This is a genomic window from Aquisalinus flavus, from assembly GCF_014640095.1.
In the GTDB taxonomy this organism is placed as follows: domain Bacteria; phylum Pseudomonadota; class Alphaproteobacteria; order Caulobacterales; family Parvularculaceae; genus Aquisalinus; species Aquisalinus flavus.
In genome coordinates this window covers 1,684,589-1,742,259 of the sequence record NZ_BMGH01000001.1, presented here as the reverse complement: position 1 = coordinate 1,742,259, position 57,671 = coordinate 1,684,589, and the positions used below count along the sequence as shown (strand labels likewise).

Sequence of the window (57,671 nt, the reverse complement as noted above, 5' to 3'; positions counted from 1 at the left end):
TGTGACGCGCAGATACTCGCCGACTGCCATGAACATATAAAGCTGGGCATCGCTCTCCTTGTATATGCTTGGCGGCATGTAGCCAAAGCCACTCGTGCCGCGCTTGATTTCACCCTGGCGGGTCGTCTGTTTCAAAACATGGCGCAGACAGGATTTGGCGAGAGGCGGATTGCTGTAGCAAAGCGGCAAGAGCGCCTGGAGATTGTCGCGGTTCGAGATATTCTCGCCATCTTCATAGGTGTAGATCGTCCCTTGCGGGACAAAGGTTTCATCGAAATAGGCGCTGTAAGTTGCCATCGCCTCGAGCGCATGGGCATGCCAGGGCATTTCAGTTCGAAAGACCGGGTTCTGCTCTTGCGTCATGTCGGGCAATTGCGTCGCCCAAAGGCCGCTATAGAGACCGTCGTCGATCCGGTCGCGGTCGCCGCTGGACAGCATGTCAGTGGCGAGCGCTGCAGCCTGATCCATATCGCCATAGGTAAGCCCGATAACGATATCGAAGCTGACGGTCCCGCCCGCGGGCACGTCACCGCGTATCCGTGCGAGCAGCCGCTCGTCATCAGATCCGCTGATATCAAGCGACAGCGCGGTGTCTGAACTATGCGCGTGAAGGAAGACGTTGACCGGTTGCAGGTCATGGAGATTGGGCGCGTCCACTGCGTCCTCGACGGTGAAAGCGACCGGGATATGGCGGGTCTGCGACAGGGCGATACGCCGCGTGGCATCGTTGGTTACCGACGACGCATAGCGCGCAACCCGCGCATCCGGCTCGATGCGTTGAAGATTGCACGGCACGTAGCGCATCCCGAAACCCTCTTCATGGCTGAACGCCACCGACCGGGACCCCGAATTGTTCAATGTTACGGTGATGACGAGCGATGGATTGCCGTCGCGAAGGGAAAGCGATGGCCGCGCGGACACCACGCGCCGGGCATGCAGTTCCGGCGACAGGGCATAGCCCCAATGCGCGAAGCCAGGGCCGAAGCGACGTGTCGTCCGTGCCGGATCGATCGCGAGCGACTGCATCCCGACAAGGTCGTAAGCTTGCGCTGCCGATTCGCTATCGCTGACGGTCAAACGGGCATGATTGTCGCCATACAGCATGCGATCCCCGGCTGCGTTCACACGCGCCCAGACGCGCTCGCCGGTGAGCAATTGCAGAATGCCACTGACATGCGCAAAGGCGGTGAGGCGATAATTGCCCAGGATGAAGGCCGGATCGGGCGGCTGTTGGGCGTCGCGACCGGTCTTGTCGAACGCCAGCGCAGGCAGCGATCCTTCGTAACGATAGGCAGGAAGCCCGGCGCGCGTCTGCTCCCAGCGACCGATCCGCGTGGAGCGGCCGTCGATACTGGTGCCGGTGGCGCTGGCTGACATCACCGGCGCCAGCCACGGCAATGCTATTGCGGCAGTACCGGCGCGCAGCACAGCGCGCCTCGTGTGGTGAGGCATCGTCATCTCCCTAACTGCTTCTTGCTGTTCAGGCCGGCAGGTTTTCACGGAGGATCATGAATGGCGGCAGCGGGCGTGGCAAGGGCAGCGGCCGAGAAGTGCTCACCCCACGGGGATGACATCGACGGCCTGCCTGCTGGCCTGGTCGCCGGCGGTTTTCAGCATGCCGAGGATCGGGGTGACATCGCCATAGTCGCGGCCATAGCCGATGGTGATGTGGTCGCTCGAGGCGGGGATGCCGTTGGTCGGATCGAATTCCTGCCAGCCGCTTTCGCGCCCGCACCAGACCCGGACCCAGGCATGCATGGCGTCGGCGCCTTCGAGCCGGTCTTCGCCCTCCGGCGGCTCGGTCCTGAGGCAGCCGGAGACATAGCCGGCAGGCACGCCGAGACCGCGCAGGGCGGCGATCATGACATGGCTGAAATCCTGGCAGACGCCGCTCTTGCCGGCGAAGGCTTCCGCGGCAGTGGTGGTGACCGTGGTCGCCGTGCCGTCATAGTGGAACTCGTCCCTGATGCGGCGGCAGAGCCGGTCAGCGAGGGCGAGCACGGACGCGCCGCCCTCGGCGCACTCGCGGGCGTAAGCGGTCATTTCCTCCGTCTGCGGCGTATAGCTGCCCTGATGCAGGAAGTGATGCGGGCTGTGCGGGGTGAGGGAGTGGCTGGCGGCGACATCGGCGGCGAGACCGGCAAGATCGGCCGAGACGTCGAGGGAAGGTTCAGGCCGGGTGACCTCGACGCGTGCCGCCATCGTCACGTTGAGCCGGTCATGCGGGTCGCGGTTGGCGAAAGCGGTGACGGCATTGCCGAAGAAGTCGGTGAAGGCCGATTGCTCGGCAGGCCAGGGGTCGAGGTCGATGGAAAGGGAGAAAACCCTCTGTATACCATCAATCGAGCGCGGTGCGACCCGCAACTGGTGGCGGCTGCCGGCGACAAGGCCCTGATAGCGATAGGAGAGTTTCAGCCTGATATCGTACAGCATCGCGGGCTCCCTCAATAATAGGCCACTAATAATAGGTTTGGGCGAGGCTGTCATAGAGTGCCTCCAGCCCGTCCTGCAGGGTGGCGAGAAATGCGCCCGTCACATCGCCCGGCTCAAGGATCTGCAGGTCCGTGTGCAGCTTCAACACATGGCGCTGCAGGCGTTGGTGCCGGTCGGTATTGGCGGGGACGGGCAGGGCGGCGATCTCTGTGCGCAGCGTGTCGAGCTGAAACATGACCGAGCGCGGATTGTTCGGGTCGAGCGCGAGCAGGTCGATCAGGGTCAGGCGGTTTAGTTGCGATTCATATTGCCGCCGGTGGGTCATGGTGGAATCGGCGATCTCGAGCAACATGTCCCACGCGCCGACGGGCATGTCTTCCTGCGTGAACAGGGCGAGGGTCCGGGTCATGTGGATCGCCCGTTCCAGCCGCCTGCCGATCTCGAGGAAACGCCAGCCGGTGAAGCGGTACATGTTCTCATGGACGAGGCCGGAGAAGCCGGCGAGCTTGCGCAACACAACGGTCATCGCGCGGGTCGCGTCATCGCCCGCTTCCACCGTGGCCGAGAGCTGGTGGATCGTCTTGGACAGGTCGCGCAGCGCGAGCCAGCCATCGGGCGAGAAGCGCGAGCGGACATTGCCGGCGGTGATCACGGCGCGGTCGATATAGTCGGCGAGGCGGCCGGGAACCGGGTCGGCGATGTCGACCTCGAGGGCGGCGAGGTGGTCGCGCACCAGCGCAAGCAGCGGCGCGTCCGGGTCCTCGCGCTCGGCGAGGCGTACATGCCAGGCGCGAAGGGTGCGGGTCGTGCCTTCAAGACGTTCCGTGTACCGCCCGAGCCAGGTGAGGTTCTCAGCGGCCTGGCTGGGCAGGGTGCCGGGCAGGCGGCGCACGAACGCCGCCTCGCCGGTCTCCAGCAGCGTTTCCTGTTCGACCGGGCTATCGCTGACGATCCAGACATCGGCCGCGCGGCCGCCGCGCTGCATCGCGATGGCGCTGGCATCGAGCGTCTGGCCGATGCGGGCAAAGCCGCCATGCATCACGGCCCAGCCATCGGGCGTGCGCGCGAGAAAGACGCGCAGGGTGACAGGGCGCGGCTCCAGCCTGCCATTGGTGAAGACCGGCGCGGTCGACAGGCGCACCGATTCCTGGCCAACAAAGCCGGGGCCGTCGCTTTTGAGCTTGTGGTGCCATGCGGCCTTGTCTGGAGCGGCAAGGCGGCCACCGAGCACGGTGTTGTCGGGATCCTCGAACGGCATGCGGGCCGAGAGGGCCGGGCCGATCATCATCTTGTCGAAATGCGCCAGCACATGGTCGCGCTCGGCGTCCTGTCCGCACCACCATGTCGCGATGGACGGCAGCTTCAGCGGCTGGCCGGAGAGGGCGCGGGCGATGCGCGGCAGGAAGGCAAGGAGCGCGCGCATCTCCAGGACGCCGGAGCCGAGCGCATTGACGACGTGAACCGAGCGGTTGCGCACCGCCTCGACAAGGCCGGGCGTGCCAATCTGGGAGTCCTGATCCAGTTCGAGCGGGTCGGCGAAACCGGCATCGAGCCGCCGCCACAGGACGTTGACCGGCTGCAGCCCGGAGACGGTGCGCACCTTGACCTGTCCGTCGGTGACGATCAGGTCCTCGCCCTCGAGCAGCGAAATGCCGAGATAGCGGGCGATATAGGCCTGCTCGTAATAGGTCTCGTTGAACGGGCCGGGGGTGAGGATCGCGGTCAGGTCCTGGCTGCCGGCAAGCCTGGTCAGCGCATCGCGGAAGCGGCGGTGAAAGCCCGCGAGGCGATGAACATGAAGGCGGTTATAGATGTCGGAAAAGGCCTTGGTCGTCGCCACGCGGTTTTCCAGCGCGAAACCGATGCCGGAAGGCGCCTGGGTGCGGTCGGACAGCACCCACCAGCGCCCGTCGGGGCCGCGGCCGAGTTCAAACGCGCAGAAATGCAGGAAGTTGCCGCCGAGCGGGATGTGCCCGGCGACGGGACGCAGATATTCAGGGTTCGCTGCGATCAGTTCCGGTGGCAGCAGGCGCTGTTCGACCAGCCGGTTGGGGCCATAGATATCGGCGACAATCTGTTCCAGCAGATCGGCGCGCTGGCACAGGCCATCGGCGATGATGCGCCATTCGGTTTCGCCGATCAGCAGCGGCAGGTGGGCGAGTGGCCAGTCGCGCTCGCGGCTGCCGGCCTGGTCATAGAAGCGGTAATAGACGCCGGCATCGTTGAGATACTGGTCGGCGCGGCGCGCGCGGGCGGCGATCTCGTCCGGGCCGAGCCGGCCGATCTCCTTCATGAAGTGCTGCCAGACCGGCCTGAGCGCGCCGGTCCCGTCGACCATCTCGTCGGCGGCACCGTCAAGCGGCCTGTAGCCCTTCAACAGGGGGATATCGTCGTCATTCACCGTCGGCATCGCGCCAATCTGTCAGGTTTTACCATGACGGGCATAGACCGATTACAGGTCAGACGCCAGCGGGGCGGCGCAGGTCGAGCGTATAGGGGAAGTCCGGCGCCGGTGTTTCCTGTTGCAGCGAATAGCCCGATGGCTGGTGGCCATGGGCCTCGAACCGCGACAGGCGGCGGGCTTCGGCCTCGTTGGTATTGACCGGGAAAGTGTCGTAACTGCGCCCGCCCGGATGGGCGACATGATAGACGCAGCCACCGATGGCGCGGCCGGACCAGCTGTCATAGACATCAAAGACCAGCGGCGCATTGACCGACACCATGGGATGGAGGCCGGAGCGCGGCTGCCATGCCTTGAAGCGCACGCCGCCGACCGAAACGTCGCCGGTCCCGGTCCGCTTCATCGGCACCGGGCGGCCATTGCAGGCGATGACATGGCGGTCGGGGTTCAGCCCTTCCGCCTTGACCTGGAGGCGCTCGACGGAGGAATCGACGAAGCGGACGGTGCCGCCGATTGCGCCTTCCTCGCCCATCACATGCCATGGCTCCAGTGCCTGGCGCAGTTCCAGCTTGACGCCGCCATAGCTGGTCTCGCCGCAGAACGGGAAGCGGAATTCCAGCTGTGCCTCGAACCATTCCGGTTTCAGATCGAAGCCGTGCTCGCGCAGATCGTCCAGCACTTCCATGAAATCGGCCCAGACATAGTGCGGAAGCATGTATTTGTCGTGCAGCTGCGTGCCCCAGCGGGTGAACTTGCCGGTGACCGGTTCGTCCCACATGCGCGCGATCAGGGCACGGATCAACAGCTGCTGGGCGAGCGACATGCGCGGGTCCGGCGGCATCTCGAAGCCGCGGAACTCGACGAGGCCGAGACGGCCCGTTGGCGAGTCCGGGTTGAACAGCTTGTCGATGCAGATTTCCGAGCGGTGGGTGTTGCCGGTGACATCGACGAGCAGGTTGCGGAACAGCCGGTCGACGAGCCAGGGCAGGGGCGCTTCGCCTTCGCCGGGTTTCGGGACTTGTGCGAGCGCGATTTCCAACTCGTACAGGCTGTCATGGCGGGCTTCGTCGATGCGCGGCGCCTGGCTGGTCGGGCCGATGAACATGCCCGAGAACATGTAGGACAGGGACGGGTGGCGCTGCCAGTAGAGAACGAGGCTCTTGAGCAGGTCGGGGCGGCGCAGGAACGGGGAATCGTTCAGCGTTGCGCCGCCGACGACGACATGATTGCCGCCGCCGGTGCCGGTGTGGCGCCCGTCGATCATGAACTTGTCAGCGCCCAGACGGGTCTGGCGGGCCTCGGCATAGACCGTGTCGGTCGTCTCGACGCATTCCTGCCAGCTGGCGGCGGGGTGGATATTGACCTCGATCACGCCGGGATCGGGGGCAACGCGGATCACATTCAGGCGCGGGTCGTGGGGCGGCGGATAGCCCTCGATCTGGACCGGAAGCCCGGTCCTGATCGCGGCCGTCTCGACGGCATCGAGCAGGTCGAGATAATCCTCCAGCTTTTCGACCGGCGGCAGGAAGGCGCAAAGGCGGCCCTCGCGCAGCTCGATCGACAGGGCGGTACGCACGCGGCCCTCGATCTCGCTGACCTGTTGTGCCACCTGCCGCGTCGGTTCGGCGCGCTGGAACGAGGCTACAGCCTGTTCGCGGGCCTCGGGGCTAATCGTGCCGGGTTCGGGCTTGCCGTCAGCTCTCTTGGAATCGGGCTTTGGCAGCGGCTTGCGCTCGACCGAGGGGTCTTCCTCGACGACGTAAGGATATTCGGCCTCGGGGATGTAAGGCAGCGTGCCGAGCGGCAGCCGGTAGCCAGCAGCGGAATCGCCCGGCACGAGATAGATCCGTCCACGGCGCGTCTGCCAGACTTCCGACAGCCATTTGACGCCATGGGCGCGGGTGTTCCAGCGCTGCACCGGCAGGACGTAGCCGACAGGCTCGGTCAGGCCGCGCTCGAAGACCCTGGCCATGCGCGAGCGCTCTTCCGGGTCGGCGAGCCTGGAATTGGACGGGTCGACATTGTCCGGCAGCTTCGCCTCGCGAAGCAGCCATTCGGCCGGGTCTTCATAGGCTGGCTTGACATAGTCGCGGTCGAGATCGAGCGCGTCTGCGACGGCGGAAAGGAGGGCGCCGGCGTCCTGTTGCGTATGCGCCCTGCCGCCTTTCTTTTCTTCTTTCTTTTCTTCGGCGATCAGGTCGGTGTTCTGCCACAGCGGCTCGCCGTCATGGCGCCAGTAGAGCGAGAAGGTCCAGCGCGGCAGGGTCTCGCCCGGATACCACTTGCCCTGGCCGTAATGGATGAAGCCATTGGGCGCGAAGCGGTCGCGCAGACGGCGGATCAGTTCGTCCGCCTTCTGCCTTTTGGTCGGTCCGACGGCGGCGGTGTTCCATTCCTCGCTCTCGAAATCGTCGATGGAGACGAAGGTCGGCTCGCCGCCCATGGTCAGGCGCACATCCTGTTCCTTGAGGATTGCATCGACCTTCCGGCCGAGGGCGTCGAGGTCGTCCCAGCTCTCATCGGAAAACGGCTTGGTGATGCGCGGATGTTCGGCGACGCGGGTCACTTTCATGTCGTATCTGAATTCGACTTCGGCCTTGGTGCCGATCGTGCCGGAAATCGGCGCGGCATTGCGATAATGCGGCGTCGCGGCGAGGGGGATGTGGCTTTCGCCGGTGAGCAGCCCCGATGTCGGGTCAAGGCCGACCCAGCCGGCGCCCGGCAGATAGACTTCGGCCCAAGCGTGCAAATCGGTGAAATCGACTTCCGTGCCGGACGGGCCGTCGAGGGCTTTCAGGTCCGGTTTCAACTGGATCAGATAGCCGGAGACGAAGCGGGCGGCCAGGCCGAGATGGCGCAGGGCCTGGACCAGTAGCCAGCTGGAATCGCGGCACGAGCCCTTGGCGAGTTTCAGCGTCTCTTCCGGCGTCTGCACGCCCGGCTCCATGCGGATGACATAGCCGATCTCGCGCTGGATGCGGGCGTTCAGCTCGACGATGAAATCGATGGTGCGGAGCGGCGTGCGGTCGACGCCGGCAAGGAAAGCCTGAAGCTCCGGGCCGGCGGGCTCTGGCGTGGTATAGATCGACAGGTCGTCGCGGATCGCCTCGTCATACTCGAACGGCCATTCTTCGCCGCTTGCTTCGACGAAAAAATCGAACGGATTATAGACGCTCATGTCGGCAATGAGGTCGACCTCGATCTTCAGCTCGCGAACCGGGTCAGGGAAGACGAAGCGGGACTGGAAATTGCCATAGGCATCCTGCTGGGTGTTCACGAAATGGTTGGAGGGCGAGACCTTCAGCGAATGGCTGAGCACTTTCGTGCGCGAATGGGCAGCCGGGCGGAGGCGGATAATCTGCGGGCCGAGGCTGACCGGCCGGTCGTAGATGTAATGCGTCAGGTGATAGATCGCTGCCTGAATAGCCATGTCGTAATACGCCCCCAATACTGCTGCGCCAGCTTGTTATGGCGCCAGAATAATTGTTTCATAGAAGTCAGGACCTTACCATTCAATTATTGCGCCGCAAAATTTCGCTGATTTGCGATATAGCGAGGCCGGAAAGAACGAAACCCGCCCCGGCAGTCACAACCGAAGGCGGGTTCCAGGAACCGTGTCAGGAGAGGTTACTGACAGCGGTCATAGCGTCGCCGGCGTCAGGCTACCTTGCGTTCGTGTTCGCCTTCGCGGATTTCCTCGACGATCTTGTCGATGAAGGCCGGGATGTCGTCGGGGTTGCGCGACGTGATGATCCCGTTTGAGACAACAACCTTTTCGTCCTTCCAGTTCGCCCCGGCATTGATAATGTCGGTCTTGATCGTGTGATAGGAGGTCATGTCCCGGCCGCGGGCAACGCCAGCTTCGACGAGGAGCCATGGCGCGTGGCAGATCGCGGCAACGATCTTGTCGGCGGCGACAAAATCATAGATTTTCGCGATTGCCGTCTTGTTGGCACGAAGATTATCCGGGTTCATGACCCCGCCGGGCAGGACAAGGGCGTCGAACTGGTCGGCATTGACCGTTTCCAACGTCATGTCGACCTTGATGGACTTGCCCCAGTCGGTCTTGTCCCAGCCCTTGATCGAGCCTTCTTTCGGCGCGGCGATGATTACCTCGGCACCATATTCTTTCAGCTTTTCATAGGGTTCGAACAATTCAGACTGCTCGAAGCCGTCGGTCGCAATGATCAGGATCTTGGCATTCTCGATCTGTGTCATGATGAAACTCCTTTGATGCGTTATATCACTCCCGCCTACACGCGGCGCCGCGAGGCAGTTGCATTACAAAGACGAGATTGCCCTCTCTCTTTCGTGACTGCGATGGACCCTGTCGCGCCATCGCGTGACGGGGCATAGTGTCGGCAACCAGGGAGCAATGAATGATTATCGTTACAGGCACGGTCACTGTCGCCAGCGCAGACGCGCTGACAGCGCTTGAAGGCGCCATGAAAAAGCAGATCGCGGCAAGCCGCAGCGAAAAGGGCTGCATCGAATATATCTACGGCATCGATGTCGTGGAGCCGCACAAGTTCCGTGTGCTGGAATATTGGGAAAGCTGGGAGGCGCTCGAGGCGCATGGAAACGCGCCCCACCTGGAAGCGTGGCACGCAGCCCTGGATGCGGCAGGCGTGACCGGGCGCGAGCTGATCGCGACAGAGCCGGCCAAACTGAAGAACCTGTAGGAGGAGACGGCATGATCGATCTTTATACAGCACCGACCCCGAATGGCTGGAAGGCCTCCGTGACGCTGGAGGAGCTCGGCCTGCCCTATGAGGTGCACGCCATCGACCTGATGGCGAATGTTCAGAAACAAGACTGGTTCCTCAAGCTCAACCCCAATGGCCGGATCCCGGTGATCGTCGACCGGGAGAATGACGACTTCACCGTGTTCGAGTCCGGTGCGATCATGGTTTACCTGGCCGAAAGGGCGGGCCGTCTTCTGCCAACGGACGAAAAGGGCCGCAGCCGCGTGATGCAGTGGCTGATGTTCCAGATGGGCGGTATCGGTCCGATGATGGGTCAGGCCAACGTCTTCTATCGCTACTTCCCGGAAAAGATCCAGCCGGCCATCGACCGCTATCAGGGCGAGGTCGGGCGGCTGTTCGGCGTGCTCGACGGGCATCTTGCCGACAAGGAGTATCTCGCCGGGGATTACTCCATCGCCGATATCGCCAATTGGTGCTGGGTGCGGACCTGGAAATGGTCCGGCGTCGACATTGCTCCTTATGAGCATCTGCAGCGCTGGGTGCAGACGATCCGTGACCGCCCGGCAGCACAACAAGGCATCACAGTGCCTTACGATATCAAGCTCCTGAAGTCCGGCGATGACAGCGAGGAGGCCCGCAAGTTCGCGGAGGACGCCCGCAAAATGGTGGAAATGGGGAAACCGAAGGAGTAAGCTTCTGATTCCATGGTGAAATTCAGCGGAGGGGGAGGCGTGATATGATGATTTCAGGACTTGCTGGTGCAGGCCGCACGGTGCCGGCCCATGACCCTGATCACCATGGCATGGCTGCGGCGTGAACCATGGTACGCAGTGAGAGTGGCAAAAACCTGACCCACGACCTGGCCGAAAAGATTGGCAGGATGATCGTGAGCGGCGATGTCGCGGCCGGACAGAACCTGCCGATCGAAGCCGATCTGTGCGCCAAGTTCGAATCGAGCCGCACGGTGACGCGCGAGGCGGTGAAAATGCTGACCGCCAAGGGCCTTGTCGGCCAGCGGCCCAAGCGCGGCACTTATGTCGAACCGGAATCGAACTGGAACTTTCTCGACCCGGACGTGCTGCAATGGATCCTGCAGCGCCAGTTCTCGCCTGTCCTGTTGAAGGAATTCCTGATCGTGCGCCGGGCGATCGAGCCGGCGGCGGCGGCCGAGGTGATCAAGCACGGCTCCAGCTGGGAAATCGACGCCATCGGCGCGGCCCTCGACCGCTTCCGCAAGGCGCCGCCCGGCGAAGAATCGCTGGAGGCCGATATCGCCTTTCATATCACCATCCTCGAAGCGAGCGGGAACCGTTTCCTGCGCCAGTTCGCGCCGATGGTCGAAACGGCCTTGCGCTTTTCCATCCGCATGACCAATGAGGAAAAGGGCGTCTCCGTCGCTGATATTGAAGCCCATGCCGACATCTATGAAGCGATCCGGCAGCGCAAGGAAAAACTCGCCATGCGTCTGTTTACGGAGCTGCTGAACGAAGCGATCGCGTTGACGGAGTCGGCGGAGAAACGGGCCAGAATGCAAGCGGCTGATGCGTGATCACGGAGCCTGAGGCCATTCGGCCCTGCTTACTTGGGCGGGCTGCTTGACCCCGCTATATTCATCGCCATGGCCAGCCCCAAATCCAGACCGGTAACCAAAGCCAGAAAACAGGCACGCAAGGCGGATAAAGCGCCTGGGGTCCTGCCCGTGACCTTCTCGGACTGGTTTGCCGGGCGTGGCTGGCATCTGCGCGACCATCAGGCAGAGGTGATCGAGAAGGCGCAGGCGGGCAAATCTGTCCTGCTGATCGCGCCGACCGGGGGCGGCAAGACGCTCGCCGGTTTCCTGCCCTCGCTGATCGACCTGGCCGAGGCCCCGTCGGACACGCCGCGCCTGCACACGATCTATATCTCCCCGCTGAAGGCGCTGGCCGTCGATGTCGCGCGCAATGTCGAGCTGCCGGCAGCGGAGATGAAGCTGCCGATCCGCATCGAGACGCGAACCGGCGATACGCCGCAGAACCGCCGCCAGCGCCAGCGCGACAACCCGCCGGATATCCTGCTGACGACGCCGGAGCAACTGGCGCTGTTGCTGTCGCATCCCGCTGCGGCGGAATTCTTCCGTGGGCTGAAACATGTCATCCTCGACGAGCTGCATGCGCTGGTCGCATCCAAGCGCGGCGATCTCCTGTCGCTCGGGCTTGCCCGGTTGTGGCAGCTGGCCCCGGGCATGCGCACGACCGGGCTGTCGGCGACAGTGCCGGACGCCGAACCGCTGCAGCGTTTCCTCGTGCCGCAATTACCCGACGAGGACGGCGTGCTGCCGCTGGCCGAGCTGGTGCTGGGACAGGGCGGGGCGCGGCCCGATATCGAGGTCCTGTCCTCGGGCGAGCGCATCCCGTGGTCGGGCCACTCCGCCCGGCACGCCTATGCGGAAATCTACGAGCGGATCAAAAAGGCGAAGACGGCGCTGATCTTCACCAATACGCGCAGCCAGGCGGAGATCATCTTCTCCATGCTGTGGTCGATGAATGACGACACTCTGCCGATCGCGCTGCATCATGGCTCGCTCGACGTGACCCAGCGGCGCAGGGTCGAGGCGGCGATGTCGGCTGGTACGCTGCGGGCGGTGGTCTGCACCTCGACCCTCGATCTCGGCATCGACTGGGGCGAGGTCGACCTCGTCGTGCAGATCGGCGCGCCCAAGGGATCCTCGCGCATGATCCAGCGCATCGGCCGCGCCAATCACCGGCTCGACGAGCCGTCCAAGGCGCTGCTGGTGCCGGCGAACCGGTTCGAGGTGCTGGAATGCACTGCCGCGCAGGGCGCAATCATCGAGAATATTCTCGATGGCGAGCCGCCGCGCAATGGCGGGCTCGATGTGCTGGCGCAGCATGTTTGGGGCGTCGCCTGCGCTGCGCCGTTCCATCCGGACGATCTGTACCGGGAGGTTTCGTCGGCCATGCCCTATGGCTATCTCACGCGCGAGCAGTTCGACCGTGTCGTCGAATTCGTTGCCACCGGCGGCTATGCGTTGAAGGCCTATGAGCGGTTCCGGCGGATCGTGCCAGATGCGAAGAATGAACGCAAGGGCATGCTGAAGATCCGCAATCCGGCGGCGGCGCAGCAATACAGGCTCAATGTCGGCACCATCGTGGAAGCGCCGGCGGTGACCCTGCGGCTGGGCCGGCCGCGGCGCGGGCCGGATGGCAAGGCGCGCGGCAGTGTGCGCGGCGGGCGCAAGCTCGGCACCGTCGAGGAATGGTTCATCGAGCAGCTGGTGCCCGGCGATACGTTTCTGTTCGGCGGCGAGGTGCTGAAGTTCGAGGGCATGGCCGAGATGGAGGCGCTCGTCACCCGCGCGCCCAATTCGGAGGTGAAGGTCCCGTCGTGGAATGGCGGCAAGTTTCCGCTGACGACCTTCCTTGCCGACCGGGTGCGCCAGATCATCAATGCGCAGGAGAACTGGCACACACTGCCCGACCAGGTGCGCGACTGGCTCGAGCTGCAGCGTCAAAGGTCCATCATTCCGAAGCCGGACGAATTGCTGGTCGAAACCTTCGAGCGGTCGGGCCGGCATTTCCTCGTCTGCTATCCGTTTGACGGGCAGCTGGCGCACCAGTCCATGGGCATGCTGCTGACCAAGCGGCTCGACCGGATGGGGCTGCAGCCGCTCGGCTTCTGCCCGACCGAATATGCGCTGTCGGTCTATGGCCGCAAGCCGATGGGCGATATCGACATGGACGACCTGTTCGACGAGGACATGCTCGGCGACGACCTCGAGACATGGCTGTCCGACGCCATGCTGATGAAGCGCACTTTCCGCAATTGCGCGATTATCGCCGGGCTGATCGAGCGGCGTCACCCGGGGCAGGAAAAGACCGGCCGGCAGGTCACGTTCTCCGCCGACCTCATCTATGACGTGCTGCGCGAGCATGAGCCGGATCATATCCTGATGCAGGCGGCCTGGGCCGATGCTGCCGGCGGCTTCCTGTCGCTCGGGCGGCTGTCCGGCCTGCTGGCTCGGGTCAAGGGCCATATCCGTCACCAGCGGCTGGAGAAGGTCTCGCCGCTGGCCGTGCCGGTGATGATGGAGATCAACCGCGAGACCGTGCTGGGCGAGGCGAACGAGGCGATCCTCGCGGAACTGCAGGACGAATTGCTGGCGGATATGCGGGGATAACCAGTTTCCCTCATTGGCTGCCGTCCCCGAAAGACTGCTGGCCGGGAACCACCGCGTGGTTTACCATGTTGCGAGTGGTGAGGGAGAACCGGATGAGAAATCTCGGACGCATTCTGGCTGTGTTGATCGTTCTGGCGATCGCCGCGTTCCTGTTGTTCATGTGCAGCGTGAACGATATACCGGATCCGGTGGCAGAGCCGGCGACGGTGGAAGAGATCGCCGAGCCTGAGTCCCTGCCCGAACCCGTGATCGCCCCTGAACCCGTTATCGAGCCTGAGCCGGCACCCGAGCCTGAGGTGGTGGCGCTCGATCCGGCCTCTTGCACCTTCCCCGGCGACGGCTTCACCCCGCATCCCCACGGCTTCCGCCCTGAGCCCGGCCAGTATGTCGACTATGACCAGCCCTCTCTGATCAGCGGTCTCGACACCACCGACCGCCGCGGCGTTGCCATGCCGGAAAGTTATACCGGCAGCGGCGACAGCGCCTGTGTCGTGGTCACCTATGACATTGGCGCCGATGGCGTGCCGTTGAACGCGCAGGTTTACGATTCTGCCTTGGCAAGCGGCGCCGATCCGGCGACGTTCGAAGACCTCGCGCTGTATTATGTCGGGGAGATGCGCTACACGCCGGCGGAGCGGAATGGCAAGCCGGTGCGGATCGACGACAATACCGACGAGATCCGTTTCGAGGCGCTCGAGGAGTAGACAGAGCGCTGCCCTCTGCTGGGGAGAAAAATCCCGCCCTGCGGCAGCTTGGTCTGTTCCCCTTTCGTGCGCATGCGCTTAGGGTGCTCACCATGTATCCGACCCCGATGAGAAAAGCCCCGCTGCCGGCGCCGTGCCAGGCCGCCGCCACGCTTGCCGGCGTGGCTGTCGTCTATGACTGTTCGGGCGCGCTGTGGCTGCCGGACTGCGGCACGCTGGTGTTTTCCGACCTGCATTTCGAGAAGGGCACGGCCTTCGGCGAGAAGGGAATTTTCCTGCCGCCTTACGATACCCGCCGTACGCTGAGGATGATGGGCGAGGTGATCGCCCGCTACCGGCCGAAAACCATCGTGTCGCTGGGCGATGCCTTCCATGACCGCCGGGCCGAAGGGCGCATGAGCGAGGCCGATGGCGCCAGCCTGGAAGCGCTGATGGCACCCCAGCGCTGGGTCTGGATCCTCGGCAATCACGACCCCGAGCCGCCGGCGCGGTTCGCCGGGGAAGTGCATGAAGAGGTCGAGATCGGCGGGCTTTTGTTCGGCCACGAGCCCTGCGCCAGCGGTCAGTGGCAGGTCGCAGGCCATATGCACCCGGCGGCAAAGGTTGTCCATGAGGGACGTTCGCTGAGGCGGCGTTGCTTCGTCAGCGATGGCGAGCGGCTGATCCTGCCATCCTTCGGCGCCTATACGGGCGGGTTGAATGTGCTCGATACCGCCTACAAGCCGTTCTTCGCCAACGGGTTTGATATTCACATGCTTGGCAAGTTAGCGACGTTCCGTGTGCCGCGCCGGTCGCTGCGGGCCGACAGTCAGAGCGTGATGTTCCGGGGATAGGCCTACCAGCCCCACATGATCAGCCGCAGGATGATCAGCGCCAGCAACAGGCCGAGGAAGAAGGTCAGCTTGCGCCGCAGGGGCCCGTACCAAGCCGGCGCGGCGCCCTCGCGCACGGCTTGAAGGTCGGAGATCATCAGATAGATGAAGGCAAACAGGATGATCCCGTGGCGCAGGGCGTATCCGGGATCGCCAAACGGGATGAACCAGTCCGGTACCAGCGCGAGCCAGCCGATGAGGGCCGGGGCGATCGAGCCGGTCAGCCGCGCGATGGTGAATTCGCTGATCGTGTGGATGGTCGGCTCCATCATGGCGAGGCCCCAGCGCACGCCGCCCATGAAGGACAGGATGATCGCGGCGTAATACAGCTCCCATTGCATCACCTGACCGGCAAGGCCGAAAGGAACGAGATAGGGAGAGGTCCACAACACCAAGGCGGTGAAAACGAACGGCATGAGCCCGCCATAGCCGAGCAGGGTGGCCCGCTCGACGAGCAGTTCTGCACTGGTCTTGAACAAGGGCCGTTCCATCATATCCCCACTCTACTGCTTCTCCCGAAGACAATATAGGGCGGGGAACCTGTTCTGCACAGCGCGCCGGTTGCCAAGCCCGGCGAGACGATGGATCAGCGGCCGGTGAATTCGCGATTGGCGGACCGGATCGGCTGCTGCGGCGACCATGCGGCGATGCGCTGGTCCTGCTGGGCGCGCTCGCCGTCCGACAGGCCGGCGCCGGTCTCGGCGGCAAGGTCGCCAGCATCGGGGTCGCCGAGCCGGTCGGCGAGGGAGTACCAGTAATAGGCCTGCGCCGCGCTGTCGAGGATCTGGTCGTCGACCTCGAGGCTGACTTCCGGATCGTAGAGAAGGCCGAGATTGTACATGGAGTCGACATAGCCATAGGCGGCGGCTTGCTCGAACCAGCTCAATGCCGTGAAGTCGTTCTTCTCGCCGCCCTCGCCGGAGGCATAGAGCGAGCCGAGCTTGTGCATCGCCGGGACATTTCCAGCCTCGGCAGCGTCGGCATAGAGCTGACGGGCAACAACCGGGTTGGCGATGAGGCCAAGCTCACCATCGCGAGTGAGTTCCGCGAGCTGGAATTGCGCGGGCGGATACCCTGCCTCGGCAGACTGGCGCAGCAAGGCAACGCCTTCCGCGGTGCGGCCAGTGCTGAGCGCGGCCTCGGCCCGGTCGTAATTCTCCAGCGGCGTTGCTGCGGGCTGTTGCGCTGGCGCCTGTTGCTGGGGCGGTTGCGGCCGGTCGATGGCGGAAACGTTCTGCGGCAGGGTATCCTTCAGCAGGAACCAGCCAAGAAGGCAGACGGCGAGAACCCCAGCGAGGATCAGCGGGATCATCGGCAGGCCGCCCTTGGCGTCGCCATTGGTACTGTATTTGCGGCGCAGCTTTTCGGCCTGGCTCTCGCGCGTGTCCTCCGTTTCGGCAGCATTGCCGCGCAGGCGGGCGGTGAGGCCGGCAATCAGGCTGGCGCCCTGCTTGTCTTCGGACGGCTTTTCGGGTGCCGGCTGCCGTGCGGCGAGGGGCTCGGCCGGCGCTGCCGGGCGGGACTGCTCCTCCAGCCGCTTGCGGCGGGCGCGGGCGGCGAGGATGACTTTCTGTTTCGGGGTCAGCGTTTCTTCCGGGCGCGACGCCGCCGGGCGCCTGGTGTCAGCAGGCGGCGGTGCGGTGAGATCCAGTTCCGGCGTGTCATCATCATCCCAGTCGGACGGGTCGCGGGCGACCGGCTCGCCGAAAATAGCGTCGAAATCCTCTTCATTCGGCGCGGCATCCTCGGCGCCCTTCATGGCCGCGCGCAGCGGATCCTGCTTTTCGGCCTTGACCGCAGGTGCGGTGACAACTTCGGGCGGAAGATCATCCTCGACTTCCGGCAGGTCGGTGTCTTCCTGCAAATCCGTCACCGGCGGCGGCAAATCGTCTTCGATGGATTCGCCGGGGAGCGTCTCGTCCGGTTCGGCGAGCGCTGCCTGCTCGCCAGCCATGCTGTCGAACTCTTCATCCGGCGAAAACTCAGGGTCCTGAGAGAGCTCCGGTGGCGGCGCCACTGGCCGGGACATCGCCGGCGCCGGGGTAACGGATAATGGCTGGCTTTCGCGGGCGGCGCGTTCGCCATCGGCGATCCCTTCGATACGCAGCAACATGGTGTCGAAGGATTTCTTCAGTGTCGTCAGCCGGTCATCGGCGGCGCTCGAGGCGCTCTCGATCACCTTGCGGGCTTCGGCAACGGTGCTGCCCTGATCGCGGTCGAAGGCGGTCAGCTCACTCGACAATTCGGAGACGGTACGGGAAATCTCGCTGATGCCCTCTGCCGAGCGCTGTTCGGACGCGTCGATGCGGCCCGCCAGTTTCAGGATCTTGGAGTCGAGCGCCTGAATCCGGTCACTGGTGCGTTTGATCTCGTTGCCGAGGATGCGCATCTTCTTCGAGGTACGCTCGATGAAGGCTTCGTCGTTCGAGTTCGACGCTTCGCGGGCCTCCTGCATCAGCGCACTGACGGATTCCTCCGTTGCGCTGATCTGGGTGGTCACGGCATCGACATTCTGGCGCAAGTCGACAATGGCTTCGGAGAATTGCGCGTCGATCATGTCGACGCGCGAGGTTAGCCCCTCGATCGCGGTCTCGTTCGCCTCGACCCGGCCGATCGTTTCCTCGCGGATCGATTCGAACTGGTTGAGGGTGCGGCTCAGCGCCTTTTCCAGCGCCTTGAGCCCGTCGATGGACTGGCGGTTGATGCCGCCGGCCTCGATCCGCTCGATGCGCGCAATCAGCGCGTCAGTCGAATTGCTGGCGCGGGCCGCTTCCATGGAGCGGATGCGCTCGAGCGCCGATGTCAGCCCCTGATTCAGGCCGGCGATTTCCTCGCGATTGTTCTTTTCGGTACGCTGCAGCTTGTCGTTCAGGCGGTTGAGGGAGGCGACGAGTTCACGCAGGTGGTCGAGCGTGATCGGGCTGGCCGTCATCGCCGGGCGGGCGGGGGCGTCGTCATCTGCGTAAACGCCGTCCTGGCTGCTTTCGAGGATCTGCTGGTTCAGCCATTCGCCCAGGGTCATGCCGGCGGCGCGCGCGGCCTTCTTTGCAGCATCGCGCGCGTCCGGGTCGATCCCCTTGATACTCCACGGCGTATTCGGTTTCATGGCGTCCGCCCTGTCTTTACATCTTTTCCGGGAGGTTCCCAGCCTGTTAACCTTTCAATCGCTAAGCTGGTTCGCCGGGCAGGTGAAGACCAAAAGGGCAAAAATCTATGCACATCGGGAGCACGGGGACGCGCTCAATGCGCCGCACCGGCCTGTAGTACCAACTGCTACGATCTGCCCTCACTTCCAACTGCAAGAGCTGCTTTTATCGCAAGGGCACGAGGGTTAAAGTCGATCTCAACCACGCGCGGCGGCTGAACGCCCGCTCATCCAACAAAATTCCGAGGAGATTCACATGCCGATCTATAACGCCCCGATCCGCGATATGCAGTTCCTGCTGCACGAGGTCCTGAACCTGCAGAACTATTCCAACCTGCCGGGCTTCGCCGATGCGACGCCGGACGTGATCGACGCCTTCCTCGAGGAAAGCGGCAAATGGCACCGCGACGTGCTGACGCCGCTGAACCGGGTCGGCGACCTCGAAGGCTGCAAGCGCCATGACGACGGCTCGGTGACGACACCGAAAGGCTTCAGGCAAGCCTATGACCAGTTCCGCGAAAACGGCTTCGGCTCGATCGCGCAGGACCCCGAATATGGCGGCCAGGGGCTGCCGGTCGTGCTCGCCTATGCCGTTAACGAGATGACCTCGTCGGCGAACCATTCCTTCGCCATGTATCCGGGCCTGTCGGCCGGGGCGATGCGCGCGATCCACGCGGTCGGGTCGGACGAGCAGAAGCAGACCTATCTGCCGAAGATGACGACCGGCGAATGGACCGGCACGATGAACCTGACCGAGCCGCAATGCGGCACCGATCTGGGTCTCATCCGCTCCAAGGCCGTGCCGCAGGAAGACGGGACCTTCAAGATCAGCGGCCAGAAGATCTGGATCTCGGCCGGCGAGCATGACATGGCCGACAACATCATCCACCTGGTACTGGCCCGGATTGAGGGCGCGCCGGACGGCATCAAGGGCATCTCGCTGTTCATCGTGCCGAAATTCATTCTCGACGAGAATGGCGAGCCGGGGACACGCAATGCCGTTTCCTGCGGCGGGCTGGAAGAAAAGATGGGTATTCACGGCAATGCGACCTGCGTCATGAACTATGACGGGGCGACCGGCTATCTGATCGGCGAGGAGCACAAGGGCATGCGCGCCATGTTCATCATGATGAACGAGGCTCGCCTCGGCGTCGGCATGCAGGGCTATGCCGCGTCGGAAGTGGCCTATCAGAACGCGCTGGAATTTGCCAAGGACCGCCTGCAGTCGCGCTCCATTACCGGTACGAAATTCCCCGACAAGCCGGCCGACCCGATCATCGTCCACCCCGATGTACGCCGTATGCTGATGGATACGAAGGCCTTCACCGAGGGCGGCCGGGCGCTGACCTATTGGGCGGCGCTGCAGGAAGACCTGTCGCACAAGTCGCAGGACGAGGCCGAGAAGCAGAAAGCCAATGACTACATGGCGCTGCTGACGCCGGTGATCAAAGCCTATCTGACCCAGAAGGGCGTGCAGGGCTGTCAGGACGCCATGCAGGTCTTTGGCGGCTCCGGCTTCGTCGAGGAATGGGGCATGTCGCAATTCTATCGCGATGCCCGCATCTCGATGATCTATGAAGGCACGAACGGCATCCAGGCGCTGGACCTCGTCGGCCGCAAGCTGATGGCCGATGGCGGCCGCTACTGGCAGACCTATTTTGCCGAGATCGACGAGTTCTGTTCCGACAATGACGGCAATGCAGACCTGAAGCCGTTCATCGAGGGCCTCATGAAAGCCAAGGGCGAGCTGCTGGAAGCGACCCAGTGGCTCGGCATGAACGCCATGGCGAACCCGGACAATGCGGGCGCGGCGAGCCATGATTACCTCAACCTGTTCGGCCTGACGGCGCTCGGCTTCGTCTGGGCACAGATGGCGAAAGTCGCGATCGAGAAGCAGGGCGAGGATGATCCCTATTACAAGTCCAAGCTGATTACCGGCAAATATTTCGTCGAGCGCATCCTGCCGGAATCCTCCGCCCACCTCGCCAAGCTGAAGACCGGCGCGGAGACGATGATGGCCCTGGAGGCGGACGCGTTCTAGCAGCCGTCGCCAGAGTCTCGACTTGAATTGGGCCTGCCGGCGGGGACGCCGCAGGCCCTTTTTTTGAGGCCGGGTTTGGCGAAAGGTTGCGCCGACTTGATTGACCGGGCAAAACGGCGTCGTGCAGGTGCCTGCCTGCGGCTCATCGCTTTGAGGGACTGTTCATGATCTGGCTCGGCCTTGCTTTCGTCGCCATGTTCGCCGTGGTTTACGGCCACGTCTTCATGAGGCTTGGCGGCTCGTCGAAAAGGAAGATGCAGGACCGCATGGACCGGCGCGCGGCGAAGATCGACTATATCCGCCTGGCCCGCGAGACGGACGAAGCCAATCGCCGGCGCAAGCAGGCCGGATCCGGCGCGGTCGAGGCCTCCGCAGAGGCGCCGGAGAAGACACCGCAGGCGGAGGATGAAGCCGGGAAGCCCGTCAGCTAGGATTTTTCCCGGTTTCGCCTGCTATGCCGTCCCGGGCTTCTTCTCCAGTCCCTGCCGCAGCGGGCAAGACCGCTTTGCGCCGCGCCTGGTCGCTGGCGGGCTGCGGCGTCGTGAAACGGCCCGGGTCGGGGCCACCGCCCCTTGACTTTTTATCGAAAAACAATAAATGATGATCATGAGGGCGTTCCTGAAAGGGAACCATGAATTATGACTGAACTGAAACCGGAGCGCCGCTCCAACCGCACCCATACCTGGCTGATCGTGCTCGTCGTCGTCGCCGGTCTGTTCGCGGTCAGCGGGCTGTCCCTGCACCATTTCGGCGGCGGGATCGTCACTGTCGATGGGCAGACGCTGCATGATCTCAATCCGTTCGAGGCCATCATCGCCGTCATCGTCGGTGTGCTTGCCACCATCTTCGCCGTGCTCATTGCCATCATCGCGACCATTTTCGGCGTGCTGATGGGGCTGATCGGCGCGATGATCGGCATTCTCGGCGCCTTTTTCGGCATCTTCGTCGCCATCCTCGTCGTTGCCAGCCCGTTCCTGTTCATCGCGTTGATCGTGTGGCTGATCGTCAAGGCGACCGGCAATGGCCGATCGTCCCGGCCGGGCCCGCGCGACCTGCCGCCGCCGGACGGCGCGTGAGCGTCACGGGCATGGCAGGCTGAACACTCCTCGCGACCGCCGCGAGGGGGTTCATTCCTGGCGAATTGTCTCCAGCGCAAGGCGCATCCGGTCGGGCAGGGCGGCGACTGGCCGCCTGCCATCCCGGTTCACATAGACATGAACGAAATGACCCTGCGCCGCTGGCGCCTCGGCCCCCGCGGCGAACAGGCCGATCTCATAGCGCACGGAGGAGCGGCCGATATGGGCGGTGGCGATGCCGGCCTCTATCCGGTCGGGGAAGGCGAGCGGCGCGAAATAATTGCACCGGGTCTCGATGACGAGGCCGATGACATCGCCAGCATGGATATCCAGCCCGGCCGCCTCGATCAGCCAGCCATTCACCGCCGTGTCGAACCATGAATAGTACACGACATTGTTGACGTGGCCGTAGACGTCATTGTCCATCCAGCGGGTCTGGATCGGACGGAACAGGGGGTAGGCGGCGCGCAGGCGCGGATCTGGCCGGCTCATGACTGGTGGCTCCTGACTGGGTACCGCCAGTATCGGGATTGTTCCTGCCGCCATCAAGGCCGCAATGCAGATGGCGGCAGGGCGCAGGCGCTCCATGGTCTTGCACCGGGCCCAGAAACCCGGTCTATATTGGAAGACGACCCGGCATCGGGCCGCAGCGCGGACGTGGTGGAATTGGTATACACAACAGACTTAAAATCTGTCGCTCCTGGAGCATGCGGGTTCAAGTCCCGCCGTCCGCACCATTCGTCATTGCTCTCATGAGCTCCTTGCGAACCGGCGCTCATAGCCCTGGAACAGGACCAGCCCGGCGAGCAGGCCGATCGCGAAGGGCGCGATGACCGGCAGGGTCATCGGGAAAGCGGCGATGGCAGGCCCCGGGCACAGCCCCGAAATGCCCCAGCCGATACCGAAAAGGGCCGAGCCGGTCAGCAATTGCGGCGTGATAACCGTCGATGTCGGCAAATGGTGCCTGTCGGCATGAAGCGGCGCCGGACGACGCAGCACAAACCGGAAACCGATTGCGGTCGTCACCAGGGCACCGCCCATGACGAAGGCGAGGCTGGGGTCCCAGGTGCCGGCGAGATCGAGAAAATCGGTGACTTTTTCCGGATTGACCATGCCGGAAATGACGAGGCCGACAGAAAATATCAGCCCGCTGAAGAATGGCCAGATGAAGCGCATGTCTGTCTCCTAGAGAATATGACGGATGAGGAAAACGGTCGCGACGCCGAACGCCATGAAGGTGGCGGTGGCGGCAAGCGAGCGTTTCGAGAAGCGGGCGAGGCCGCAGACGCCGTGCCCGCTGGTGCAGCCGGAGCCTAGCCGTGTTCCGAAACCGACGAGGAGACCGGCGAGTGCGAGCAGCCAGCCATTCGCCACGAAGTCGATATCAGGGCGCGGCGCGATGCCGGCGAGTACCACGACACCGGGCAGCAGCAGGCCCGCGAGGAAGGCAACACGCCAGCCGCGATCGCCGCCGGTCAGGCTGAGCGCGCCGCCAAGGATGCCGCTGATTCCGGCGATCCGGCCAAGGCTCGCCATCAGCATAATCGCGGATATGCCGATCATGATGCCGCCAGCAGTGGCGCTGAGCGGGGTGAAATTGTCCATTTCCATCAGACTCCTCTATCAGGGGTAATAACAATTGACATAACTGTAAAACGTATTATGTTTTGTGGCAAGTGACTATTGACAAACAAACGAAAGACCCATCGTGACCGACATCGAGACAGTCCAGCCAAGCCAGGAACGGGTTCTCGCCTCAATCGACACCCTTGCGCCCGATTTCGAGGCGCGCACGACGATGGGGCCGATCCGCCTGTCCGATCATCGCGGCCGCTGGGTCGTCCTGTTCTCCCATCCGGCTGACTTCACCCCGGTCTGCACCTCCGAGTTCATCGCGTTCCAGAACGCGGCGGGCCGGTTCGAGGCCCTGAATTGCCGGCTCATGGGACTGTCCGTAGACAGCCTTTTTGCCCACCTTGCCTGGGTGCGCGATATCGACGCCCGTTTCGGGGTGCGTATCGGCTTTCCGATCATCGAGGATATGTCGATGGCAATCTCGCGCGCCTATGGCATGGTGCATGAGGGATCCAGTTCCACCGCCGCCGTACGCTCGGTGTTTTTCATCGATCCGGAGGGCTATGTCCGCGCGATTGTGCATTATCCCCTGAATGTCGGGCGCTCGGTCGCAGAGATCGTCCGGGTGCTGTCCGCCTTGCAGGAGACCGACGCACATCCGGTCTCGACGCCGGAGGGCTGGAAGCCGGGAGACCGGGCGGTCCTGCCGCCGCCGCTGACGATGGCCGAGGCTGATGACAGGGACGACGGGCAAGCCGGTGCGGCGTGGTATTATACTGCCGCCGGGGAGGCGTCATGACGCCTGATACGCAAGACCTCTCGAGGATGGCGGATGAGGCGACGATCCTGCTGAAATCCTTCGCCCATCCGGCCCGGCTTTTGATCTGCTGCCAATTGCGTGACCGGGAAATGTCGGTCAGCGAGATCGAGCAAAGCCTCGATATCCGCCAGCCGCGCCTGTCGCGTGAACTGGCCAAGCTGCGCGAAGAAGGCATGGTCGAGACGCGGCGCGAAGCCAAGTCTGTTTACTATACGCTGTCTACGGACCAGCGTGTGCGTGGCATGATGGACGCGATCTGCGCCGTCATGCTGGGCAAGCCTGGCCCGGCGGCAGCGGCCCCTTCCCGGGGCAAGAAGGACGCCCCGGGATCAAGAATGGCCAAGCAGGGCGGGTCAAGCCTTTTCGCCCGTGTACGGACAGAGCAAGCCTGACAGAAATATGGAGAGCCAGATGAATACGCCTGAAGTTACCGGTTTTTTTGACGAAGCAACCAACACGATCAGCTATGTCGTCGCGGACCCGCAGACGGGCAACGCCGCCGTCATCGATTCGCTTCTTGATTACGATGCCGCCTCGGGGCGCACCAGCACGACATCCGCCGACCGGATGATCGCCTTTGTCCGGGAGCGTGGCTATGAGGTCGAGTGGATCATCGATACCCATGTGCACGCGGATCACCTGACCGCCGCGCCCTATATCAAGAAGGCGCTCGGCGGCAAGACGGCGATCGGCGAGCATATCGCCACCGTGCAGAAAGTGTTCGGCAAGATTTTCAACGAGGGGCAGTCCTTCCATACCGATGGCAGCCAGTTCGATCATCTGTTCAAGGATGGTGAGCCCTATAGCGTCGGGGCGATTCCAGCCCACGCGATTCATACGCCGGGTCATACGCCAGCCTGTATGAGTCATGTCATCGGTGATGCCGTGTTCGTCGGGGATACGATTTTCATGCCGGATTTCGGTACGGCGCGCTGCGATTTTCCCGGCGGCGATGCGGGAACACTTTACGATTCGATTCAGAAGCTGTTCGCGCTGCCCGCCGAGACACGCATGTTCCTGTGCCATGACTACAAGGCCCCGGGCCGTGACGACTATGTCTGGGAAACCACGGTCGGTGAAGAGATGCGCTCGAACATCCATGTGAAAGAAGGCACGTCGCGCGATGAGTTCATCAGAATGCGCACGGAACGCGATGCGACACTGGCAATGCCGACGCTGATCCTGCCATCGGTACAGGTGAACATGCGGGCAGGCGATCTGCCGCCTGCGGAGGAGAATGGCGTGCGGTACATGAAAGTCCCGATCAACGCATTGTAAGGGGGGAGGGCGCAATGGAATTCCGAAAGGTCACGGACAGTTTTACCGTGTCGCCACAGATCGAGCCGGGGGATTTGCGGGAGATCGCGTCCGCCGGCTTTACCACGGTCGTGAACAACAGGCCCGACGGCGAGGAGGATGATCAGTCATCTGCTGCCAGCCTGCTGGCGAGCGCATTGCAGGAGCGGTTGCACTATCGCCATATTCCTGTCGTCGGGTCGGCGATCTCGGACGAGGACGTTTCGGATTTCCGCGCAGTTCTGGATGAGGCCTATGGACCGGTATTCGCGTTCTGCCGCTCCGGCATGCGGTCGATGAAGCTGTGGGCGCTTGCCAATGCCGGGCGCTATTCCGCCGACGAGATCATCAAGCTCGCCAGGCGTGCAGGTTACGACCTCGAGCCGATGGCGCCGCTTCTGAAAAAATCATAAGATCACCTTGCGGAGGAAAATATGTCTCGACATGACGTGATAATCATAGGCGGCGGTGCCGCAGGCCTGTCGACAGCGGCAAGCCTTCTGTCTCGCCGGCGCAGTCTCGATATCGTCATCGTCGAGCCCGCGCCAAAGCATTATTACCAGCCGGGATGGACGCTTGTCGGCGGCGGCGTCTTCAAGCCGCAAGAGACCGAACGCGAGATGAAAGATCTCATTCCGTCAGGGGCCCGATGGAAGAAGGCCGCGGTCACCGAGTTTTTCCCTGAGCGCAATGCAATCGCTCTCGATAATGGCGAGGAGCTGAGCTATGAGGCGCTTGTCGTTGCGCCGGGACTGAAGCTCAACTGGGCAGGAATTGCCGGGCTGGAGGATGCTCTGGGCCGAAACGGTGTCACCTCGAACTATCGCTATGACCTTGCGCCGTATACGTGGGAGCTTGTACAAACTGTCAGCAGCGGCAGGGCGCTCTTCACCCAGCCACCGATGCCGATCAAATGCGCAGGCGCACCGCAAAAAGCGATGTATCTGTCGTGCGATGCCTGGCTGAAGCGCGGTGTGCTGGAAGATATTGACGTAGAATTTCACAATGCCGGCGGCGTGCTGTTCGGCGTACAGACCTATGTGCCGGCTCTGATGGACTATGTCGAGAAATACGGGATCGATCTTTGTTTCTTCGACAATCTGATATCCGTGGATGGTGATCGAAAGGTGGCGGCCTTCGAGCGCAAGCGCGATGACAAGATAGAAATCATCGAACGTGGTTTTGACATGATACATGTCTGTCCGCCGCAGACGGCGCCGGATTTCATTGCTCGCAGTCCGTTGGCCAATGAGGCCGGATGGGTCGATGTCGATCAGCATACGATGACCCACAACAAGTACGCCAATATTTTCGGTCTTGGCGATGCCGCTTCCACGCCCAATGCCAAGACGGCCGCCGCCGCCCGCAAGCAGGCGCCGATCGTCGCCGTGAATACCCTCCAGCATCTCGACGGCAAGGACCCAAGAGCGATGTATGATGGCTACGGATCATGTCCGTTGACGGTCGAGCGTGGCAAGATCGTTCTGGCCGAGTTCGGCTATGGCGGAACCTTGCTGCCATCCTTCCCGTCATGGCTTCTCGACGGGACGAAAGCGACAGGCAGTGCCTGGTTCCTGAAGGAGAGGATGCTGCCGCCGATCTATTGGAAGGGAATGCTGAAAGGCAAGGAGTGGATGGTGAAACCGAAACTGATAGATCAGCCGCTCTGATCATTGATCCGCCGACACCCGAAAGCCGCCGGAGGCGGATACAGATGCAATTTCGACCATCAAGATATTTCCCGATCCTCGGCTGGGCGCGTCATTACAAGGGCGAGACATTCGTCAATGATGCCGTTGCGGCGGTGATCGTCACGATCATGCTGATCCCGCAATCGCTGGCCTATGCGATGCTGGCCGGGCTGCCGCCCCAGATTGGCCTGTATGCCTCGATCCTGCCACTGATCGCCTATGCGATCTTCGGTACCAGCCGCACGCTCGCTGTCGGGCCGGTTGCCATCCTGTCGCTGATGACGGCGGCCGCGGCGGGAAAGATCGCGGCCGCCGGCAGCGCCGAATATATCGAGGCAGCCTTGATCCTCGCCTTCCTGTCGGGGCTGATGCTGTTGTTGCTGGGGGTGTTCCGGCTCGGCTTCCTCGCCAATTTCCTCAGCCATCCGGTCATTTCCGGCTTTATCACGGCGTCGGGCATCATCATTGCCGCATCGCAGCTGAAGCATATTCTCGGCATATCCGCCCACGGACATACACTGCCGACCCTGATCGCCTCGATCGTTTCCCATCTCGGCGCCATCAATATACCGACGGTCATCATCGGCGGATCGTCGCTCCTGTTCCTGTTCTGGGCGCGGGGCATGCTCAAGGACATGCTGGTCAAGGCGGGGTTGGCTGTGAAGCCAGCGATGATCATCGCCAGGGCCGGGCCGGTTTTCGCTGTCATTGCCAGTATCGTCGCTGTCGCCGCGATGGGTCTTGACGGGCAGGGGGTCAGGATATTGGGGTCCGTACCCGGATCTTTGCCGTCGCTCGGCATGCCTGACTTCAACGCAGATGTCTGGACGCAGCTCGCCGGCTCAGCGGGGCTTATCGCCCTTATCGGTTTCGTCGAGTCCGTGTCCGTTGCCAAGACGCTGGCGGCCAAGCGGCGCCAGCGCATCGATCCGAACCAGGAGTTGATCGCCCTGGGGGCGGCGAGCCTGTCGGCAGGTATTTCCAGCGGCTATCCGGTGACGGGCGGGCTCGCGCGATCGGCGGTAAATTTCGATGCCGGGGCCGAAACCCCGGCTGCCGGCGCCTTCACGGCGGCCGGCATCGCCCTTGCGACACTGTTCCTGACGCCATACCTCTTCTATCTGCCGCAGGCCGTTCTCGCCGCGACGATCATTGTCGCGGTACTTTCGCTCGTCGATTTCCCGCAGATCGTGAATGTCTGGCGCTATTCGAAAACAGATTTCGCGGCAATGGCCGCAACGATCGTGGTGACGCTGGGGTTCGGTGTCGAACTGGGGGTGACCACCGGCGTTGCCCTGTCGCTGTTCCTGCACCTGTATAATACCAGCCGGCCGCATTTCGCGATCGTTGGCCAGGTGCCAGGTACCCATCATTTCCGCAATGTCAACCGGCATGAAGTCGCCATATCGCCAGCAGTCGTCACGATACGGATCGATGAGAGCCTCTACTTCGCCAATGCGCGGTTCCTGGAAGACCTTGTCTATGGCATTATCGGCAACAGGCCCGCTATCAGGCATCTCGTGCTGATGTGTCCGGCGGTCAACAAGATCGATGCCAGCGCGCTGGAAAGTCTAGAAGCCATCAATGACCGGCTGAACGACACCGGGGTGTGCCTGCACCTGTCCGAAGTCAAGGGACCGGTAATGGACAGGCTCAAGGATACCCGCTTCCTGAAGGGCCTGACGGGGAAGGTGTTTCTCGACCAGTTCGAGGCGATGTCGGCGCTCGATCATGACGGCACGCAGGCGGCGATTGACAGGCGGGCACCGGTGACGAACCCCGCCGCGGTGCCGAGACCGTCCAGCATCATCGCTGGAGTGGACTAGATCCCTGCAACCCTCTGTCGAAGCATTCTAACGCAGGGTAGCACTTACTCATCCGTGGCGACCGGCATGCCCACTGGCTTACTGATCTTGCTGCTGGCGCCGGCACGCGGATTGTCGTCCTTGATCGCGAGGTTGATTTTCAGCCCGTGCGGGTGGTTCGGGGCGAGGTCGAAGCGGAAATTGTCGCGATAGGAAGAGCGCAGGCGCTGTTCGACATTACGCAGGCCGATGCCGGTCGAGCGCTCGTCATCGCCGGTCTTGGCGAAGTCGATGCCGGGGCCTGTATCGGCAATGCATAGCTCCAGCCAGCCATTCTCGACCCGGCCCTCAAGGGTGATCCGGGTCGGCTTCAGGCTACGCCCGACGGCGTATTTCATCGCATTCTCGAACAGGGGCTGAAGCAGGAAGCTCGGCACGATGAAGCGCTCGGCCTCGCTGGTGAGCGAAAACTCGGTTTGCAGACGGTCACCGAAACGCAGCTTCTCGATGCTGAGATAGAGGTCCAGCACGTCGATCTCCTCTGCGAGCGTATGTTCCAGTTCGTCATTGTGCTCGAGGCTGACACGCAGGAAGTCGGCGATGCGCGAGAGCATCTGCGCCGCGTTGTCAGCTTCGCCCTTGCGCACCAGCAGGGTGACCGAGTTCAGCGCATTGAACAGGAAATGCGGGTTGATCTGGTATTTCAACATCCGCAGGCGCGCCTCGCGATAGAGGCTCTCGGCGGTCAGGCGCTTGACGCTTTCCTCCTGGGCAAGGCTCTTGGCTTCGAGCACGTCGCGCTGTGCCGCGATGGCCAGTTCCCGCTGTTCCATCAGCTGGCGGTAATATTTCAGGGCATGATAGCAGAAGATCCAGGAGCCGAAGACGATGACGGAGGCAAACAGCCAGCCGCCATAATCCTTCGGATTGACGATCTCGGCGGTCAGCCACTGGAAGGTGATCAGCCGCAGGAAGGTCCAGGCGAGGCTCGCGCCGAGGATTGCGCCGACATTGATCAGGATACGACTGACCAGCGGCTTCTCCCATGCCGCCGAGGCGATCCAGCGCAAGGGGTGGCTGACGAGCAGGCCGAGGATCGATTGCAGAATGGTGTGAAAGGCCGGCGTCCACTGACCGGGATTGTACCACAGGGTCAGGCTGAAATAGCTCAGCATCGTCATCGCTGACCAGCCGGCGATCTGGAACAGCCAGTACTGATGACCCGGCGAGGCGAGTCGCGGCTGGATATATTGATCGAAAGTGGTCTGCATGAAGCGTTTCCGTCTGACTGCCCTCAGGGTGGGAGAATTGGCTGCGTCAAGTCAAGCAGGCAGTGGCCGGGCTCGTCGCGGCCCCGGGCCGGGCCGGCTGATAAACGGTTTGGCAGTCACGGGCACCGACCCTATAGTTCCCGACCAAAGGATGGGAGATATGCTCAGAACAATCGTGTGCGACGATGAATTGCCGGCGCTGGAACTGGCGACATCGCTGTTGAAGGACACCGGGGCGGTGGAGATCGTCATGTCCTGCCAGTCCATCATCGACGCTTTGGAAGTGATCAATGAGGGTGGCATCGACCTTGTCGTGCTCGACATCGAGATGCCAGAACTGGGCGGCGTCGATGCCTCCAAACACATGCGTGTCGATCCCAAGCCGCTGCTGGTCTTCGCCACGGCGCACGCCGAATATGCGGTCGATGCCTTCGGTGTCGACGCCATCGATTACCTGATGAAGCCGCTCGATCCGGAACGGGTCGGCAAGGCGGTGGAAAAAGCCGTCAGGCTCAATTCACTGATCGCGTCGACGGAGATGGGCAATGACAAGGCCGATTCGCCTCAGCCCGAGCGCAGTGGCATGCTGAAGGTCAAGGATGCCGGCCATGTCTACTTCATCCCCTATGAGGACGTCTATTCGATCGAAGCGGCGGGGGACTATTCGCTGATCCACACGCCATCGCGCGAATATGCCCTGCGCAGGACGTTGCGGGCGCTGGAAAAGCAGTTGCCGGACGATCTCTTCGTGCGCGTTCACCGTTCCACCATCATCTCCGCGCGGCATGTGCGGGAAGTGCGCCTGCTGGCCAAGGGTGAGGCGCTGGTAACGCTCACAAATGGCGTTGCGGTCAAGGTCAGCCGCAGCTATCGCGACGCCGTTCACCGGTTGACGGGCGAGGCCTGACCGCGGGACGGTCGGGCGCGATTGCGCCGTGCACGATCCGTCCTGCCGCAGCAAGCGGCCATTCGACCGCACAGATATTGCGGTCTTTCCCATATCGGTAAATCGTTCCCCCACGTCTGTTTTGACCGGTCCAGCCGGACTCCATTTCAGGCATTGATGAGAAAAAACTACCTCTGGGACGGAAACAATGATCAGGAAATTCCTTGCCGGCCTCGCCGTGATGGCTGGCCTTTCTCCAGTTTTTTCGCCGGTCGCTGCCCTCGCGCAGGATGATGTCGAGCGGCAGATCGATGCGCTGCTCGCAGAGATGACTCTGGAGGAGAAAATCGGCCAGTTGACCCAATACAGCTCTTTCTGGGACGCGACGGGCCCCGCCCCGCAAGGCGGTGAACAGGAAGAAAAGTTCGACCAGGTACGCGACGGCCGTGTCGGCTCGATGCTGAATGTCGTCGGCCGCGACGAGGTTCGGGCGGTGCAGGAACTTGCGGTCGAGGATTCGCGGCTCGGTATCCCGCTGATCTTTGGCTATGACGTGGTGCATGGGCATAAGACAATCTTCCCGATCCCGCTGGCCGAGGCCGCGAGCTGGGACCTCGACCTGATCGAACAGAGCGCCCGTATCGCCGCTATCGAGGCCGCGGCCCAGGGTCTGAACTGGACCTTCGCCCCCATGGTCGACATCTCGCGCGACCCGCGCTGGGGCCGCGTCATGGAAGGGGCGGGGGAGGATCCCTATCTCGGTTCGCGCGTTGCCGTTGCCCGGGTCAACGGGTTCCAGGGCGATGATCTGTCAGCGGACGACACGATCGCGGCGACAATCAAGCATCTCGCCGGGTACGGCTTTTCCGAGGGCGGGCGCGATTACAACACTGTCGATGTCGGTTCGGTGACGCTGCACAATATCATCCTGCCGCCGTTCAAGGCCGCCATTGACGAGGCCAATGTGCGCACCGCGATGAACTCGTTCAACACGCTGAACGGCGTGCCCGCGACAGGTGATTCCTATCTCCAGCGCGACCTGCTGAAAGGGGCGTGGGGCTTTGACGGTTTCATCGTGTCCGACTGGGGGTCCGGGCGTGAAATGATCGATCACGGCTTTGCCGCGAGCGAGCGGGATGCGGCGGAACTGGCGATCGAGGCGGGGTCGGACATGGACATGGAATCCTATGTCTACCGCGATCACCTGGCTGACCTGGTTGAGAGCGGCGATGTCGATATCGCGCTGGTCGACGATGCCGTGAGGCGGGTGCTGCGCGTCAAGCATGAGCTTGGCCTTTTCGCTGACCCCTACCGCTATGTCGATGATCCGGCTCAGGAGGATATCCTGATGGCACCGGCGCACCGCGCAATCGCGCTTGAGGTGGCGAAGGACTCCATCGTGCTGCTGAAAAACGAGGACAGCCTGCTGCCGCTGAAGCAAGGCGAGAAAATCGCCCTGATCGGCGCGCTCGCCGCCGACAAGGATACCCCGCTCGGAAACTGGCGCGCCGCCGGGGAGAGCGACACAGCAGTCTCGGTCGTGGAAGGGTTCGAGGCTGCCGGCGTCGATTTCACCTATCGCGAAGGGGCTGCCGTGCAGGTCGGCGAAGCCGGCTTCCCGCAGCCTGTGGTGGTCAATACGAGCGACCGCAGCGGCTTCGACGCCGCCGTTGCCGCCGCGCGCAAGGCCGACAAGGTCGTCCTGGTCCTTGGCGAGGACGGCCTGCAAAGCGGGGAAGGGCGCTCGCGATCCGATATCGGTCTTCCCGGTGTTCAACAGGAATTGCTCGAGGCCGTCCATGCCGCCAATCCCGCGACGGTGCTGGTAGTGATGAGCGGCCGTCCGCTGATCCTCGACTGGGCCGATGCCAATATTCCCGCCATCGTGCAGGCCTGGCATCTGGGGCATGAGAGCGGTCACGCCATTGCGAGTGTGGTGACCGGCGCGCATAACCCCGGCGGCAAGCTGCCGATGAGCTTCCCGCGTTCTGTCGGGCAGATCCCGGTCTATTACAATTACCTGAATACCGGCCGCCCCGGGCCGCTGGAAAACGAGGTCTTCTGGTCGCATTACAATGACCTGCCGAACACCCCGCTCTATCCGTTCGGCCATGGCCTCAGCTATACCGGCTTTGCCTATTCAGAGCTCGAGATAGTGCAAAACGCTGGCGCCGTGACGGTGTCGGTCATGGTGGAGAACACCGGCGAGATGGCGGGTGAGGAAGTCGTGCAGCTTTACCTGCGTGATCCCGTGGCCAGCGTCGCCCGCCCGGTCAGGGAGCTGAAGGGATTTGAAAAGGTCATGCTCGTCCCGGGCGAGATCACGCAGGTGACCTTCGAGCTCAGCGGCGCCGAGCTGGGATTTTATGATCAGCATGGGAACTTCACGGTCGAGTATGGCGCATTCGAGGTCTATGTCGGCGGCTCGTCGATGGCTGACCTGGGTGCCAGCTTTACCCGCACTGGCGACTGACAATTCGGTATTGCGATAGCGCTATCATTAAGCGGAAGGGCTGCTCCGCACCCGTCCGTTTTCGATTCTGCACACCGGGAAAATGGCCGATCCGTGCCTGCGTACCCGGCCTTCGCGTGGCCTCAAAGCCCATTGTTAGCGTTGAACATTTCCGTTTTGCCGCAGCATCTGTCCGTCCCACCGCAAATCAATTGAAGCCGTACCGGGCAATGGATCACCATAAGAAAAAATATCCGTCAGCACGGCATGCGCTCGTGGAAGGCGGCAAGGAGGACTTCGGACTTACGGTTCATTCAATGGGCAAAAGCGGGCAGGAGATCCTGCCTGGGGCGTGTACCCGTCATAACTTTGCGCACGGTGGAACCCGGTGTTTCAAGACAAAAAATCAAACCACCTAACGACAATCAGAGGGAGGATTACCATGATCAAGACCAATAACCTGAGGGGCGTGAAGCTCTCCATCGCGCTGATGGGCGGTGTTTCGGCACTGTCCCTGGCCATGCCGGCGGCTGCGCAGGACAGCAATGATGCGGATAATATCGAGGATTCGCAGGCCCAGGCAGAAGACATCATCATCGTCCAGGGCATCCGCCAGTCGCTGGAGGCATCCTCCGACGTCAAGCGCAATTCGCAAGGCGTCGTCGATGCGATCACGGCGGAAGACATCGGCAAGTTCCCGGATACCAACCTTGCCGAATCGCTGCAGCGGGTCACGGGCGTTTCCATCAACCGCCAGAATGGCGAAGGCAGCCAGGTCACCGTTCGCGGCTTCGGGCCGGACTTCAACCTCGTCCTGCTGAATGGCCGCCAGATGCCGACCGCCTTCCTGACCGGCGGCGCACCGGCCTCGCGCAGCTTCGATTTCGGCAATCTCGCCTCCGAAGGCATCGCCAGCGTCCGTGTCTACAAGACCGGCCGCGCTGCCGTGCCGACCGGTGGTATCGGGTCTACGCTGAACATCCTGACGGCCCGTCCGCTGGATGCGCCGGGCATGCGCTTTTCAGTCGGCGCCAAGGGCGTGATCGACGATTCCGTAACCGAACTCGGCGACGGCACCTCATTCACACCGGAATATTCCGGCATCTATTCCAACACCTTCGCCGATGACACGTTCGGCGTTGCGGTTGTCGGTAGCTATCAGAAGCGTGACAGCGGCTTTGCCCAGTTCGCGACGCCCGATGGCTGGCGCGGCGCCTATCTCGGCTCGGAAAACAACTGGGGCACGCTGCCCCAGCCGCCTGCCGATACCCAGGTAACCAACCGCCCGGGCCCGGATGACATCTATTCCGTGCCGCAAAGCTCCAATTACTCGCTGACCGATATCAGCCGCGAGCGGATCAATGGCCAGCTCGCCCTGCAATATCGCCCGATCGAAACGCTGACGGCGACGCTCGATTACTTCTATTCCCAGAACAAGGTCGAGACACGCCGGTCCGACCTGTCGGTCTGGTTCAACCACGGTAATACGACGAGCGCATGGGGCGATGGTCCGATCTCGGACATCGTCTTCTATAACGAAGATTTCGCGCCGGGCACGACGGATCTTTCCATGGGGGCGGCGCGCTTTGCCACCGTCAGCGAGAACAATTCCCTTGGCTTCAATGTCGAATGGGAAGCCACGGACAATCTCAGCTTCGAGCTCGACGTGCATGATTCCAGCGCTGAATCCGGCAATGACAGCCCGTTCGGAACCGCAGGGGTTCTGGGCACGGCAGACTTCTCATTGAACTATCAGGGGGTCGATTTCTCGTCGGATCTTCCAACCCTGTCTCTTGGCTGGGAAGACCCCTTCACGGATATCAGCGCCGACCGCATGAGAGCGACCGGGGCGACCATCCAGGACAGTTTCATCCGTACGGAAATCCAGCAGATCCAGCTGGTCAGTACCTATGAGTTCGACAATTCGATCGTGCGCAGTGTCGATTTCGGCGTGTCGTCTACGACCAATGATTACCGGTCCACTTTCTCCAACAACCAGCGTGACAGCTGGGGCGGTGTCGGTACGCCCGAGGATTATCCGGACGATATCTGGCAGCGCGCCGACCTGGCGAGCAATTTCGACCAGTTCGATGGCTACAAGGATACGTTCCAAGACTTCTTTATCATCGATTTCGATCGCCTGGCGGCGGCTCTGGATCAGCCGATCGGTGGCTTTGCCCCGCTTTGTGGCGGCACTGGCACCTGTATCAACCCGATCCTGGAAACCGACCGCCGGACACAGGAAGAGAGCCTTGCGGCCTTCTTCGAGGTCGACACCGAGTTCATGCTCGGTGCGTGGCCGGCGTCCGTCGTCGGCGGTGTGCGCTACGAGGAAACGGAGGTCACGTCCGAGGCTCTCGTGCCGATCCCGACCGGTACGCAATGGGTCGCCGTTAACGAATTCGGCTTCCTTGGCACCAACAACCCGGACAATCGGGACTTCACCGAGCTTACCGGCGAATATGACTTCATCCTTCCGGCCATCGACTTCCAGGTCGAGCCACGCGAGGATGTCGTGCTGCGGGCTTCCTACAGCAAGACGATGACACGCCCGAGCTATGCGGATATTCAGGGCGGCCAGACCTTTGCGCCGATCTTCCGCATCGACGGCGCGCAGGGCTCAGCCGGCAACCCGGCACTGGAACCCTTCCTCTCGACCAATATCGATTTCTCGGCCGAGTGGTACTATGAAAACGGCAGCTATCTCTCTGCCGGTTACTTCAACAAGGAAGTCGAGAATTTCATAGGCAATGAAGTTGTCGGTGGCCAGACGCCATTCGATGTGTATACGCCCTATCAGGGTGAGCGATATGATGCTGCGGTCGCCGCGCTGGGGACGACCGACGCGGAAGCGATCCGCCAGTGGATCTTCGAGAATGCTGATCCGTCGACATTCGAGATCACCGGCGGCACGCCAGGTGCCTATGTCGGCAACATCTTCGGTGTGGCAGGCGAGGATCCGCTGCTTGAATTCCGCATTTCCCGTCCGGTCAATGATGACCAAACCAAGACAGTCGATGGCTGGGAATTTGCCTGGCAGCACCTGCTCGGCGATACCGGTTTCGGCTGGATCCTGAACTACACGCTGGTCGATGGCGATGTCGAGTTCGACAATCTGTCCGTACCCATCAGCGGTGACGTTCAGACGCCGCTTCTGGGCCTGTCGAACAGCTATAACGTCATCGGCTTCTATGACAGGAACGGCTTCCAGGTCCGGGCCGCCTACAACTGGCGTGACAAGTTCCTGACGTCCGCGACTGGTGTCAGCGGTACGCCGAACAACCCGCTCTACGTCGAAGACTATGGACAGCTTGACGTGAATGCCAGCTATGACGTGACCGACCGGATCACCGTCTTTGCCGAAGGCATCAACGTCACCAACGAAACCTCCCGTGTCGTTGGCAGATCGGCGGCCTATGTGAACTTTGCGACACAGACCGGCCCCCGCTACGCCGTCGGCGCACGCTTCTCTTTCTAGTTTCCCGGAAAGAGTACTGCCCCCCGCGCAACCCGCGGGGGGTTTTTTCGTTTCGCGACTGCCGCAACGACAATGTCGCGTTAACATCGCCGCCATACTGTTCTACACTGAGGCCAACGATAAGAAGTCTCCATATCGGGAGGAGGATACGACTTGAGAAGGCCAATAAAACGTGTCGTGATCATTGGCGGAGGTACTGCCGGCTGGCTGACGGCCGGGGTTCTCGCTGCCGATCATTGCGCGTGGAAAGAGGCCGGTCTCGATGTCACCCTGATCGAGTCGCCCGACGTGCCGATCCTTGGGGTCGGGGAGGGCACATGGCCGAGCTTGCGCGACACGCTGCGCCGTATCGGCCTTTCCGAAACCGATTTCATCCGCCGCTGCAATGCCAGTTTCAAGCAAGGCTCGCGCTTCGACGGCTGGGTCGATGGCAGTGCATCCGACAGCTATTTCCATCCCTTCAGCGCCCCACCGGACCCTGACGATATTTCCTGCCTTGCCGTATGGCAGGCAGCGCCCGAAGGCACGCCGTTCGGTGACGCCATCAGCGCGCAGGTGACCCTTTGTCGCGAGGGAAAGGCGCCCAAGCAGGCCGCGACACCGGAATATGCCGCCGTTGCCAATTATGCCTATCACCTCGATGCCGGTGCCTTTGCCGAGTTGCTGCGTGAGCATTGCACGACGCGTCTCGGCGTCAATCATGTCAGGGATACTGTCAGCGGCATCAATGTTCGCGACACTGGCGATATCGCGTCGGTGGAGACGAAGCAATTCGGGCCTGTCGCGGGCGATCTCTTCATCGACTGCACCGGCAGCCGTGCGCTGCTGATTGGTGACCACTTAGACAGTCCACTGACGGATGTATCCGATATCCTCTTTAACGACCGGGCTCTCGCCTTGCACGTGCCTTATGATGGCGAACGGACACCGATAGAATCGCAAACGGTCGGTACGGCACTTGCCGCCGGATGGGTGTGGGATATCGGCCTGCAATCGCGCCGTGGTGTAGGGTATGTGCATTCATCCAGTCATATCAGCGAAGATGAAGCCTGCGCTGCCCTCGACGCCTATCTGCAGAAGACCGCGCCTGGCGCCGGCGTGCGCAGCGACGACGCGCGGCTGATCCGGTTTCGCTCTGCCTACCGCAAGCAGCCATGGCGCGGCAATTGCGTCGCCGTCGGCATGGCTGCCGGGTTCGTCGAGCCGCTCGAGGCTTCGGCTATCGTTATGGTCGAGCTTTCCGCCGACATGATCAGCCGACTGCTACCGTTCGGCGAGGGACAGCTCGCGCAATCGGCGCAACAGTTCAATGACCGCTTTGCCTATCGCTGGGAGCGTATCGTCGACTTCCTGAAGCTGCATTATGTCCTCAGTAAACGGATGGAGCCATACTGGCGCGATCATCGCGACCCGGCGAGCTGGCCGGAGAAGCTGGCGGCACTGCTGGAGCGCTGGCGCCACGGGCCGCCATCGCGCGATGATTTTCCGCAGAGTCAGGAAATCTTCCCCGCTGCGAGCTATGCCTATGTGCTTTATGGCATGGGCGTTGAAACGGCCTTCCCCGAGACGCTGCGCCGTCAGGACGATCCGGCGCTTGCCCGGCGTCACCATGATGACATAACGACGATGACCCGGCGGTTCCTTGCCGGGCTGCCCACCAACCGGCAATTGCTCGATCACATCCTGCAGGTCGGGCTTACCAGAGTTTAGGGTCGCTTTCCCGCGGCAATAGAAGAAAGAACAGTCCATGCCCCGTCACGTCTCTCTCAACAATGTCGATCACGCCAATCTGAAAGTGCGTACGGAATATTCAGCCGAGCTGGGCGACGCCGTCATGTCGAGCCCGGTTTTCCCGCATGAGTTCCGCAATGTTCAGGCACATTACCCGATTGTGTTTTCGAAAGAGAGTTCGGGCCGGTTCCGCCCGCTGGCGCTGTTCGGTCTTGAGCAGGACAGTAATCTGTTCCTCCACGGCGATGAATGGGACGCGAATTACGTGCCCATGGCCATGCGCATGCCGCCCTTCCTGATCGGCTTTGCCTTTCCCGGCGGCGGCGAGAGCCAGATGGAAGTCCATATCGATGTCGAGCATCCGCGCGTCAGTGAAACCGAGGGGCAGCCGCTCTTCCTGCCCCAGGGCGGACAGACCGATTTCCTCAAGCAGATCGCGGGTATGCTGACGGAAATCCATCATGCCGAATCCAATGTCCAGAGCTTCTGTGCCCTGCTCGATGAGATGGATCTGATCGAACCGTTCAGCCTGGACGTGACACTTGACGATGGCACGAAGGGACGCCTTGCCGGCCTGTATACCATTGCGGAAGAAAAGCTGTATACGCTGGATACGGAAAGGCTTGGACGCTTGCAGGACCATAATTTCCTGCTGCCAGTCTATATGGCGGTCGCCTCGATATCGCAATTCCGTAGTCTGATCGACCGGCGCAATCGCAGGGGAACCCGGTAATGCCTGCAAATTCGCACAGGATGACGGATGCGCTACCCGATCCGGCACCGGTCAGGGAACTCGCCCTGACGCGTGCGGGTGACCTGCCGGAGGCGGTGATGGAGTCGCCGGAGCCGGTCATACTCAGGGGCTGGGTCTCGGACTGGCCGGTGGTCAAGGCCGCGCGAGCCAACGACAAGGCTCTGCACGACTATCTCAGCCGCTTCGACCGGGGCGCTGTCGTGCCCGTGTCTGTCGGGCCGCCGGCACTGCAGGGCCGGGTGTTCTACACGGACGATTTTTCCAGCTCCAATGCGGATCGCGGCACGGCTGCCATCGGCGAGGTGCTGCGACGCATCGCCGATACCGGTACGCAGGACGCGCCGCCGCTGATCTATCTCGCCTCGGCGACGATCGATGACTGCCTGCCGGGTTTTCGCGAGGAGAACGATGTCGGGTTCGGCGCGCATGATCCGCTGGCGAGTATCTGGATCGGCACGCGCACACGCATTGCCGCGCATAATGACCTGCCGCGCAATCTCGCCTGCGTGGCGGCAGGGCGCCGGCGCTTCACGCTGTTCCCGCCGGACCAGTTGCCGAACCTCTATATCGGGCCGATCGAGAATACGCCGGCGAGCCGGCCGATCAGCCTGGTAGATTTCGCCGACCCAGACCTAGACCGCTTCCCGCGCTTTGCCGAGGCAATGCAACATGCGCAGGTGGCTGAGATGGAAGCGGGCGACGCGCTCTTCATTCCGTCAATGTGGTGGCACCATGTCGAAGCGCTGGAAGCGTTCAACGTTCTGGTCAATTATTGGTGGCGTACCGTGCCGGACTATCTGGGTACGCCGCAGGACGTGCTGAACCATGCCATGCTGACGATCCGCGACATGCCGCCGGAAGAGAAGAGGATCTGGAAACAGTATTTCGACCATTATGTGTTCGAGAATGACGAGACGACGGCAGCGCATATCCCGGCGCATGCCCGCGGCATGCTCGATCCGATAACGGACCAGTCGGCCCGCCGGCTGCGCGCCCTCCTTCTCAACAGGCTGAACCGGTAGCGCCATGGATCGGGACCGGGCGAAGACACGCGTGATCATTGCCGGCGGCGGCACCGCCGGGTGGATGACGGCGGCGGCCATCGGCAAGACACTGGAAAAGGTCGTCGACGTTACCCTGGTCGAATCCGATGCCATCGGCACGGTCGGCGTAGGCGAGGCGACAATCCCGTCGCTTCTGACTTTCAACCGGCTGCTCGGGATCGACGAGGCCGGTTTCCTGAAAAGCGTCAATGCCACGTTCAAGCTGGGGATCGCGTTCGAGAACTGGCGCGAGCAGGGGCATCGCTACATCCATTCTTTCGGCGTCACGGGCAAGGATCACTGGACGGCCGGGTTCCAGCATTTCTGGGCCCGGGGGCATGACATGGGGATCGCCAAGCCGTTCGGCGATTATTGCCTCGAGCTGGTCGCGGCCGAGCAAGGGAAGTTCGCGCATCTGCCGAAATTCGGGCTCAACTATGCCTATCATATCGATTCGTCCGCCTACGCGGCTTTTCTGAGGCAGATGGCAGAGCGCCATGGCGTCACGCGCCGTGAAGGGCGGATCGATAGCGTCACGCGGGCCGGGAATGGCGATCTTGAAAGCATTACCCTTGATGACGGCACGCGGCTGGAGGGCGATCTGTTCATCGACTGCACAGGCTTCCGGGCGCTGCTGATCGGTGACACGCTCGGCACAGGGTATGACGACTGGACCCACTGGCTGCCCTGCGACCGGGCGATCGCGGTGCAGACATCGTCAGTGGACGAGCCTCTGCCTTACACCCGTTCCATCGCCCATGGCGCTGGCTGGCGCTGGAAAATCCCGCTGCAGCATCGCACCGGCAATGGCATCGTTTTCTGCAGCCGGTATATGGGCGAGGATGAAGCGCTTGCCCATCTGCTCGCCAGTGTCGACGGTGAGGTACTGACCGAGCCAAGGACGATCCCGTTCCGCACGGGCACAAGACGCCAGCACTGGACACGCAATTGCGTGTCGATCGGCCTGTCGAGCGGGTTCATCGAGCCGCTGGAATCGACCAGCATCCACCTGATCCAGAAGGCCGTGATGCGCCTGCTTTACCTGTTCCCCCATGGCGGGATCCGCGGCGCCGATGTCGCCGAATTCAACAGGCAGATGATGGACGAGATCATCCATATCCGCGATTTCATCATCCTGCATTATCACCTGACGGATCGGCAGGACACGGCGTTCTGGAGGCATTGCCGGTCGATGGACGTGCCGGACAATTTGCGTCACCGCATGGATTTGTTCGCCCGGACCGGCCGCGTGTTCAGGGCGGCCGATGAATTGTTCGCCGAGAATTCCTGGACGCAGGTGATGCTTGGTCAGGGGTTGAGCCCCGAAACCTGGCACCCTATCGCCGACATGATGGAGCCGCAGGAGATCGCGCGGTTCCTCGATCACATCGATCAAAATGTTCAGCATACGGTTGCCGGCATGCCAGGGCACCGGGCCTATCTCGACAGCTATTGCAAGGTGTCATGATTTCCGGCTGCCAAAAGAAAAGGGCCGCCGAAGCGGCCCTGATCCCCCGTATTGGGTAGTGCAGACGACTAGTTCGTCTGTTTGCGGATGCGGCTGATTTCGCGCTCTACATCATTGTAGATTTTCGGCTTGTTGCCATTGCCGATCGAGGAGATCTGTACGCCGAAATTGCCCTGGATGTCATTGTCCTCGACGAGACCATTGGACTGATAAATTTTCAGCCCGTCGCCGTCATTGGCCCAGATCTGGTTGAGGCGGATCAGCACCTGCTTGGCTTCCTCACCAAGGGTGACGCCATCGCCGGCATTGTTGAGGATCTTGTTGCCGACCATGGTCGCGCCGCCCTCGCCATTATAGGTGATGCCCTTGCCGTTGGCGTTGATCATGTTGCCGGTGACCAGCATGCTCGAGACGCCCTGCATGTGCAGGCCGATGCCGGTATTGCCGGTAATCACATTGTCCACCAGCAGGGTACGGTCCCACAGCGGGTGCTTCTGGTTGATCAGCACACCCTGTTCGCCGCCGCGGATCTCGTTACGCTCCAGGAAGGCGGTACCGCCGGTGATTTCGACCATCGTGCCGAAATGGACATTGCCGCCGTCGATCGTCGTCTCCTTCATGGTGAAGACGCCGGACTTGATGGCAACGCAAGGGCTTGCCGAGCCGAAGCCGGCGCGGACGGCCTTGCTGGCGGCTGAGCCTGGTGTTGCGAAGACCGCGTCGGAGAAGTCGAACTGCATGTTGGAGACCAGCGCGTGGTCGTTGGAGCCTTCCGGCGCATAGGTCAGGCACGGCCTCGACGAATCCGTCGGCATGACACGGACCTGGCCGCCGGGGCCGCGGTCGCCCTGCAGGCTGACGGATTTGGTCAGATTGATATTCTCGCGATAAACGCCGGGCAGGACGACAACGACGCCGCCCGGGGCGACGTCATCAATCGCATCCTGGATCGAGGTATAGCTGTCGTCGCCATGGGCGCGGGAATCGACCACGAGATAGGAGGGCAGCTTTTCCTCATCCTTCTTGGAGGCGGACTTTTCCTTTTGCGCCTCGATACGCAGCTGGTCCTGCCGGGTAACGGTAGGAAAGCCACCGAACTGGGCGCTGGCCGTGCCGGTCAGCGCGACAGCCGCAACAGCAAGGCCGGCAGCAAGACGGCTGGCGGATTTCATGACGTCCCCTTTGATCATCGTCTCTCTCATATCAATTCTCCTGGCTGCCACGGATGTTGGTCGCCGGGACGGCGTCGTAGCGCAGCTTGATCAGCTCTTCTTGTGCCTGCTGGTGTCCGAGGGCGTAGGCCTGACCAAAGTGGAAAGTCGCCTCGGACACATTCGGCTCCACCGGGTCCTCGCCATAGATGCCATCGCGGAAGGCAACACCCAGCGCGTAATGGGACAGCGAATAACCGTAATTGGCGGATTTCTTCAGCCAGTAGACAGCCTTTTCGCCATTTTTGGCGACGCCGATGCCGCGGGTATACATGATGCCGTAGACATATTGCGACTGCGGGTGCTCGCGGTCGGCGGCCAGCTGAACCAGCTGGACCTTCTGCTCGGGCGAGAGCGTGCCCGTCATCTTGTTGCGCTTTTCTTCCTCGGTCATGTCGCGGTCCTTCTCGTACAGCGAGTACTGGAAGTTGCGCACAGAGGTTCGGGTTTCCGGTCCCATCTTGCCGTCTATCGCGCCGCGATAGAAGCCGAGAGCGGCCAGCGAGCTTTGCAGAAGGTCTTCGTTGTTGGAGAATTCCTCCTCGATATTGCCGATCGCGTCGGCCAGCTGAATGGAGCGCAGACGGGCCAGTTCCATTTCCAGAGCTTCCTGGCGGGGTGTCCTGTTCTTCAGCGCTTCCGGCAGCGGCGGCTCCCAGTTCGCGGCGAGTTCCTGTGCCGTGTCGACATCGCGTGCGTTCATCAGCGTAATGAGATATTTCGCTGCTTCGCTGGCCGGGGCATTGGAATTGCGGTTACGGCCCTTGGCGAGCTCGAAATATTTCAGCGCCTCGATATTGTCTTTCGGCAGCCCGGAGCCGGTCTGGAACATCATGCCGAGACGATAGAGGTCGAATTCCGATTCGGCGGACAGGATTTCCACGACCCGCAGCTGCGATTGATAGACATCATTGTCGGTCATCCGCTTTTTCAGGATCGGGATCTGTTCCTGGGCCACAAACTTGGCGTTGACATCGCGGAATGTCGGCGACTGGTTATAGCTGTCGAAATCGTGATTGGCGGCGAGGACATACCAGGCAAGCGCCTCGATATCATCTTGCGGAATGACGCCGGTCTCCGACGGATTGGTCAGCATACCGGTATATTCCGGCCCTGCCTCGAGGCTCTTGCCGGCATAGACATCGCCGAGCGCCTGTTTGGACTTTACGTCCCCGGCGACGGCATATCTGACCCAGAGGTCGACGGCGTTCTCGAATTTCTGCGATGCATAGGCATTGAGCGCGTCATCATAGTCGGCAAACGCCGCCCCTGCGGGCACAAGACCGGCGGCAATGCCGATCGCTGCAGCCGCAATGCCGCGCTTCAGTGTTGAAAGTCTCTCAGAGTATTTTGTTTTCATCTTGAAAACGTCCCCTCGCTATACCCGGCACCAGCAGCGACCTGTCGTCGCGTCCATACCCCCGTGGCCCCCCCGATGAGGCAGCTCGCACGAGTCTCATCGGTACAAAGTTAACACCTTTTTTCTGCAAAAGGCACTAGCCCTCGTGAAAAAGTTAATGTGGACCGCGTTTGTGGCAAACCGGCATCGCCCGACAGGGCAGTCACGCGGCTGGCGTAATCAGAAAAATGACCGTTTTTCCTTCAAAATCAATCTCTTCGACCATATGACCCGCGTCCGCGCAAAAATGCGGGATATCGATCCGGGCAATCGGGTCGTCGGCGATGACCTTGAGATCGCAGCCCTTTTGCAGCCGCCTCAGCGCCGATTCGGCGCGGATGACCGGCATCGGACAGCGCAAGCCGCGCACGTCGAGCACTTCGACGGGTCTTGAAGCGGATTCAGGGGTCTTGCTCATGACCGGTCAGCCGTGGCGGGCAGGGGCGCGCTCTTCGAGATCCGGTGGCGGAGGCGCGGCCTCGCCCTGTGGCAGGAGCGCGGCGCGGATCGCCTGCCATTCGGCGCTTTCGCTGACCGCGGTACCGCCATTGCCGATGCTGTCATAAGGCTGTTCCGGCATCGTCATCCGATCGGCTGAAGTGTCCCGTTGCTCGTCATCAGGCTCCGACGGGGCACTGTCTTGCGGTTCCGGTTTCACGATTGCGGCACCCGCCAGCCGGTGCCACTGGCCCAGCGGGTCGGCAAAGTCGCGCGGCACGATAGCGGACAGGTCATAATGCAGGCGGCCACGATCGAACCGGGCCTTGCGGCTGATGATGGCGGGCGTCGCCGGGACAGCGCCGGCGTCGTGTTGGCCGCTATCGGCACCGCTGTCGCTTGCCGCAGGATCCGAACCGAGCACCTGCGCCAGTCTGTCGGCGGCGTTGCCGTCGTCTGGTATGGTGATTTCGCTCAGGCCGTTGTCGAGAAGCAGACCGATACGCTCCTCATCATCGAGCAGGGCGCCATTGCGCCAGAACACCCCGCCATGGCCTTCCACGGGCCAGGTCGAGGCAAAGCGCTGGGCGCGCACGGTGATGCCGTCGCCAAGATAGGCGAGACGCAGGCCGATATGGGTATTGCCGCCTGTCAGCCGCCGGGGCAGCCGCCACAGGCCGATCTTTTCACCGATGCGCAGTTCCGCTTCGCCGATCAGGCGTGCCTGGAACGGCGGCACCTTGCGGCAGACGGCGGCAAGGGCGTTCTCGGCCTTTTCGGCGGAACGGAACAGCCAGGTGCCGTCCAGAAGAAGGGTGCCCGGGGCAGGCAGGATCATTTCCCAGGCACAGGCCTCGCCGTAAACGCTTTCAGCCGGCCGGGCGGAGAAGGTGCCGCTCGCGGCAGCGTCGGCGGGCGTTGCAAACAGCGTACTGATGCCCCGGGGCACACAGCTGTCGGTTTTTTCCGCAGCGTCGAGGGCATCGCGCAGATCCTGCCAGCTGGCGCCACGGCCAAAGGTGATCAGCCCAGGCGTCTCGCCGCTGAGCTGTACGGATGTCATGCGATGGAAACTGACCGGCAGTGTCTTTTCAGCGTCGGCCGTGGTCTGGTCCGACGCTTGCCGGTTCCGGCCCAGGGCGACCGTCAGGCCGCAATTGGCAGCGATATCGACCAGCCGGGACACGGCATGGGCATCGCCGGGGCACAGTACCGCCGGACAACCGGGGGCAATGCCTTCATGCTCGCGGATCAGGCGGATGGCGAGCGGTTCGGCGGCGCAGCGATATCTGAGGTCGGGCGCAAAGCTCAACTCGTCGACGGCGATAGACCGGTCGAGCTTTTCCAGCCGGGCGACGAGGTCCGGGTCCTCCGCTGCGGTTGTGTAGATCGGCGCAGGGCCGGTTGCTAGCAAGGCCGGGAGGCCAAGCCTGTCAGCCAGCCAGTCGTGCAGACGACGGCTATCACTGCGAGCCCGCGTCCTGCGTGGCGGCTGATCCTGTGCATGCGTTTCCATACCGTCCCATACACGCGCTGTGTCGGCTTGCGATGTCAACTCTTTGGCGCGCCGCCCGCCTTGGCGGGGCGGCTATGAAGTGAGTATAAAAGAAAAAGCGCCCCTCCGTCAGGGAGGGGCGCCGATTTGGTGAAAACTAGCCGAATTCTAGAAATCGGCTTTCAGCGTTACCCCATAGGTCCGCTGCGCACCGAGGAAGGCGTTCCAGCTGTCGGTCTGCAGCGGGGCGTCGAAACCGACCTGGGTGTAGTATTCGTCGAACAGGTTCTTGCCCCACAGCTCGACGCTGAACGGGCTGTCCATCGGAGAGAGCACGACGCGGCCGTTCACGATGCCGAAGCCTTCCTGATACTTGGCAGCATCGAGGTCGGAGCCGGTATTGTAGTCACTGACATAGCGGCCTTCGACGTGGAAGATCGCATTCATCGTTTCGGCCAGGACGGTTTCGTAGGTGACACCGAGATTGCCGTAGAATTCCGGCGACAGCGTCATCTGCTCACCGGCCAGCACCGCCTGGTCGATATCCTCGCCGTACTCTGCCTTGATATAGGCACCGCCGCCGGTGATGCTCAGGCCTTCGATGCCCGGATCCCAGAGGAAATCAAGCTCGACACCGGTGGCGGTGGCTTCCGCGACATTCTCGACCACGAAGCGTGTGCCAAGGAAGGAGTTGAGCTGGAAGTCCTCGATATCCTGGTGGAAGGCGGCGACATTGGCGACCAGCGTGCCTTCTGCAAGGACGCTTTTCAGGCCCGCTTCATAGGCGTTGATGGTCTCCGGCCGGAACGACGTGTCGTCATTCGTGCCGTCGAGGACGAGCGGGTCGCGGTCGAGGTTGAAGCCGCCTGCCTTGAACGAGTTGGCGTAGGAGGCATAACCGGTGACATTGCTGGAGAAGTCATGGCTGAACTTCACCGTGCCGGAGATCTCTTCGTCGCTGCGCTCGAAATCAAACGGATCGTCATCATAGCGGTCGTCGGTCCAGTTCAGGCAGTAGAGCGGCTGGATTCCCGGGAAGAGGGGAGCGAGGTCAGGCGCTGCTGCCGCAAAAGCCTGTGAGCCCGTCGCGCCGCCAAGGGCAGCCTGGGGCTGGGTGAAGAACTCGCAGCCATTGGTCGAGATGGTGTCGAATGTCGACGTCAGCGCCTTGTCTTCCTGCGTATAGCGCAGGCCGAAAGTCAGGCGGTTGGTGTCGTTCAGATGCCAGGTATTGTTCGTGAACAGGGCAAAGCTCTCGGCGGTCTGGTTATAGACATCGCCGTTCATGCCGGCGCCCGTCGGGTAGAGCGGTGACGGGTAAAGGCCGGACAGGCCGCCTGCCGCGATCAGATCATCCAGGAAAGTCGCTGTCGGACCGGTCGAGTTGGTCAGGATGCCGGGGATCTGGGTCCCGTCGCCGAGGACACTAGCGGACACAAGCAGGTTCAGATACGGACCGTAGGCCGGCCCAGTGCGCAGGGCGTCGCGGCGTTCCAGATCTTCATCGGAATAGAAGCCACCGACCATCCAGTCGAGATTGTCGGTCGATCCGGCAAGGCGGAGCTCCTGGGTGAAGACTTCGAAGGTGGCGCCGTTATCGTCCTGGTTGCGGTAGGCGATATCGACGGTGGTGAAGTCGACATCCTGCGCGACGTCGGAGTCCCATTCGCGCCAGGCGGTGATGGAGGTGACGGTGCCGAAGCCGAGATCCCAGTCGATTTCAGCCGACAGACCCTGATCGGTAATGTCCTGGGCGGTGGAGCGGTTGGAAAAGGCAAGGCGCTCTTCCGGATCGGCCGGGTTCATGACAGCTGGTTGTCCGCCATTGAGGGCCTGAAGGAAGGCTGCGGTGGGGCCGGTTTCGACCTGAACGCCGGTACAGCAGTCTTCCGTGCGTTCGGTCCAGTCACCGATCAGGCGGATCGAGAGCTCGTCGCTCGGTTCGAACAGGAGTTGGCCGCGCAAACTGCTGTAATCGGATGTATAGCTTTCTTCCAGCGTGCGCGGACCATTGCCGGTTTCCACATCCATCAGGCCGTCGCGTTCCTGAATGACGCCGAACAGGCGGAAGGCGGCGGTCTGGGCTTCGTTGCCGCCCGTGACATAGCCCTGGTAGCGCTGCAGGCCGAGATTGCCGAGGGTGACTTCGGCGCCGGCGCCGAACTCATATTCCGGTGCCGTGCTGATGACGTTGATAACGCCGGCAGACGTGTTCTTGCCGAAAACCGTCCCCTGCGGACCGCGCAGCACCTCGACCCGTTCGATCTCGCCAAGATCGCCGAAGGCAATGGAGTTGCGCGAGCGGTAGACGCCGTCGATCACGACGCCGACCGAGCTCTCGAGCCCGGGATTGTCACCGACGGTGCCGATGCCGCGGATACGGGCGGTAGTGGAGGCTTCCGACGCGGTCGAGGTGACCATGAGACCCGGCGTGATCGCGATGAGGTCCTTGATGTCGGAAACGCCGGAGCGGTCGATCTGCTCCGCGCTCAGGGCAGTGACGGAAATGGGAACATCCTGGATGCTCTCTTCGCGTTTTTGCGCTGTGATGGTGATGATATCGACCTGTGCGGCGGCGGGCAGAGCCGGTGCGGCTATGGCAACGGCGATGACAGCAGCGGACGGGCCTTTCAGCCGGTGAAACTTCTTCATGCAATCCTCCCTATGGATCTTGTTTTCGCGATTTCCCGCTTCAGCGGCTTATTAGCCTGCTGACCCATAAAATAGGGCCGGTGTACGGCCCCAGGCAATGAACGGGTGCAGTTCCCGTGCAGTTAACGCGCTCAATAAACAATAAAAAATGTATAGCTGCCAAAGTTGTGGCAGTCTTGCAACTGTGCTCGCTCAAATATTAGAATGGCTGATAAAATACCGGCTTACGGCTTGGGGTCGTGTTTCAGCATGCCCTTGAGTTCATCCATCGAGAACGGAAAGACGATGGTGTTGGTGCGGTCCGATGCGATCTCCTGCAGCGTGTTGAGATAGCGCAACTGCATCGCATTGCCCTGGCTGGACAGAACCGCGCCGGCTTCGGCCAGCTTGGCAGCAGCCTGGAATTCGCCCTCGGCCGAGATCACCCGGGCCCGACGTTCCCGTTCCGCCTCGGCCTGCTTGGCGATGGCGCGGATCATGGACTGATCGACATCGACATGCTTGATTTCGACATTGGCGACCTTGATGCCCCAGGCTTCGGTCTGGGCGTCGAGGATTTCCTGGATGTCATGGTTGAGCTTGTCGCGCTCCTGCAGCATCTCATCGAGTTCGTGCTTACCGAGGACGGAGCGCAGGGTGGTCTGGGCAAGCTGGCTGGTGGCGGCCATGTAGTTTTCGACCTGGACGACCGCTTTGACTGAATCGATGACGCGATAATAGATGACGGCATTGACCTTTACCGAGACGTTGTCGCGCGAGATCACATCCTGCGACGGCACATCATGGACTAGCGTACGCATGTCGACCTTGCGCATCGTCTGGATGAACGGGATCAGCAGGATAAGGCCCGGGCCGCTCGCCTTCTTGCCGACTCGGCCAAGGGTGAAGATAACGCCGCGTTCATATTCCTTCAGAACCTTGACGATCGAGGTAATCAGAAAGAGCAAGACGCCGAGAACGGGGATTAGGATGCTAAGTCCTGTCATGATATTTCCTGCCTTCTATGGTTAGCCATTTGGGTTAGCTGTTCTGGCTGCCGAGCCCCGGCATAAAGCGGGACAGGGAAGCGGAATTGTTCTGGACCGGTTTGACGTCGAGGACGAGACCGTCGATTTCGACCACCTTGATCCTGTCGCCAGCCTTCAGCGGCGCCTTGGAACGGGCTTTCCAGGTTTCGCCGTCGACCAGGACAAGCCCGGTGCCCTTTTCATTGTTCCACTCGACAACACTGCCCTCCAGCTTGCGGATGTTTTCCGCGCCGGTCAGCGGCCGATGGCTGCGCGAGCGGACGATGGCGATGAGGACCATGGCGAGGAACGCGCCGGTGAACGCGAGGATGGTGATGATAACCACCGGCGATATGCGGAACTGGTCCGGGAACAGGAAATAGAGTCCAGAGCCGAACAGGGCGAGGCCGGCAAGCCCCGATATCCCAAATGTGGGGGTATACGCCTCCAGAACGATCAATATCACCCCGACAGCCATAAATCCGAAGAACAGCGCATTATGCGGCAGGATCGAAAAGGAATAGAAGGCCAGCATAAGGCAGAGGAGGCCGAGCGCGCCGGGGAAGATCGAGCCCGGATTCCAGATTTCCGCGGTGATGCCCAGCGTCCCGAGGGACAAGAGGATCGCGGCGACATTCGGGTCGGCGAAAAAGCCGAGAATTTTTTCCCAGAATTGCGGCTCGACCCGGGTCAGCTGGATGTCGGCGGTGCTGATTGTAACCTCGCCGGTAGCCGTCTCGACCACCATGCCATCGATCTGGGCCAGCAGATCGTCGAGATCGTCGGCGACCAGGTCGATCACGCCGAGGTCCAGCGCCTCGTTGGCGGTAACGCTGGCGGCGTCGCGCACAGCGCTTTCGGCCCAGTCGGCATTCCGTCCGCGTTTCTCCGCAAGGGAGCGGATATAGGCAACGGAATCATTGATCACCTTGGCACGCATGGCGTCGTCATTGGCGAGGGCGGGGGTCTCCGACGCAGGAGCCTGGTCGCCTGAAGGGGCTGCCTCTTCATCGGCCGGGACGTCCTCACCGGCCTCGTCATCTGCCGGGGCGCTGTCGCCGGTATCGTCCTCTTCCGGGGCGGTATCGACAGGGGGCTCGAACGGCTCGCCGCCGCCGCCGCCGCCGAGTTCGACCGGCGTTGCGGCGCCGGTATTGGTTGCCGGTGCCATGGCAGAGACATGGGCTGAATACATTATATAAAGGCCGGCACTGGCAGACCGCGAGCCCTGCGGCGAGACATAAGTCACTACCGGGACATCCGACCCCAGAATCGACTTGACGATATCCATCATCGAGGTGACGAGCCCGCCCGGCGTGTCGATCTCGATGATGACGAGATCAGTGCCATTCGTGCCGGCAAGGGCGATTTCGCGGGACAGGTATTCGGCCGATGTCGGCGTGACCGGACCTTTCAGGTCGAGGATGATGCCCGTGTTGTCAGGCTGCGCGGTAAGGGACGGGACGGCGTTCGCCAGAAGCGAGGCGAGGCCGATTGCGACCATGCCCAGACATGCATACTGCCAGATTTTGCGAACCATCACTTCCCGCCCCAAGAAAACTCTCCAGTCTCAAGATAAGTCTTTTGAGGCCCTGTTCAATAACTTTCGGACGGTTTCGGCTGATCCGCCGCATCGATCACTTGCAGTTGAGCGGCGCAGGCCGAGGCGTTGCCGAGAAGCCACAGTGTTCGTTCTCATGGAATATAGAGGTGTTTTAAATAGTGACAGAACTGTCATGAAGCGGTAACTTTTGTGCGGAGCAACATTCTCAGTCGCAATATCGCAATTAATGTCACCATTTTGCGGCAAGAACACCAATATGAGGGCCAGAATGAAAGAAAATTTCAAAAAGTCGATCCTTACATCTTCCGCCATCGCGCTTTTGGCGAGTATGGCCGTTCCGGCGGCGGTCGCGCAGGATGAAGAAGGTGCGGAATCCAGCAGCAGCGACGTCATCACCATTACCGGCTCGCGGATTCCCCAGGATCCCAACCTTGCGTCTTCCGTCCCGGTCCAGTCGGTCGATGATGAAGACATCAGGCTGTCTGGCGAACTGAACCTTGCCGATGTCGTCAACGACATCCCGGCGCTGATCTCCTCGCTGACCGCAGAGAATTCCGCGACCGGGGCCAACCAGTTGAACCTCCGTGGCCTTGGCGCCAACAGAACGCTGACCCTGGTCAACGGCCGTCGGCATGTTGCCGGCTTCCGCGGGTCGCAATCGGTCGATATCGGCTCCATTCCGCGCGCACTCGTCGAGCGCGTCGAGGTGACCACGGGCGGTGCCTCTGCCGTTTACGGCTCCGACGCTGTGACCGGCGTCGTCAACTTCATCCTGAAAGACGATTTCGAAGGCCTTGAGATCAATGCCCGCGGCGGCATTTCCAGCCGCACGGATGCTGAGAACTTTTCCCTCGATGCGATCTACGGCAAGAACTTCGCCGATGGCCGCGGCAACGTCGTCCTTACACTGGGTATCGAGGAAGACACCGCGCTGACCTATGGCGACCGCCCCTGGTCCAAGGATAACGGGATCGCCACGACAGAACCCAACGCAAACCCTGATCCTGATGGTCCGTCACGCGCGGTTATCGAGGATCCGCGCTTCTGGCTGACGTCGCAGGAGGGCTCCATCGCACCGACATTCGGCGGTCGCGGCGTGACCTATGTCGACATCAACAATAACGGCGTCGCCGACTGTCAGGAATCGGCAGGCGGACGCGCCAGCTTTCTTGCCGGCTGCTGGCTGACCAATCCCGATGGATCGGTGCGCGTGAACCAGGACGGTATCGTTCTCAATGGCCTGTGGGGCATTGGGGGTGATGGCGGCCGGTTGAACTTCAACCGGGACACCCTGCTTCCTGAAACGGACAAAATTGCTGTCAACCTGAACTCCAAGTTCGAAGTGACGCCAACGCTGACGGCTTTCTTTGAAGGTAAATATGTCATAGCAGAATCGACGACCTTCGGCGAGCAGGACACATTCTACGACACACTGTTCATCCTGCCGGACAACCCGTTCATTCCGGAACAGCTGCTGCCCGTGGTCGATGTCACCGGCGGTCTGCTGCTGACACAGGACCCGCTGGACTTCAGTGACGACAATCCGACTGTCAATGAGCGCGAGACCTATCGTTTCGTCGGCGGCGTCGAATGGGAGCCGGTTCCGGGACACATTATCGAGGTCTCCGCCAATCATGGCGTGTTCAAGAACACGCAGGACACGACCGGTCTGTATCTCGACCGCATCTTCGCGTCGATTGACGCCACGACGGATGCAAGCGGCAATGCTGTCTGCCGGTCCGATCTCGACCCGGGTGCGTTCTACGAGATCGACTACTTTACTGCACTTGCCGGCTATGCTGATGGTGGTTTCGCGTCGAACCGTTATTATTCCTTCACCCCGGGCGACGGGCAGTGCCAGCCGCTCAACCCGTTTGGCACCTATTCGGCAAGCAAGGCAGCACAGGACTTTGTCACGGCTGACCTGCAGAACGTCCTCGAAGTCAAGCAGACGGTATTTTCCGCCATTGCGGCCGGTCAGTTCGACCGCTTCCAGTTCCTGCTTGATGGCCCGATCGGTTACGCCGCGGGTGTCGAGTATCGCGAGGAATCCAGCGACAACAAACTCGATCCGCTGACGCTTGGCATCCTCCCGGAAGGCACGTCACTAACGGCGGGGGAATTTGTCGGCGATATCGATCCGTGGCTGAATTCTTTCACGAGCATCGATAATGACCGCCAGTTCAATACCTCCGGCGAGTATGATGTTGCTGAGGTCTTCGGCGAAATCAGGCTGCCGATTCTTCGGGACAAGCCGTTCGCTCACGAGTTGACCCTCGACGCCGCAACGCGGTTTGCCGACTATTCCACGCTCGGCGAAGCGACGACCTGGAAAGTCGGGGCAACCTGGGCACCGATAGAGGATCTAACGTTCCGGGCCACTGTTTCCGAGGCCGTACGTGCACCGAATATCAGTGAACTGTTCGATCCGCCCCTGCCGATCACGATTTCAGCAACGGCAGACCCGTGCGACCCCGGCAGCGTGGACGGCGGTACAGCCGCCCGTCCCGGGAACTGTATTGCCGCCCTGCAGGCAGCTGGTGTTCCGAATTCCGAAATCCAGGATGGCAGCGGCGACTACATCTGGGTGAACCCGCTGACCGGCCGTTTTTCGGGTACTTCCGGCGGCAACCCGGATCTTGACGCGGAAACTTCCGAATCCCTGACGGTTGGCGCGATTTACACGCCGAGCTTCATCGAGGGCCTGTCACTGACTGTCGATTACTGGCAGATCGAAATTGTCGAGGCGATCGGCGCAGTCAGCGCGCAAGATATCCTGAATGGATGTCTTGACTCGGTGGATTATCCGAATGTGCCGTTCTGCGACCTGTTCTCCCGCAGAGGCGACGGCGGTCTGGATGACCTGTCGAGCGGCCAAATCAACTTCGCATCGCAGGAAGCCGAAGGTGTCGACGTGACGGCAAGCTACTCCTTCGATGTCGGGCCGAACACGTTCGGCGCGCGTCTGGTTGGCTCTCATCAGGAGAAACTGGATAACTTCTTTAATCCGAGCAACCTGAGCGAGACCAATTCGGATGTTGGTGAAGTCCAGCTCCCGGAACTGTCCGGCAACCTGACCCTTAGCTGGGACAATGGTCCGTTCGGTGCCAGCTTCCAGACAACCTATCAGGACAAGCAGACTGTCGATTTCATCGAGGCTGACTCTGTCCTGGCTGACGGAACCGTCGAACAAACCGGCCTCGAGCGCCATCTTGAGCTTTACGGCGATGGTGCCTATTTCGATGAAACATATATCTTCGATGCAAACTTCGATTACGAGTTCAACGAGAAGCTGTCGCTCTATGGCGGCATCAATAACATCACCGATGTCGAGCCTTTCGCAACGCAGACGGCATGGCCGGTTGGCCCGCGCGGCAGGTTCTACTTCCTGGGCATCACCTACAGACAATAGGCTTCTCGACGAGAGAAAAGCGGGAATGCGGGGGCGAAAGCTCCCGCATTTTCCATTATAGGGGTACCTATGAGTGATTCCGCCCCGCATTTGCCTTTCGCGCGACAGGCCGCCGAACTGATGGCGGCAGGCGACAGCGTCCGTGCCATCGCCGCGCTGAAGCAGGCGATCAGGAGCAATCCCCGCTATTACAGGGGCTGGCTCGATCTTGCCCGTCTGCTCTACCGCGAGAAACAATATGCCCCGGCGCTGCAGGTCAGTCAGGCTGCGGAGCAGTTCGATCCGCTCGGCACCGAATTCCTGACTATTCAGCGTGCGATGCAGTCCGGTGATCTAACGCCGGCGGAGCGTACGGCCAACGCCATGCTGAAAGCGGAACCGGGCCATCCGAGGGCCATCTTCACGCTTGCCCAGCTGGCCCAGGGCAGGGGCGATCACGAAAAGCGGGTCGAGATCCTCAAGGACGGCCTCGACCATTGCCCAGCCAATCTGTTGCTGCGCCAGATGCTGATCGGGGCGCTCGAAGATGCCGGCTCATTCAGGCAGGCGATCGCTGCGGCCCGGCATTTGGTCGAGATCGAAGAGAGCTTTGCATCTCTCCACAGTCTCATGGGCGTCCTGTTCCGCTACGGACTGAACGAGGAAGCGCTGGCCGCCTGCGACCGCGCCGAGCGACACTGTTCCGGCGATAGCTCACGCCAGAGCGAAGTTGACCTGATGCGCGGACAGGTTTTCAGGATCATGGGTGAGCGGGAGCGAAGCGAACAGGCTTTCCGCGCGAGCATCGCCAGCAAACCGCACAGCGCGGCTGGATGGCTCGGCCTTGCCGACATGAAGAATTACAGGTTCTCTGACGCCGACAGGGATGCGCTGCGGGCGCTGATGTCTGCCACCCATCTCGATCGCGAGACCAGGTCCATGGCGGCATTTGCCATGGCACGGGCGGAGGATATCGATGGCGATCCGCGGGCCGGCTTTGCCCTGTACGAGCAGGCAAACGCGCTGCACGCGACCGGGAGTTTTTCGCCAGAGCGTTTCTCGCGCTCGGTCGAAGACATGATCGCGCATCTTGACGCCGATGCCCTCGCGTCGCGGGCGGTGGGCCTGCCGTTCGAATCGAGACCGGTCTTCATCATCGGCATGCCGCGGTCAGGCTCGACCCTTGTCGAGCAGATCCTGACGTCTCATTCACAGGTCGAGGGAACGATCGAGCACCTCGTTCTGCCTGCCGTCAAACGGGCAGTCCACGCGACCTGCCTGCGAGCCCATGGCGGCGCCTATCTGGACCGGCTGGGGCAGGTTACCGCTGCCGATCTCGCCAGGCACGGGCAGGGCTATCTCGATGAGACGACCTTGTTCCGCCGTGAGCGCTGCCGCTTCTTCACCGACAAGCTGCCCTATAATTTCGAGCATGTCGGCCTGATCCACAAGATCTTGCCAGAGGCAGTGATCATTGATGTGCGCCGCAATCCGATGGATTGCGGGCTCAGCCTCTATCGGCAGCATTTCGCGGCGGGCGCAGAATACAGTTACGACCTTGGCCATACCGGCGCCTATTACAATGGCTATCTCAAACTGATGGACCACTGGGATGCCGTCCTGCCGGGCAGGGTGTTCCGGGTCCAGTATGAGGCGCTGGTCCGCGAGCCGGAAGCCGTCATCCGGGCCATGCTCGACCATGTCGGCCTCGAGTTCGAGCCAGCATGTCTCGACTTCCATGAAAACAGCCGCGCCGTGCGCACCGCCAGCAGTGAACAGGTCCGCAGACCCATGTATACGGACAGTATCGGTCTGTGGCGACAGGTGGAGGAGCAATTGCAGCCGCTGCGGGACAGTCTTGGTGAGCAGACGCTGGCCCGTTTCGCTGATCTGCTATCGTGACATCGACCGCATTGTGGCTGGCACGATATTTGTCTATGTCCAGACACCATCCCTAACCGTGCAAAGTGATATCCATGCCCAAGAAGACCGAGCCGAAGCCGCCGACATCGACCCGCAAACCCTATCCCTATCTGGCCCTTGGCGAGACGTTCTTCGATGTCGTGAAACCGGCGCTGTTTCCGGAAACGATCCTGCGGTACCGCAATGACCGGGCCGCCGCCTCTGTCGGGCTCGACGGTCTGAGCGATGAGGACTGGATCTATCATTTCGCCGGTTTCATGCCGCTGCCGGACAACCTGCCGCAGCCACTGGCGATGCGCTATCACGGCCACCAGTTCCGCAGCTACAACGCTGATATCGGCGACGGTCGCGGCTTCCTGTTCGCGCAGCTGGAATCGAAGGACGGGCGACTGCTCGATCTCGGCACCAAGGGCTCCGGCACGACGCCCTATTCGCGGTTCGGCGACGGGCGCCTGACCTTGAAAGGCGGCGTGCGTGAGGTGCTGGCCACGGAGATGCTGGAAGCGCTGGGTGTCTACACCTCCAAGAGCTTTTCCCTGATCGAGACCGGCGAGAAGCTGGAGCGTACGGACGAGCCGAGTCCGACGCGGTCAGCGGTGCTTGTCCGCTTGAGCCACACCCATATCCGTTTCGGTACTTTCCAGTATCTGGCCTATTGGCACAAGGACGAAGAAATCAAGCGACTGATCGATTACTGCATCGAGCACTTCATGGAGCACCAGGTCTATGAGCAGGGCGAAGCGCGCACGATCGGCTTCTACAACGACGT

The 57,671-nt window shown here is 61.9% G+C and carries 43 protein-coding genes and 1 tRNA gene (2 of these 44 running past the window's edge); 26 read left to right on the top strand and 18 right to left on the bottom strand.

Annotated elements, in window-relative coordinates; genetic code table 11:
- The 5 genes from IEV88_RS08010 to IEV88_RS07990 all read right to left on the bottom strand — a co-directional run.
- On the bottom strand, positions 1 to 1,452 hold the 5' portion of the coding sequence (locus IEV88_RS08010; protein WP_188158945.1) for a GH36-type glycosyl hydrolase domain-containing protein. Its footprint begins 885 nt before the window's first position; only the first 1,452 of its 2,337 coding nucleotides appear in the window; it begins with the start codon at positions 1,450 to 1,452; its stop codon lies beyond the left edge, outside the window.
- A gap of 102 nt (positions 1,453 to 1,554) precedes the next feature.
- Positions 1,555 to 2,433 (bottom strand): transglutaminase family protein, encoded by an 879-nt coding sequence (locus tag IEV88_RS08005; protein ID WP_188158946.1) that lies wholly within the window; start codon positions 2,431 to 2,433, stop codon positions 1,555 to 1,557.
- Between the two features lie 25 nt (positions 2,434 to 2,458).
- On the bottom strand, positions 2,459 to 4,843 hold the full coding sequence (locus IEV88_RS08000) for a circularly permuted type 2 ATP-grasp protein (protein WP_188158947.1): 2,385 nt from the start codon (positions 4,841 to 4,843) through the stop codon (positions 2,459 to 2,461).
- Between the two features lie 49 nt (positions 4,844 to 4,892).
- Positions 4,893 to 8,264 carry a transglutaminase family protein gene (locus IEV88_RS07995; protein ID WP_188158948.1) on the bottom strand — a complete coding sequence of 1,124 codons (3,372 nt, stop codon included), beginning with the start codon at positions 8,262 to 8,264 and terminating at the stop codon, positions 4,893 to 4,895.
- A 227-nt stretch (positions 8,265 to 8,491) separates the two neighbouring features.
- The gene (locus tag IEV88_RS07990; protein WP_188158949.1) at positions 8,492 to 9,052 is read right to left on the bottom strand and encodes a type 1 glutamine amidotransferase domain-containing protein; all 561 of its coding nucleotides are present in this window, start codon (positions 9,050 to 9,052) and stop codon (positions 8,492 to 8,494) included.
- A 161-nt stretch (positions 9,053 to 9,213) separates the two neighbouring features.
- On the opposite strand from IEV88_RS07990, the gene IEV88_RS07985 reads away from it, so the two are divergent.
- From IEV88_RS07985 to pdeM, 6 genes are all read left to right on the top strand, one after another.
- Positions 9,214 to 9,516: a putative quinol monooxygenase gene (locus IEV88_RS07985; RefSeq protein ID WP_188158950.1), complete on the top strand. Its 303-nt coding sequence runs from the start codon at positions 9,214 to 9,216 to the stop codon at positions 9,514 to 9,516.
- Positions 9,517 to 9,527: 11 nt separating this feature from the next.
- Entirely contained in the window at positions 9,528 to 10,232 is a 705-nt protein-coding gene (locus IEV88_RS07980) for a glutathione S-transferase family protein (protein WP_188158951.1), read from the top strand.
- Between the two features lie 128 nt (positions 10,233 to 10,360).
- Positions 10,361 to 11,089: a FadR/GntR family transcriptional regulator gene (locus IEV88_RS07975; protein ID WP_188158952.1), complete on the top strand. Its 729-nt coding sequence runs from the start codon at positions 10,361 to 10,363 to the stop codon at positions 11,087 to 11,089.
- A 69-nt stretch (positions 11,090 to 11,158) separates the two neighbouring features.
- Entirely contained in the window at positions 11,159 to 13,714 is a 2,556-nt protein-coding gene (locus IEV88_RS07970) for a ligase-associated DNA damage response DEXH box helicase (RefSeq protein ID WP_188158953.1), read from the top strand.
- Positions 13,715 to 13,806: 92 nt separating this feature from the next.
- The gene (locus tag IEV88_RS07965) at positions 13,807 to 14,418 is read left to right on the top strand and encodes an energy transducer TonB (protein WP_188158954.1); all 612 of its coding nucleotides are present in this window, start codon (positions 13,807 to 13,809) and stop codon (positions 14,416 to 14,418) included.
- 107 nt (positions 14,419 to 14,525) lie between these two features.
- Complete coding sequence (pdeM, locus tag IEV88_RS07960; RefSeq protein ID WP_188158955.1) at positions 14,526 to 15,251, top strand: ligase-associated DNA damage response endonuclease PdeM; 726 nt, start codon at positions 14,526 to 14,528, stop codon at positions 15,249 to 15,251.
- 2 nt (positions 15,252 to 15,253) lie between these two features.
- Here the strand turns inward: pdeM and IEV88_RS07955 are convergent, their stop codons facing one another.
- Together IEV88_RS07955 and IEV88_RS07950 are read right to left on the bottom strand one after the other, a co-directional pair.
- A complete protein-coding gene (locus IEV88_RS07955) occupies positions 15,254 to 15,784 on the bottom strand; it encodes a DUF3429 domain-containing protein (protein ID WP_188158956.1) in 531 nt (176 codons plus the stop codon).
- Between the two features lie 92 nt (positions 15,785 to 15,876).
- Entirely contained in the window at positions 15,877 to 18,396 is a 2,520-nt protein-coding gene (locus tag IEV88_RS07950) for a tetratricopeptide repeat protein (protein ID WP_188158957.1), read from the bottom strand.
- Positions 18,397 to 18,691: 295 nt separating this feature from the next.
- On the opposite strand from IEV88_RS07950, the gene IEV88_RS07945 reads away from it, so the two are divergent.
- The 3 genes from IEV88_RS07945 to IEV88_RS07935 all read left to right on the top strand — a co-directional run bounded on the left by IEV88_RS07945 (position 18,692) and on the right by IEV88_RS07935 (position 21,552).
- Entirely contained in the window at positions 18,692 to 20,476 is a 1,785-nt protein-coding gene (locus IEV88_RS07945) for an acyl-CoA dehydrogenase C-terminal domain-containing protein (RefSeq protein WP_188158958.1), read from the top strand.
- Positions 20,477 to 20,640: 164 nt separating this feature from the next.
- Positions 20,641 to 20,907 carry a hypothetical protein gene (locus tag IEV88_RS07940; protein ID WP_188158959.1) on the top strand — a complete coding sequence of 89 codons (267 nt, stop codon included), beginning with the start codon at positions 20,641 to 20,643 and terminating at the stop codon, positions 20,905 to 20,907.
- 207 nt (positions 20,908 to 21,114) lie between these two features.
- The gene (locus IEV88_RS07935; RefSeq protein ID WP_188158960.1) at positions 21,115 to 21,552 is read left to right on the top strand and encodes a hypothetical protein; all 438 of its coding nucleotides are present in this window, start codon (positions 21,115 to 21,117) and stop codon (positions 21,550 to 21,552) included.
- A 51-nt stretch (positions 21,553 to 21,603) separates the two neighbouring features.
- Here the strand turns inward: IEV88_RS07935 and IEV88_RS07930 are convergent, their stop codons facing one another.
- Positions 21,604 to 22,044: an acyl-CoA thioesterase gene (locus IEV88_RS07930; RefSeq protein ID WP_206711238.1), complete on the bottom strand. Its 441-nt coding sequence runs from the start codon at positions 22,042 to 22,044 to the stop codon at positions 21,604 to 21,606.
- A gap of 159 nt (positions 22,045 to 22,203) precedes the next feature.
- Here IEV88_RS07930 and IEV88_RS07925 point away from each other — a divergent pair.
- Positions 22,204 to 22,289, top strand: a tRNA-Leu gene (locus tag IEV88_RS07925).
- Positions 22,290 to 22,302: 13 nt separating this feature from the next.
- Here IEV88_RS07925 and IEV88_RS07920 read toward each other — a convergent pair.
- Together IEV88_RS07920 and IEV88_RS07915 are read right to left on the bottom strand one after the other, a co-directional pair.
- Positions 22,303 to 22,728: a DUF6691 family protein gene (locus tag IEV88_RS07920; protein ID WP_188158962.1), complete on the bottom strand. Its 426-nt coding sequence runs from the start codon at positions 22,726 to 22,728 to the stop codon at positions 22,303 to 22,305.
- Between the two features lie 9 nt (positions 22,729 to 22,737).
- Positions 22,738 to 23,157 carry a YeeE/YedE family protein gene (locus IEV88_RS07915; protein ID WP_188158963.1) on the bottom strand — a complete coding sequence of 140 codons (420 nt, stop codon included), beginning with the start codon at positions 23,155 to 23,157 and terminating at the stop codon, positions 22,738 to 22,740.
- A gap of 100 nt (positions 23,158 to 23,257) precedes the next feature.
- Between IEV88_RS07915 and IEV88_RS07910 the strand changes: the two genes are divergently transcribed.
- Genes IEV88_RS07910 through IEV88_RS07890 form a run of 6 tightly spaced genes read left to right on the top strand, consistent with a single transcriptional unit; the run spans position 23,258 to position 28,760 of the window.
- Positions 23,258 to 23,926, top strand: coding sequence for a peroxiredoxin (locus tag IEV88_RS07910; protein WP_188159245.1), 669 nt, complete (start codon positions 23,258 to 23,260; stop codon positions 23,924 to 23,926).
- Positions 23,923 to 24,339: an ArsR/SmtB family transcription factor gene (locus IEV88_RS07905; RefSeq protein WP_188158964.1), complete on the top strand. Its 417-nt coding sequence runs from the start codon at positions 23,923 to 23,925 to the stop codon at positions 24,337 to 24,339. Before IEV88_RS07910 ends, IEV88_RS07905 begins: the two co-directional genes overlap by 4 nt.
- Positions 24,340 to 24,358: 19 nt before the next feature.
- Entirely contained in the window at positions 24,359 to 25,225 is an 867-nt protein-coding gene (locus tag IEV88_RS07900) for an MBL fold metallo-hydrolase (RefSeq protein WP_188158965.1), read from the top strand.
- Between the two features lie 14 nt (positions 25,226 to 25,239).
- Positions 25,240 to 25,656 (top strand): protein tyrosine phosphatase family protein, encoded by a 417-nt coding sequence (locus IEV88_RS15250; protein ID WP_206711240.1) that lies wholly within the window; start codon positions 25,240 to 25,242, stop codon positions 25,654 to 25,656.
- 21 nt (positions 25,657 to 25,677) lie between these two features.
- A complete protein-coding gene (locus IEV88_RS07895) occupies positions 25,678 to 26,913 on the top strand; it encodes an NAD(P)/FAD-dependent oxidoreductase (protein WP_206711241.1) in 1,236 nt (411 codons plus the stop codon).
- Positions 26,914 to 26,957: 44 nt separating this feature from the next.
- Positions 26,958 to 28,760 (top strand): SulP family inorganic anion transporter, encoded by a 1,803-nt coding sequence (locus IEV88_RS07890; RefSeq protein WP_188158966.1) that lies wholly within the window; start codon positions 26,958 to 26,960, stop codon positions 28,758 to 28,760.
- A gap of 44 nt (positions 28,761 to 28,804) precedes the next feature.
- On the opposite strand, the gene IEV88_RS07885 is transcribed toward IEV88_RS07890, so the two are convergent.
- Positions 28,805 to 30,010 (bottom strand): sensor histidine kinase, encoded by a 1,206-nt coding sequence (locus IEV88_RS07885; protein WP_188158967.1) that lies wholly within the window; start codon positions 30,008 to 30,010, stop codon positions 28,805 to 28,807.
- Positions 30,011 to 30,170: 160 nt separating this feature from the next.
- On the opposite strand from IEV88_RS07885, the gene IEV88_RS07880 reads away from it, so the two are divergent.
- The 7 genes from IEV88_RS07880 to IEV88_RS07850 all read left to right on the top strand — a co-directional run bounded on the left by IEV88_RS07880 (position 30,171) and on the right by IEV88_RS07850 (position 41,822).
- Complete coding sequence (locus IEV88_RS07880; protein ID WP_188158968.1) at positions 30,171 to 30,917, top strand: LytR/AlgR family response regulator transcription factor; 747 nt, start codon at positions 30,171 to 30,173, stop codon at positions 30,915 to 30,917.
- 187 nt (positions 30,918 to 31,104) lie between these two features.
- Complete coding sequence (bglX, locus tag IEV88_RS07875) at positions 31,105 to 33,369, top strand: beta-glucosidase BglX (RefSeq protein ID WP_188158969.1); 2,265 nt, start codon at positions 31,105 to 31,107, stop codon at positions 33,367 to 33,369.
- Positions 33,370 to 33,790: 421 nt separating this feature from the next.
- Entirely contained in the window at positions 33,791 to 36,826 is a 3,036-nt protein-coding gene (locus IEV88_RS07870) for a TonB-dependent receptor (protein ID WP_206711242.1), read from the top strand.
- 153 nt (positions 36,827 to 36,979) lie between these two features.
- A complete protein-coding gene (locus tag IEV88_RS07865) occupies positions 36,980 to 38,536 on the top strand; it encodes a tryptophan halogenase family protein (RefSeq protein WP_188158970.1) in 1,557 nt (518 codons plus the stop codon).
- Between the two features lie 37 nt (positions 38,537 to 38,573).
- Positions 38,574 to 39,290 (top strand): SapC family protein, encoded by a 717-nt coding sequence (locus IEV88_RS07860; protein ID WP_188158971.1) that lies wholly within the window; start codon positions 38,574 to 38,576, stop codon positions 39,288 to 39,290.
- Positions 39,290 to 40,333 (top strand): cupin-like domain-containing protein, encoded by a 1,044-nt coding sequence (locus IEV88_RS07855; protein ID WP_206711243.1) that lies wholly within the window; start codon positions 39,290 to 39,292, stop codon positions 40,331 to 40,333. The genes IEV88_RS07860 and IEV88_RS07855 overlap by 1 nt, the downstream gene beginning before the upstream one ends.
- A 4-nt stretch (positions 40,334 to 40,337) precedes the next feature.
- Positions 40,338 to 41,822 carry a tryptophan halogenase family protein gene (locus IEV88_RS07850; RefSeq protein WP_188158972.1) on the top strand — a complete coding sequence of 495 codons (1,485 nt, stop codon included), beginning with the start codon at positions 40,338 to 40,340 and terminating at the stop codon, positions 41,820 to 41,822.
- A gap of 68 nt (positions 41,823 to 41,890) precedes the next feature.
- Here IEV88_RS07850 and IEV88_RS07845 read toward each other — a convergent pair whose 3' ends face one another.
- The 7 genes from IEV88_RS07845 to IEV88_RS07815 form a co-directional block, all read right to left on the bottom strand.
- Positions 41,891 to 43,024: a right-handed parallel beta-helix repeat-containing protein gene (locus tag IEV88_RS07845; protein ID WP_188158973.1), complete on the bottom strand. Its 1,134-nt coding sequence runs from the start codon at positions 43,022 to 43,024 to the stop codon at positions 41,891 to 41,893.
- 1 nt (position 43,025) lies between these two features.
- Positions 43,026 to 44,393: a peptidoglycan-binding protein gene (locus IEV88_RS07840; RefSeq protein ID WP_188158974.1), complete on the bottom strand. Its 1,368-nt coding sequence runs from the start codon at positions 44,391 to 44,393 to the stop codon at positions 43,026 to 43,028.
- Between the two features lie 202 nt (positions 44,394 to 44,595).
- On the bottom strand, positions 44,596 to 44,850 hold the full coding sequence (locus IEV88_RS07835; RefSeq protein ID WP_188158975.1) for a sulfurtransferase TusA family protein: 255 nt from the start codon (positions 44,848 to 44,850) through the stop codon (positions 44,596 to 44,598).
- Between the two features lie 6 nt (positions 44,851 to 44,856).
- Entirely contained in the window at positions 44,857 to 46,386 is a 1,530-nt protein-coding gene (locus tag IEV88_RS07830) for a hypothetical protein (RefSeq protein ID WP_188158976.1), read from the bottom strand.
- 147 nt (positions 46,387 to 46,533) lie between these two features.
- Positions 46,534 to 49,017, bottom strand: a complete 2,484-nt coding sequence (locus tag IEV88_RS07825) for a TonB-dependent receptor (RefSeq protein WP_188158977.1) — start codon at positions 49,015 to 49,017, stop codon at positions 46,534 to 46,536.
- Positions 49,018 to 49,241: 224 nt separating this feature from the next.
- On the bottom strand, positions 49,242 to 50,003 hold the full coding sequence (locus IEV88_RS07820; protein WP_188158978.1) for a slipin family protein: 762 nt from the start codon (positions 50,001 to 50,003) through the stop codon (positions 49,242 to 49,244).
- 34 nt (positions 50,004 to 50,037) lie between these two features.
- A complete protein-coding gene (locus tag IEV88_RS07815) occupies positions 50,038 to 51,564 on the bottom strand; it encodes an NfeD family protein (RefSeq protein ID WP_188158979.1) in 1,527 nt (508 codons plus the stop codon).
- A 292-nt stretch (positions 51,565 to 51,856) separates the two neighbouring features.
- On the opposite strand from IEV88_RS07815, the gene IEV88_RS07810 reads away from it, so the two are divergent.
- The 3 genes from IEV88_RS07810 to IEV88_RS07800 all read left to right on the top strand — a co-directional run.
- On the top strand, positions 51,857 to 55,000 hold the full coding sequence (locus IEV88_RS07810) for a TonB-dependent receptor domain-containing protein (protein WP_206711244.1): 3,144 nt from the start codon (positions 51,857 to 51,859) through the stop codon (positions 54,998 to 55,000).
- A 69-nt stretch (positions 55,001 to 55,069) separates the two neighbouring features.
- On the top strand, positions 55,070 to 56,881 hold the full coding sequence (locus IEV88_RS07805; RefSeq protein WP_188158981.1) for a tetratricopeptide repeat-containing sulfotransferase family protein: 1,812 nt from the start codon (positions 55,070 to 55,072) through the stop codon (positions 56,879 to 56,881).
- 74 nt (positions 56,882 to 56,955) lie between these two features.
- On the top strand, positions 56,956 to 57,671 hold the 5' portion of the coding sequence (locus tag IEV88_RS07800) for a protein adenylyltransferase SelO (protein ID WP_188158982.1). It continues 721 nt past the right edge of the window; the window shows 716 of its 1,437 coding nt (coding positions 1–716); it begins with the start codon at positions 56,956 to 56,958; the stop codon falls past the right edge of the window.

Coding starts and splice junctions, on each gene's coding strand:
- IEV88_RS07935 (WP_188158960.1), top strand. CDS start 21,115: ATGACTGAACTGAAACCGGAGCGCCGCTCCAACCGCACCCATACCTGG.
- IEV88_RS07940 (WP_188158959.1), top strand. CDS start 20,641: ATGATCTGGCTCGGCCTTGCTTTCGTCGCCATGTTCGCCGTGGTTTAC.
- IEV88_RS07885 (WP_188158967.1), bottom strand. CDS start 30,010: ATGCAGACCACTTTCGATCAATATATCCAGCCGCGACTCGCCTCGCCG.
- IEV88_RS07965 (WP_188158954.1), top strand. CDS start 13,807: ATGAGAAATCTCGGACGCATTCTGGCTGTGTTGATCGTTCTGGCGATC.
- IEV88_RS07830 (WP_188158976.1), bottom strand. CDS start 46,386: ATGGAAACGCATGCACAGGATCAGCCGCCACGCAGGACGCGGGCTCGC.
- IEV88_RS07930 (WP_206711238.1), bottom strand. CDS start 22,044: ATGAGCCGGCCAGATCCGCGCCTGCGCGCCGCCTACCCCCTGTTCCGT.
- IEV88_RS07810 (WP_206711244.1), top strand. CDS start 51,857: ATGAAAGAAAATTTCAAAAAGTCGATCCTTACATCTTCCGCCATCGCG.
- bglX (WP_188158969.1), top strand. CDS start 31,105: ATGATCAGGAAATTCCTTGCCGGCCTCGCCGTGATGGCTGGCCTTTCT.
- IEV88_RS07820 (WP_188158978.1), bottom strand. CDS start 50,003: ATGACAGGACTTAGCATCCTAATCCCCGTTCTCGGCGTCTTGCTCTTT.
- IEV88_RS07985 (WP_188158950.1), top strand. CDS start 9,214: ATGATTATCGTTACAGGCACGGTCACTGTCGCCAGCGCAGACGCGCTG.
- IEV88_RS07955 (WP_188158956.1), bottom strand. CDS start 15,784: ATGATGGAACGGCCCTTGTTCAAGACCAGTGCAGAACTGCTCGTCGAG.
- IEV88_RS07855 (WP_206711243.1), top strand. CDS start 39,290: ATGCCTGCAAATTCGCACAGGATGACGGATGCGCTACCCGATCCGGCA.
- IEV88_RS07835 (WP_188158975.1), bottom strand. CDS start 44,850: ATGAGCAAGACCCCTGAATCCGCTTCAAGACCCGTCGAAGTGCTCGAC.
- IEV88_RS07950 (WP_188158957.1), bottom strand. CDS start 18,396: ATGAAACCGAATACGCCGTGGAGTATCAAGGGGATCGACCCGGACGCG.
- IEV88_RS07870 (WP_206711242.1), top strand. CDS start 33,791: ATGATCAAGACCAATAACCTGAGGGGCGTGAAGCTCTCCATCGCGCTG.
- IEV88_RS07995 (WP_188158948.1), bottom strand. CDS start 8,264: ATGGCTATTCAGGCAGCGATCTATCACCTGACGCATTACATCTACGAC.
- IEV88_RS07905 (WP_188158964.1), top strand. CDS start 23,923: ATGACGCCTGATACGCAAGACCTCTCGAGGATGGCGGATGAGGCGACG.
- IEV88_RS07890 (WP_188158966.1), top strand. CDS start 26,958: ATGCAATTTCGACCATCAAGATATTTCCCGATCCTCGGCTGGGCGCGT.
- IEV88_RS07815 (WP_188158979.1), bottom strand. CDS start 51,564: ATGGTTCGCAAAATCTGGCAGTATGCATGTCTGGGCATGGTCGCAATC.
- IEV88_RS07980 (WP_188158951.1), top strand. CDS start 9,528: ATGATCGATCTTTATACAGCACCGACCCCGAATGGCTGGAAGGCCTCC.
- IEV88_RS08005 (WP_188158946.1), bottom strand. CDS start 2,433: ATGCTGTACGATATCAGGCTGAAACTCTCCTATCGCTATCAGGGCCTT.
- IEV88_RS07880 (WP_188158968.1), top strand. CDS start 30,171: ATGCTCAGAACAATCGTGTGCGACGATGAATTGCCGGCGCTGGAACTG.
- IEV88_RS07900 (WP_188158965.1), top strand. CDS start 24,359: ATGAATACGCCTGAAGTTACCGGTTTTTTTGACGAAGCAACCAACACG.
- IEV88_RS07915 (WP_188158963.1), bottom strand. CDS start 23,157: ATGGACAATTTCACCCCGCTCAGCGCCACTGCTGGCGGCATCATGATC.
- IEV88_RS07945 (WP_188158958.1), top strand. CDS start 18,692: ATGCCGATCTATAACGCCCCGATCCGCGATATGCAGTTCCTGCTGCAC.
- IEV88_RS07805 (WP_188158981.1), top strand. CDS start 55,070: ATGAGTGATTCCGCCCCGCATTTGCCTTTCGCGCGACAGGCCGCCGAA.
- IEV88_RS07970 (WP_188158953.1), top strand. CDS start 11,159: ATGGCCAGCCCCAAATCCAGACCGGTAACCAAAGCCAGAAAACAGGCA.
- IEV88_RS07895 (WP_206711241.1), top strand. CDS start 25,678: ATGTCTCGACATGACGTGATAATCATAGGCGGCGGTGCCGCAGGCCTG.
- IEV88_RS07840 (WP_188158974.1), bottom strand. CDS start 44,393: ATGAAAACAAAATACTCTGAGAGACTTTCAACACTGAAGCGCGGCATT.
- pdeM (WP_188158955.1), top strand. CDS start 14,526: ATGAGAAAAGCCCCGCTGCCGGCGCCGTGCCAGGCCGCCGCCACGCTT.
- IEV88_RS07990 (WP_188158949.1), bottom strand. CDS start 9,052: ATGACACAGATCGAGAATGCCAAGATCCTGATCATTGCGACCGACGGC.
- IEV88_RS07860 (WP_188158971.1), top strand. CDS start 38,574: ATGCCCCGTCACGTCTCTCTCAACAATGTCGATCACGCCAATCTGAAA.
- IEV88_RS07920 (WP_188158962.1), bottom strand. CDS start 22,728: ATGCGCTTCATCTGGCCATTCTTCAGCGGGCTGATATTTTCTGTCGGC.
- IEV88_RS07845 (WP_188158973.1), bottom strand. CDS start 43,024: ATGAGAGAGACGATGATCAAAGGGGACGTCATGAAATCCGCCAGCCGT.
- IEV88_RS07825 (WP_188158977.1), bottom strand. CDS start 49,017: ATGAAGAAGTTTCACCGGCTGAAAGGCCCGTCCGCTGCTGTCATCGCC.
- IEV88_RS07850 (WP_188158972.1), top strand. CDS start 40,338: ATGGATCGGGACCGGGCGAAGACACGCGTGATCATTGCCGGCGGCGGC.
- IEV88_RS08000 (WP_188158947.1), bottom strand. CDS start 4,843: ATGCCGACGGTGAATGACGACGATATCCCCCTGTTGAAGGGCTACAGG.
- IEV88_RS07975 (WP_188158952.1), top strand. CDS start 10,361: ATGGTACGCAGTGAGAGTGGCAAAAACCTGACCCACGACCTGGCCGAA.
- IEV88_RS15250 (WP_206711240.1), top strand. CDS start 25,240: ATGGAATTCCGAAAGGTCACGGACAGTTTTACCGTGTCGCCACAGATC.